Genomic DNA, 57671 nt, shown 5'->3' with positions numbered 1-57671 from the left:
CTTTTAATAATTGGGCCCTAATGTAAATATCTCAAAATGAGACTTGCTAGAAGAAATATATATTTCTTTTACATTATCTAGCAATTAATAAAGATTAGCTGGTTAGTATGTGATAAAAAAGGGCGCGATGCCGCGCCAATTTGTAAACAATGTGTTATTACTATTCAGCAGAGAATGGTAATAATGCCATGTGACGAGCACGTTTAATAGCAACTGTTAATTCACGTTGGTATTTAGCGCTTGTTCCTGTTACACGACGAGGTAAGATTTTTCCACGATCAGATACAAAACGTTTTAATAAATCTACATCTTTATAGTCGATTTTCGTAATTTTGTTTGTAGTGAAATAGCAAACTTTACGACGACGACGTCCTCCACGACGGAATTGAGCCATGATAGTTCCTCCTAACATCTTTTAAAGTAATAGTTAATAATTTATTTTAAAATGGTAAATCATCATCTGAAATATTAATTGTTGAGCTAAAATCCGGCTCACTATTAAAATTTGATCCTGGATTAGCAAAACCTTGATCTACACTTTGAGTGGCTCCAAATGGGTTTCCTCCACCATAATTATTAGGTGTTGGTGCTTGTTGTGGGAATGATGGTGTTCCACCATATCCACCTCCAAATGGATTTCCTCCACTAAAATCGTGAGATGGTTGAGTTCCAAAGTTTCCACGATCAGCAGTTGCCGAACGAGGTTCTAAGAATTGAACGCTATCACACACAACATCTGTTGTGTACCGCATAGATCCATCCTGAGCTTGATAGCTACCTGTTTCTATACGTCCTTCAACACCAATTAAAGAACCTTTACGTAAAAACTTCGCCATATTCTCAGCTTGGCTTCGCCATGCTACACAATTAATGAAGTCTGCTTGACGTTCTCCATTTTGACTAGTGAAAGTACGATTAACCGCAATACTAAATCGCAAATTAGCGATTCCATTAGTCGTATACTTTAGTTCTGGATCACGTGTTAATCGCCCTACTAAAACAACGCGATTAATCATTTATATCACCCTCACTTAGTACTTTATAATCTTAAGCTTCTTCTTTGATTGCGATGTAACGAATAACATCTTCGCTAATTCCAGCTAAACGATCAAATTCGTTTTTCGCTTCGATTGAAGAATTAACTGTCATTACAACGTAGTAACCTTTTGTGAAATCTTCGATAGCATATGCTAAATCACGCATACCCCACTCTTTTGTTTCAACGATTTCCGCACCCATATTAGTGAACATGTTTTGGAAGTTTGTGATTACTGCTTTGCGCCCTTCCTCTTCTAAGTTTGGACGAACGATATACATAATTTCGTATTTTCTCATTATATTGCACCTCCTCTTGGTCTAGACGGCCCATTATCGGGCAAGGAGTAATAGTCATATTACTCACAGTCATAAATTATAACACTAGTTTAAACTAATTGCAATACAAATTATTTTATTATACGGCAATATATTTATAAAACTAGTTTTATACGTATTAATATCAAAAAAATAGGCACAACTCTAAAGCAGTGCCTATTTTACAAAGCCCATCATTAAATTCATGTTGTTTTATCGTAGATGCTATTTAATGATGAACTATTAATAGTATGAGATATTTATTTCTCTTTTATACACGAATATAAACAAAATATTTTTAAACGTTAAAACGGAATAACATAACGTCACCATCTTGAACAATATACTGTTTTCCTTCTAATCGATATCGTCCTGCCTCACGTGCCGCTTGCTCTGAACCGTATTTTACTAAATCATCATATGAAACTGTTTCAGCTCGAATGAATCCACGTTCAAAATCACTATGAATAACCCCTGCACATTGAGGAGCAGTCATTCCTTTAATAAACGTCCATGCACGAACTTCCTGCACACCTGCAGTAAAATAAGTAGCTAATCCTAACAAATCATAGGCGGCTCTAATTAACTGGTCCAAACCACTTTCTTTTATTCCTAATTCTTCTAAAAATGCTGACTTTTCATCATCATCTAATTGTGAAATCTCTTCCTCGATACGCGCACAAACTTTGATGACTTTAGCCCCTTCACGTGCGGCATACTCTTGTAATGCCTTTACATGCTCGTTATCCTCATCACTCATTAAATCTTCTTCACCTACATTCGCAACATAAAGAATTGGTTTTAACGTTAGCAATTGTAAATGTTTAATTGTTTGGATATCATCGGCATCTAACTCTAACGCACGTGCCGGTAACTCTTGATCAAATCCAGCTTTAACCTTTTCTAATACCGCTTGTTCAGCCTTAGCTGCCTTATCACCTGATTTAGCCTGTTTCGCTAAGCGACCTAAACGACGGTCAACCTGTTCCATATCGGCTAAAATTAACTCTAGGTTAATTACCTCTACGTCACGAATTGGGTCTACTGATCCCTCAACATGAATAATATTCCCGTCCTCGAAACAACGAACGACTTGTGTAATAGCATCCACTTCTCGGATATTAGCTAAAAATTTATTTCCTAACCCTTCCCCATTACTAGCTCCACGGACTAATCCAGCAATATCGGTAAATTCAAATGTAGTTGGAACTGTTTTTTTAGGACTCACTAATTCAGTAAGTTTATTTAAACGCTCATCTGGGACCTCAACCACACCCACATTCGGGTCAATTGTCGCAAATGGGTAATTAGCTGCTTCAATTCCTGCCTGAGTTATTGCATTAAATAAAGTTGATTTTCCAACATTAGGTAAACCAACGATTCCAGCTGTTAATGCCAATTTTTCCACATCCTTTTATATTAATCGTATTCATATCGTTATTATTTTACACTATTTTAATCAGTTTAGCAAAATGATCTCATATTATGACATCTTTTTATTATAGAAAACATATACTGAGTTAACATTTACTGAAAGGTTGTGGATATATGGCGCAATGGATCTAGGTCAATATTTTGGACACAAAAAAGTTAAGTTTTTAAGCAATTTGTCGTGCAAGTTGCTCACATTCTTCTGGCGTTAAATAATTAATGGAACCATGAATCCTTTTGCGATTATACCAGCCTTCAATATATTGAAATAGGGCCATTCTAGCCTGTTCAAATGTCACATATGTAGTTTGATACACTTCTTCTTTCTTTAGAGTGGCATGGAAAGATTCGATACAAGCATTATCATAAGGACATCCTTTACGACTGAAAGACTGGATCATCTTAAAGTCTGAAGTTAAGTCTTTAAACTCTTGGCTAGTATACTGTGATCCTAAATCAGTGTGGAGAATAATCTCATCTTTAGGTTTTTGAGAAACATAGGCATTCTTTAAAGCTTTTACGATAATATCTGTGGTCATTTGTTTTGAAAAATGATAACCAATAATTTTCTTTGAATGTAAATCCATCACTGAAGCTAAGTAGCACCAACCTTCTTTTTGAACGTAAATATAAGTAATATCGGATACCCATTTTTGATTAATTGAAGTCGTCGAAAAATCCTGTTCTAGAATGTTATTACGTTCTAAAACAAGTTCCTTAGACTGTCTATAAGGAGTATATTTTCTTTGAATAATCGAAGCTAAACCGCTTGATTTCATTAACCGTTGAACACGTTTCAAGCTAACAGTGAATCCCTCTTTAATCAATTGATGGTGTACCTTAATAGCACCATACCGACACTTACTTTCAAAATAAATTTCTTTAATACGTTCAAGTAGTTTCTGATTTTCACGTTCCCATTTTGATTCAGTTTGATGCTTCGATTGATAATAAGTACTTCTTGGAACACTTAAGACCTCACAAAGTTGCTTAATATCGTGTTCCTGATGGTGTTGATTAATAAACTGACATAATTCAGATTGACTTACTTTCTCGCGAATATGGTCATAGCCTTTTTTAATATTTCATTCTCCTCTTGCAGACGTAACATTTCTTGCTTCATGCGTTTAATATCCTCTAGGGTAATTTCTGTATCATCTACCGAGGCAATCGGAGAAATTTGTTTAATCCATTTGTAAATTGTTACTTCTGAAACACCATATTCACGACTTAGATCTTTAACTGAACGTCCATTTTTATAAAGTTCAACAATCATTGATTTAAATTCATTATTATATTTTTTCATACAGACACATCCTTTTATTAAGTCTATTGTAACGACTTAACTTAAGTGTGTCCATAAAACTATACTAGCACCACAAATTCACTTTTCTGTTAAAGGATTAATTATTAAAGATAAAAAATTTTTAGTTCTTCATAAAGTTAGTCCACGGTGTGAGTACTTTGATTTACCAGGCGGAAAAATGAAAAATAACGAAAGTGCAGAAGAAACTCTTCAACGTGAAATATTAGAGGAAACATCCCTTTTAATTAAACCAATAAGCGTATTACACCAATGGGACTTTGTTAACCAGGACTATTTAATAATGGGGATTATTTATTTATGCCAGCCTCTTACAGAAGAAATACAGTTATCAGAAGAACATGATTATTATGAATGGATTCCCTTAAATGAAGAATCTATTCAGTCCTTAACCCCCTCATTAGCAAATGCAATGTCACATTTAAATTTGGATAATGTTAAAACCATCAATTAATGCTGATGGTTTTTTAATAAAATAATTTTATGTAAACTTCTAAAAATGTTTCTCCCTGAAATAAACAAAAATATGCCGAAGCAGCAATAAAGGGACCAAACGTTAAGGGAGTACGATTATTGCCTCGTCGAAATATACAGCAATAAATTAGTGCGAGTATCGTAGATAATAATAATGATATAAATGTACACCTGATTCCTAAAACTAAACCAACTAACCCATATAACTTAATATCTCCACCTCCTAGTGCCTCCTTTTTAAATAGGAATTTTCCGACTATACTAATTACATAAAAAATTAAAAAAGTCCCTCCCCCCTCTATTAATCTATAAAAAATATTACAACTTGAAAAAAAAGAATATCCGGCTACGAGTAGAATGAAGAAAAAAATCAAAACCTTATCTAAAATTAATTGAAAATAACAATCAGACACCGTAATTACTATTAATAAAGATAAAAATATCCATGCTATATAAATTTCTCCTGAAAAAAATCCTAAACTTCCATAATGATGTAGTGGTAACAAAAATAATAATCCAGATAATATTTCTATAATAAGATGAAAAAAAGGAATAGATTGTTGACAGTGTCTACACCTTCCACGTAAAAAAATGTAGGATACTACCGGAACGAGATCAAACCCGGTCAAAGAAGTGTGACAATGTTGACAAAAGGAACGTGAATTCATCCAATTTAATTGCAGTGGCATTCTATATCCAACAACATGGTAAAAAGAACCTAAAATCGTTCCGATGATAAACGTTAAAACATAGATATTATAATTCATAAAACACCTCCTATATTAAATTACGTCAACAGAACGTAATTTCCTTTTTTAACTTAAAAAAACATTAATGTATATTTATTCCTATTTATGTAAATATTTTTATTTAGGATGGACAAAATAAAATGGAGGTGAGTTTATGAAATTATCAAAAAAAATATCTGCATTCTTTAAGTCAAAATATACTCAGGTTACCGCAGTCATCTGCCTAGAATTAATTGCAATTATGTGTCTAACCGTATACCAATACTTCAAATACCTCCCCGCACCGGACATTAACGTTAATACAACCATTACATTCTACGATTCAAAAGGAGAAGTTTTCTTAGAGAAGACATATCCCAAAGATCAACATTGGGTTAGTCTCGATGAAATTTCACCTTATGTTATTAATGGTTTTATAGCAACGGAGGACCGAAACTTTTACGATCACTTTGGGTTTGACCCTCTTCGTATGGCAAAAGCAGTAATCACTAACCTTACCACAGGAACGCGAGCGCAGGGCGCCTCAACCATTACTCAACAATATGCACGAAACTTATACTTAAGCTTTGAAAAAACATGGTCAAGAAAAATTAAAGAGGCCTTTTATACCATTCGTCTTGAACTCGGATATGATAAGGACACTATACTCGAAGGATACTTAAATACTATTAACTTTGGGCATGGAAATTACGGTATAGAAGATGCCTCACTCTATTACTTCGGTAAACATGCAAATGAATTATCACTTGCCGAAGCCTCGATATTAGTTGGTATTCCAAAGGGACCCACCTATTATTCACCCATTAAAAACCCCGAAAACTCTTCGAACCGCCAAAAGATTGTTTTAAAGTCTATGTTAGATGAAAACTATATTAGCGTGGAAGATTATGAACATGCCCTAAAAAGTGATCCCGTTGTAATTGGTGAAATCCCTGGGGATGTTGACTATGAGGCCCCTTATTACGTCGACGCTGTTCTAGCCGAGGTCGATCACTTATTAGATGGCCAAACGAGTTCCTACCGAAACTTAAATATTTATACTACACTGGATCAGGAAATACAAAGTCAAGTAAATAAATCTATTGTTCAAAATGTAAAAGATTTAGACGTTCAGACAGCCGTTATTGTTATGGAACCTTCTACCGGATACGTTAAGGCTTTATCTGGAGGAAATAATTATGAGGAATCACAATATAATCGTGCACTCTATAGTGAGCGTCAGATAGGATCATTAATGAAACCTTTTCTATATTATGCCGCCCTAGAGTATGGATTTAACCCGTCGACAACATTTATGAACGAACCCACAACATTTACCTACAACGGAGGAAAAGATTCCTATACACCAAATAACTATAATAGTTCATATGCTTATAAAAGTATTCCAATGGCGAATGCTCTCGCTGTTTCAGATAATATTTATGCCGTAAAAACTCATACGTTTCTTGGATTAGATGTGCTTCCAAAAACGACTAAACGATTTGGAATTTCAGCTAATATTCCTAGTATTCCTTCTGCAGCTCTTGGTGTTGAACCTGTAAATATTATGGAGATGGCTGAAGCCTACAGTATATTCGCTAATAATGGAAAATCCGTAAATAGAAAATTTATTACCTCTATCACGGATGACCGTGGATTTCTCGTCTATTCTGATACTAAGACAGAACAAAAGCAAATCCTGGATAAAACTAAAACTTATATTATGAATGAAATGATGACCGGAATGTTTAATTTACAACAAAATAATCATTTATCTATAACCGGTCTATCTATTATTCAAAACTTAACTCATCAATATGCAGGTAAAAGTGGATCGACAAATACCGATTCCTGGATGATTGGATACACTCCCGAACTTTTAACAACAGTATGGACGGGATATGATCAGGGTAGAACGTTGGATGGAGTTGAAGTTAACCACTATGCTAAAAATATATGGTCTGAGGTAATGGAAAACTCGTTAAAAAACACTCAAACAGAATGGTTTGAAAAACCTAAAAACGTGGTTGCTGTCAAAATCGATCCTACAACGGGTTATCTAGCGTCGGAAGAATGCAAAAATAAAGTAACACTTTATTATGAAAAGAATAATGTCCCGTCTATTTCATGTGAGGACCATTATCATAAAAGTTCACTTACAGTTAGTCAGTAGTATTTATCGTACGAAAAGCATTTAGGAAAAATTAAATACCCAGAGAAGTACATTAAAAGGACTAAATACGTTGGAAATCGTGTTTAGTCCTTTTAATCTTTGTTATTCTATTGCTAATAAAAAGAAAATTCACTCATCATTGTATGTATTAACGATAGTAGGCCTCAATTAGAATATAACAAGTACTAATACATCCCCCTTGATTGCCTCCCCTCTGCTTTAACAGATTTATTGAGGTAAAATTTAATGACATAATACCTTTATTCCGTATAATAAGGAGAGTTGGGATGAATCATTTTTAACTATATAATAAAAGTACCTCCATCATAGACTTTAAGACATTTCTATCATCATCGATAGTATTGCTTCTCTTCTTTTGTCTACAATGAAGGTACTCTATCAGTTTTAATTCCCTATTATTTCAAACACTAGACAAAAGGGAATAACCGATTTAATGTCAGAGGTCACAAGAGTATTGATTTATGAAGACACCTTATCTTTATCGGCTGGTGCAACAGTTGCCGATAAAGTCGTAGTTTTTCCATCTTGAATAACCGTTAATTCTAGTTTGTCTCCCTCTCTCATAAGGTATAATTTTTTTCTAAAGGCCATCGTATCCTCTACTTCCTCGCCATTAATAGCCGTAACAATATCACCTGCTTTTAATCCCATTTTCTCAGCAATTCCACCTTCAAAAACTTCATAAATAAAAACTCCGGTTTTTTGATCTGTTGGAATTTTAAGCATTTCTTTTAGACGATCAGGAATCATTCCCATCTCTTGAATATATACCCCTAATTGTGGACGACGAACCTCTCCGTAATTTTCTAAATCTGTAATGATAGGAATCGCAACATATGTAGGAATTGAAAATGACATCCCTTCAACAGAACTTGTCGCAATCTTCATTGAATTAATCCCTACTATTTTTCCATCTAAGTTAATGAGCGCCCCACCACTATTACCTGGATTAATTGCAGTATCTGTTTGTAAAACTGTCATTTCCCAGTCGTCAACCTTATCATTATTTAAATCCACGGCAATGACACGATCCTGTCCTGAAACAATCCCTGATGTGGCAGATCCTGCAAAATCTAATCCTAGTGGATTACCAATTGCAATAACAGTTTGACCTACCTTTAAATCCTCAGTATTGCCAAACTCGGCGACTGTATCAACCTTAGCATCACTTACCTTTAATACTGCCAAATCCGTATAAATATCTCCCCCAATTAGAGTAGCTTCTGCATGTTCCCCATTCGAAAAAACAACCTCAAAATAGTCTCCCTTATCTATAACGTGTTGATTAGTTACAATATAGGCATCTTTTCCATCCTTTTTGTAAATAATTCCTGATCCCTCACCTTGAGTCGCATTATTAGCGAAATTTACAACCCCTACAATAGCAGGAGAAACCTTATTGATTGCCTCAATACGTGCCTCCTCCTGTGTAACAACCTGACGTTCAACGACGTTTTGAACAACTTGAGAATTTCCATTTGACCCTGTTAAATTATCAAGCGCAGCGGTACTTCCATTCTTCAGCGACTTTTCCTGATAATAATTATTTATAAAGAAGACACTCCATGCAGTAATTAACCCCGTTATTAATATTATTGCACAGGTATATGAAACTTTTCCAACATTAATTTTTTTCATTCTATATCCACCTTTCAAATTTAAACAATATTAAATAGTTGGCATGCATTAAAGGTTGTTTGTTTCGCGACCTTCTCATACGATATATTTTTAAGCTCTGCTATCTTTTTGGCAACCATCGAGACATATGCAGGCTCATTCCGTGTTCCCCTATATGGATGCGGAGTTAAATAGGGAGCATCCGTTTCGATTAATAAATCTTCTAGTGGAATATGGGTAGCAACTTCTTGTGCCCTTCTACCATTTGTAAAAGTGACAGGACCACCTAAAGATATTTTAAAATTTAGATTAATAAAGCTCCGTGCCATTTCAATACTACCACTATAACAGTGCATGACACCCCCTATTACATCAACACTATTCTCTTTCAAAATATCATAAGTATCCTGTATTGAATCACGAGTATGAATAATTAGGGGTTTATTTATCTCTTTAGCTAATTGAATTTGCTTCACAAACACCTCTTTCTGTATATCTACAGGAGAAGTATCCCAATGATAATCAAGACCACATTCACCCACAGCAACTACTTTAGAGTGATTTAGCTGCTCCTTTAATTGGTCAAATAATTCATCCGTTAAATAAATTGCATCAACTGGATGCCATCCCACTGCAGCATAAATAAATTCATACTTTTCTGCTAGCTCAATAGCACGTTGGTTCGAAACTTGATCATATCCAACAACCAACATATACTTTACCCCTTCATTTTTGGCCCTATCAATTACCTCCACTAAATCATCCATATATTTTTTATCATTTAAATGTACATGAGTATCAAAAAGCACAGTATCACCTATTTCTTCCTAAATCACAATTTATATTTTCTACACTACTCTATCATAGGATAAAGTTTCGGACATTCTATGATACGTATTTATAAATACTGTAGAAAATACGTTCTCTTTTTATTATACCAAAACTTAATTTTTTTATTAGAAAATAAAGATAAAAATACATATAAGTTCCAGTTATTTTGTATTCCATAAAATTTCTGCCTCAGGAGCACTTAAGATATTTTCCAAAAATAATAAAAATAAGGCCAACTTATATCTTTATTCTTGATAAATAAAAAAAACATCCCGAAGGATGTTGATTGGCTATTTGGAGCGGGTGAAGAGAATCGAACTCTCACAGTCAGCTTGGAAGGCTGAAGTTCTACCATTAAACTACACCCGCATTTATTTATGGCCTAGCGACGTCCTACTCTCGCACTTGCGTACTACCCTCGGCGCTAAGGAGCTTAACTTCTGTGTTCGGTATGGGAACAGGTGTGCCCTCCTTGCCCTTATCACTAGACCTTCTGTCAGATCTTATCAATCTCACAAAACTAGATATCTTCTGCTTACTTCTTCTTGTCCGGCAACTCTCGCATCACAGTGGTAAAGTTCAATAACTGTTCATCACCTTCGTGATTCCTCAGTTCTTTTCACTTTCTGCCTGTGATAATCGCTCGTTTTTGCCTTTCCTATTTAGTTAAGTCCTCGATCGATTAGTATCAGTCCGCTTCATCTGTCACCAAACTTCCACTCCTGACCTATCTACCTCGTCGTCTTCAAGGGATCTTACTTCTTTCGAATGGGAAATCTCATCTTGAGGGGGGCTTCACGCTTAGATGCTTTCAGCGTTTATCCCTTCCACACGTAGCTACCCAGCTATGCTCCTGGCAGAACAACTGGTACACCAGCGGTGTGTCCATCCCGGTCCTCTCGTACTAAGGACAGCTCCTCTCAAATTTCCTACGCCCACGACGGATAGGGACCGAACTGTCTCACGACGTTCTGAACCCAGCTCGCGTACCGCTTTAATGGGCGAACAGCCCAACCCTTGGGACCGACTACAGCCCCAGGATGCGATGAGCCGACATCGAGGTGCCAAACCTCCCCGTCGATGTGAACTCTTGGGGGAGATCAGCCTGTTATCCCCGGGGTAGCTTTTATCCGTTGAGCGACGGCCCTTCCATTCGGTACCGCCGGATCACTAAGCCCGACTTTCGTCCCTGCTCGACTTGTAGGTCTCGCAGTCAAGCTCCCTTCTGCCTTTACACTCTTCGAATGATTTCCAACCATTCTGAGGGAACCTTTGGGCGCCTCCGTTACTCTTTGGGAGGCGACCGCCCCAGTCAAACTGCCCACCTGACACTGTCCCCTGACCAGCTCATGGCCACGGGTTAGAACCCCAGTAACACAAGGGTAGTATCCCAACAGCGACTCCTCCAAGACTGGCGTCCTGGTCTCTTCGTCTCCTACCTATCCTGTACATGTGTCACCAGTGCTCAATATCAAGCTACAGTAAAGCTCCACGGGGTCTTTCCGTCCTGTCGCGGGTAACCTGCATCTTCACAGGTACTATGATTTCACCGAGTCTCTTGTTGAGACAGCGCCCAGATCGTTACGCCTTTCGTGCGGGTCGGAACTTACCCGACAAGGAATTTCGCTACCTTAGGACCGTTATAGTTACGGCCGCCGTTTACTGGGGCTTCAATTCAAAGCTTCGCTTGCGCTAACCTCTCCTCTTAACCTTCCAGCACCGGGCAGGCGTCAGCCCCTATACATCACCTTGCGGTTTAGCAGAGACCTGTGTTTTTGATAAACAGTCGCCTGGGCCTTTTCACTGCGGCTTGCTTTCACAAGCACCCCTTCTCCCGAAGTTACGGGGTCATTTTGCCGAGTTCCTTAACAAGAGTTCTCTCGCTCATCTTAGGATTCTCTCCTCGCCTACCTGTGTCGGTTATCGGTACGGGCACCTAATAAATTATCCCTAGAAGCTTTTCTTGGAAGCGTGACATCAGCTGACTTCACCCTTGCGGGCTTTCGGCATCACAGCTCAATGTTTCGCCATGCGGATTTGCCTACATGACCACCTCACTGCTTACACGTGAATCCATTCACACGCTCAACTTAGCCTTCTCCGTCACTCCTTCAGTTTATTAAGTGGTACAGGAATCTCTACCTGTTGTCCATCGGCTACGCCTTTCGGCCTCACCTTAGGTCCCGACTTACCCAGGGCGGACGAGCCTTCCCCTGGAAACCTTAGGCTTTCGATGGATAGGATTCTCACCTATCTTTCGCTACTCACACCGGCATTCTCACTTCTAACCGCTCCACAGCTCCTTCCGGTACTGCTTCTGTGCTGTTAGAACGCTCTCCTACCACTGACACTTCGTGTCAATCCGCAGCTTCGGCGGTCCGTTTAGCCCCGGTACATTTTCGGCGCAGAGTCACTCGACTAGTGAGCTATTACGCACTCTTTAAAGGATGGCTGCTTCTAAGCCAACCTCCTAGTTGTCTGTGCATCTCCACATCCTTTTCCACTTAACGGACACTTGGGGGCCTTAGCTGGCGGTCTGGGCTCTTTCCCTTTTGACCATGGACCTTATCACCCACAGTCTGACTCCCGATCATATCTATCTGGCATTCGGAGTTTGATTGAGATCAGTACCCCGAGGTGGGGCCATCACCCATTCAGTGCTCTACCTCCAGTAGACTCTTATCGAGGCTAGCCCTAAAGCTATTTCGGAGAGAACCAGCTATATCCGTGTTCGATTGGAATTTCACCCCTAGCCACAAGTCATCCAAGCACTTTTCAACGTGCCCTGGTTCGGCCCTCCAGTCAGTGTTACCTGACCTTCAGCCTGCTCATGGCTAGCTCACACGGTTTCGGGTCTACAACATCGTACTCCTCGCCCTATTCAGACTCGCTTTCGCTTCGGCTCCGTCTCTTCAACTTAACCTTGCACGATATCGTAACTCGCCGGTTCATTCTACAAAAGGCACGCCATCACCCTTTAACGGGCTCTGACTAGTTGTAGGCACACGGTTTCAGGTTCTCTTTCACTCCCCTTCCGGGGTTCTTTTCACCTTTCCCTCACGGTACTGGTTCACTATCGGTCACTAGGTAGTATTTAGCCTTACGAGATGGTCCTCGTTGCTTCCGACGGGATTTCTCGTGTCCCGCCGTACTCAGGATCCCTTCCCTGCTTCACACAATTTCACCTACGGGACTCTCACCCCCTCCGGTTGGCCTTCCCAGACCATTCGGCTATCATGTTCAGTCATTTCTGAAGGTCCTTCTACCCCGGATTACTCCGGTTTGGGCTCCTCCCTGTTCGCTCGCCGCTACTTGGGGAATCGATGTTTCTTTCTTTTCCTCCAGGTACTTAGATGTTTCAGTTCCCTGGGTCTGTCTCCTCTATGGCTATTGATTCACCATACGGTGCTAGCGTATGACCACTAGCGGGTTTCCCCATTCGGATATCCCCGGCTCTTTGCTTACTTACAGCTCCCCGAGGCGTTTCGCCGTTTGTCGCGTCCTTCTTCGACTCCTAGTGCCTAGGCATCCTCCGTGCGCCCTTTATTACTTAACTTTTCTTCTTCAGAAGATATCTAGTTTTCAAAGATCAATCTCAGGAAAATCGAAATTCTCCCAAAACTAAACAGAACGTCTCTTTCTCCATAGAAAGGAGGTGATCCATCCCCACCTTCCGGTAGGGATACCTTGTTACGACTTCACCCCAATCATCTACCCCACCTTAGGCAGCTCCCTCCTTGCGGTTAGGCCACTGACTTCGGGTGTTGTAAACTCTCGTGGTGTGACGGGCGGTGTGTACAAGACCCGGGAACGTATTCACCGCGACATTCTGATTCGCGATTACTAGCGATTCCAACTTCATGTAGGCGAGTTGCAGTCTACAATCCGAACTGAGATTGGCTTTATGAGGTTTGCTCCACGTCACCGCTTCGCTTCTCTTTGTACCAACCATTGTAGCACGTGTGTAGCCCAGGTCATAAGGGGCATGATGATTTGACGTCATCCCCACCTTCCTCCAGTTTGTCACTGGCAGTCTCGTTAGAGTCCCCATCTTACTGCTGGCAACTAACGACAGGGGTTGCGCTCGTTGCGGGACTTAACCCAACATCTCACGACACGAGCTGACGACAACCATGCACCACCTGTATCCATTGTCCCCGAAGGAAACCCTCTATCTCTAGAGGCGTCAATGGTATGTCAAGACCTGGTAAGGTTCTTCGCGTTGCTTCGAATTAAACCACATGCTCCACCGCTTGTGCGGGTCCCCGTCAATTCCTTTGAGTTTCAGTCTTGCGACCGTACTCCCCAGGCGGAGTGCTTAATGCGTTAACTTCAGCACTGAGGTTCGACCCCCAACACTTAGCACTCATCGTTTACGGCGTGGACTACCAGGGTATCTAATCCTGTTTGCTCCCCACGCTTTCGCGCCTCAGTGTCAGTTGCAGACCAGGAAGCCGCCTTCGCCACTGGTGTTCCTCCATATCTCTACGCATTTCACCGCTACACATGGAATTCCACTTCCCTCTTCTGCACTCAAGTCAACCAGTTTCCAATGACCCTCCACGGTTAAGCCGTGGGCTTTCACATCAGACTTAATTAACCACCTGCGCGCTCTTTACGCCCAATAATTCCGGATAACGCTTGCCACCTACGTATTACCGCGGCTGCTGGCACGTAGTTAGCCGTGGCTTTCTCATAAGGTACCGTCAATTGATAGTCATTTCCTCCTATCACCTTTCTTCCCTTATAACAGAATTTTACAACCCGAAGGCCTTCTTCATTCACGCGGCGTTGCTCGGTCAGGCTTTCGCCCATTGCCGAAGATTCCCTACTGCTGCCTCCCGTAGGAGTCTGGGCCGTGTCTCAGTCCCAGTGTGGCCGTTCACCCTCTCAGGTCGGCTACGCATCGTCGCCTTGGTAGGCCTTTACCCCACCAACTAGCTAATGCGCCGCAGGCTCATCCATCAGTGATGCCAGGAGCATCTTTAAACTTTCGTCCTATCCGGTATTAGCGATCGTTTCCAATCGTTGTCCCCGTCTGATGGGCAGATCACCTACGTGTTACTCACCCGTTCGCCGCTTCCCACCGAAGTGGTTCGCTCGACTTGCATGTATTAGGCACGCCGCCAGCGTTCATCCTGAGCCAGGATCAAACTCTCCATAATTGTTTGTTTCCTTAGCTTGCGAAATTTCTTTCGCTCATGATTCTTGACGTTCTGTTTAGTTTTCAAAGAACTTCTCTCGCCTTTTGGCGACTTCTTTATCTTACCACATTCGACTTTTTCTGTCAAATGTTTTTTATCTTTTTTGCAAGATTTCTTGTCTGCCTCTCTTGGCGACTTTTCTAGTTTATCATGTTCAACCGTTTCTGTCAAACACTTTTTAACTTTTTTTGTTTTCTTTTCCATCGCCCTTTTGGCGACTCATTTATAATACCACTCCAATACAATATTGTCAAATATTTTATATTAATTTTCTAAACTATTCGCCTAATCAGTATAGTTTTAAGAGTTGGCCCTCCCCATACTTATATTTCTTATATAAAAAAAGAATCTATACCTTAGGCACAGATTCTTTTTTCATTCCTATTTAACTAATGACCCGTTTGGTAATTCATCCATAATCGTAGGTAATGTTAATAACCCATCATTTGAAGCGGCTAAAACCATTCCCTCTGATAATTCACCACGAAGTTTTACAGGTTTTAGATTTGTTACAACCAATACCTTACGACCTACTAATTGTTCCGGTTTATAGTGTTCAGCAATTCCCGAAACGATTTGACGAACCTCTGTTCCTAAATCGATTTGTGAAACTAATAGACGATCAGCTTTAGGATGTTGTTTACATTCTTTAATTTGTCCGATTTTAATCTCAACTTTTGTAAAATCTTCAATACCAATTAGCGCCTTTTCTTCTTTAGGTTGTTCATTTTTTGTCTCTACTGCTTTTTCAGTATTCGTCGCAACTGATTTTGACATCTGTTCTTTAATATATTCCACTTCTACTTCTACCTCCAAACGTGGGAAAATCGGTGTCCCTTTAGAAACAACTTTTGTTCCCTCTGACAATTTATTAAACTGCTTTAAACTATTCCAATTCATAACGTCTTGTTGATGAATTCCTAATTGTGCAAAAATTTGTGGAGTTGTACGCGGCATAAATGGTTCAATCATAATAGCAATCTGGCGTAAACTTTCCACTAAATGAAGCATCACAGAAGCTAATTTATCAGTATTAGCCTCTTCCTTTGCTAATACCCACGGGGCAGTTTCATCTATATATTTATTTGTACGTGCTACTAATGACCAGATATCAGATAATACCGCACTAAATTGCATTTCCTCAAAATTTTCTTCTACCTTTGTTACTGTAGTATTAACAAACTCTTCCAATGTCTGATCAAACTCAGTAACTTGTCCCTTGTACGTTGGAATAACCCCGTCAAAATACTTGTTTATCATCGAAACAGTACGATTTAATAAATTTCCTAAGTCGTTCGCTAAGTCAAAGTTAACACGCTCAACAAAAGATTCTGGTGAAAATACACCATCCTGACCAAATGGTAGTTCACGTAATAAGAAATAACGCACAGCATCTAAACCGTATCGTTCAATTAACATTTCTGGATAAACGACATTACCCTTTGATTTAGACATTTTTCCGTCTTTCATCATAATAAATCCATGAGCAAAGATTTTTTTCGGTAATGGCAGTCCTAACGCCATTAAAAAGATAGGCCAATAAATTGTATGGAAGCGAACAATATCTTTACCTACTACGTGAACATCGGCTGGCCAATATTTATTAAATAATTCTTCATTATCCGAACCATAACCCAGAGAAGTAATATAGTTTGATAGGGCATCCACCCAAACATATATTACATGCTTTGGATCGTCTGGAACTTTTACCCCCCAATCAAATGTAGTACGTGATACCGATAAATCTTGTAATCCCGGTTTAATAAAGTTATTAACCATTTCATTTTTACGCGATTCTGGTAAGATAAAGTCTGGATTTTCATTGTAATATTCCATTAAACGAGGAGCATATTTTTGCATATTAAAGAAATATGATTCCTCCTTAACAACTTTCACCTCACGTCCACAGTCTGGACACTTTCCATCTACAAGTTGTGTCGGTGTAAAGTAGGCCTCACATGGTGTACAATAAAGTCCCTCATAGTTTCCTTTATAGATATCACCATTTTCCATGAATATCGAAAAGATTTTCTCTACAATTTCTTCATGACGCTTTTCTGTCGTACGGATAAAATCATCATTTGTAATATCCATCATTTCCCATAATTTTTTAGCGGCATCAGCAATTTCATCTACATAAAGTTGTGGATCTTTCCCCGCTTCCATTGCTTTTTCTTGTATTTTTTGTCCGTGTTCATCCATTCCCGTTAAGAAACGCACGTCAAATCCACGGGCACGTTTATAGCGAGCCATTGCGTCAGAAGCCACAGTTGTATAGGCTGTCCCGATATGAAATCTCCCGCTTGGATAATAAATTGGTGTTGTAATATAAAATGTCGGCTTACTCACTAACTTCACCTCTTTAAATTTTTAATGCCTATATTATAGCATACTTCAAACATATTTAGACATTAAAGTGAAGGATAAGTAATATTCCCTATGAGATTAATTTTATATGCGTAAAAATAAATCCCCAATATTCGAGAAATCACTAGCATTTTTTGTAAATTTTCCATGAATTCCTCCTATACATTAACATATTATTTTAAGTATACATACGAAAAAATAGTTTTACTACACTTCGACATAAGTTATTTGGTACACTTTTTCTTGTTAGGGAGGAATTAATATGAAAAATGTAAAAGGACAACTTACCCAAAGAGATATTACCCTCATTGAATATTGTCTTGCACATTTGCCCATCAGCAGTGAGATTGCCGCTGCCCTTTTTTACCCCAATAAATATATTGCTCAGCGCCGACTAAATACAATTCACAACCTCAAACAACTTAAACGTACCGAAAGACTCGTCGTCAACCAGCCCTATATTTATTATTTTCATAAGAAGGATTTAAAAAACTATCCCTTCAGCCAACTTCTTTATGATATTCATTGTGAGGGTTATGAAATTGAAAATTATCACTTTGAAGATAATTTATTAACCGCTCATATCCATAAAGAAAATGCATCTTATAAAATTAATGCCACTCTGAATAATTTGCCACAAATCTATAAACGTTTATCACTAAAGTAAGATAACTATATGAAAAAAGAAAGATATCTAGATACACTCAAAATATCCCCCTCTTTCATTAACTTATCCAAAAATAAAATAATTGGAATATGATCATTCATATAAAAACTGATATAGTTGTCTTTCTTTTAAACTCAAGCTCACTATTACATAAAAAAAACTGACTTGTATGGATTCGTCATTCAAACAATCTAACAAGTCAGTTTTTTTATGGATAAATGAAATCCTTAATAACCCCTTCTAATCTACCTATTTCCCGTTTTTCATAAATTATCCCCCACTAAAATATACAATGATCAATGCTTTTATATTTCATGTAATGCCACTCTCGGATTAAACCGCCACAATATCCATCCTGAGTTTCAATCATAAAAGACAAAATTTTAAGACCATAAAAAAACTTTCTTCTATACTTCATTGTCTTTTGGTTGTGTATAGGGAACAGCTAATTTTTCGATAGATTCTATTCAAATCTCATTTTTTTTACGGCTATAATTTTACCATCCTTCTTATAAACTCGAGGAACGCGATCACTAATTAAACATAAGATTTCATAACTAATCGTTCCAATTTCTCGTGCGACACGCTCTACAGGCATTCCTTCACCAATTAGGGTGACAACTGTTCCCATTGGAATAGGATTCGGCAAACGAATCATCATCTGGTCCATACACACCCGACCAACTATTTCGCACTCAACTCCATTAACAATCACATTTCTTCCCTGATGTAGTCTAATCCATCCATCGGCATATCCAATAGGAACTACACCAATCCATTCGTCCTCAGAAGCCTCATAGGTCGCACCATAGCCTACCTTATCTCCCTTTTTAATTTTTTTTACTTGTACAACATTAGAAAATAATTTTAAGGCAGGTTTTAGGTCAAATGAAATTGGAATGAAGTCTTCATCCGGATTAATACCATAAAGCCCTAGACCCAAACGAATTCCGTGATCAAATTGAAATTCTTTTTGTAATAGTGTTGCAGTATTTTCTAAATGAACGTATTTGACACCCGTTAAATCTAATTCCTTGATGAGATGCCTAAACTGACGGATTTGGTAATCTAAATACTCGCTATCACAATCCGCTGTCGCCATATGCGTAAATATACCTTCAATCTCAACCATTGAAGCTCGACAAAGGTCCTCATAACATTCTTTAACTTGATCACTATCCATCAACCCTAGCCGATGCATCCCACTATCAACTTTTAAATGAACCTTAATCTTTTCCTTTAATGGCAATTGTACTAATTGGTTAATCCACATTTTATCATGAGCGGTCAATGAGATATTATGGCGGGCTGCCAATGGAACATCTTTTAGGCGAGTCATTCCCAGGACTAAGATTGGGACTTCAATTCCTGATTGACGTAGACGTAATGCCTCATCTAATCCACTAACTGCTAGACAATTTGCTCCTGCCTCTATTGCTACTTTAGACACTTCTACATCCCCGTGACCATATCCGTTTGCCTTTACAACAACAAAAAGTGATTTTGTCGGATGTATTCTTTTAATTTGTTTTACATTATAAGCGATAGCGTCTAAATCGATCTCCGCCCATGTATCACGATAAAACTCTTGCATACGCTTCACCTCTCCCCTAATCACTGTACTAATTTATATGAAATGTACGATAAACTTCATTTTTTGCTAGTTTACGTTCTTTAGCAACACGTTTAATACTTTCATTAGGACTATGGCCCTGTTCAATGTAGTAATTTACGTGCTCAATGATATCTAAATCTTGCCACCAGACAACCTCTTCTTTCTTCTCGGTCGTTCCTTCAACAATAACAACCATCTCGCCACGTAATTCATCCGCCACCTCAAGAATTTCTTGTATAGTTCCACGAATAAACTCCTCATACTGCTTAGTTAACTCTCGGGCAATCACAACACGTCGATTTCCAAGAATCTCTAACATAACTTGAAGAGTTTCCTTAATACGATGTGGCGATTCGTAATAGATTGTTGTAAAAGGTTGATATTTTAAATCCTCTAATTCCTTTTTCTTCTTTGATTTAACGCGGTTTAAAAACCCATAAAAAAGAAAGGGTTGGGGAACGAGACCCGAAGCAATTAGTGCGGACAAGGCTGCATTTGCACCAGGAATAGGAACAACAGCGTAACCTGCCTTAATCGCGTCTGCAACAATTTCATAACCTGGATCCGAAATACATGGCAATCCCGCATCACTCACCAGGGCTATATTTTTCCCCTCTTCGAGTAATGCGATTATTTGGTTGCCTTTCGAATCCTTATTATGTTCATGATAACTAGTTAAAGGAGTCTCAATTTCAAAAGCATGACATAATTTTTTAGTATGTCTCGTATCTTCTGCCGCAATTAAATCTACAGATTTTAATGTTTCAATACAACGAGGGGTCATATCTCCTAAGTTTCCAATAGGGGTCGCTACTAAGTATAAACTCGCACCCTCTTGTTTAAAGCTTTTTTGAATCTCCATATAAGTCACTCCATCTATTAATTAATACTTTCTATTATACTAAATTTTACTCCTTTTTGGATAATCAGTCACGAGTAATTTATTAAATTCAAAGTGTGTTATCACATATTGCATCACTGATAAAGCAAGTACCACCATATCTTCGAAATCTTGCGATACACTCCTTATTAACGGAACCTCATTCATACCACGAGTTAACTCAGAAACATAGTACTGAATCTCTTGAACATTCTTGAAAGGAATAGCTTTTACGGGATCCATTTTTTGAAATTTAATTTTGGCATATCGGTGTAATTTAACTTCGTATTTTATATGTTTTGCTAATGAATGATGTTCATATAAATAGTCGTTTGCATGGTAAACACACGCGTAATCACAGAAAAAGTGAATAATGACCCCCAAATGTTCAGAAAAATGTTTCACACTAACCGGATGTGTCAGTAAATGATTGAGCATGGAAAAAATAATTTCCCTATTATCCCGATAATAATGGCTCATCCTTAAGTATTTCTGACTAATATCAGGTTTAATATTTCCATAAATGAACCATTCTTTATGAATATGATTTTGATTAGTAGGAGATAACTGATTATACAGAAATTCTCCAATTAATCGATGGGTATTTGCTATCATTTAAACCTCATCCTTTCTACATAACTGCGGAAAACAACTGCGCTAAAGATTGTAACGTCCGATCTTTAATCGATCTATTTTTCCAATCCTGATAAATTATTTCAGTTGATCGAGAAAAGTCAATATTAAAATCATTCAATAGAGATTGAATAGATTGCGTTTCATATAGCATCACATTCACCTCGAAATTTAAATAAAAACTTCTAATATCTAAATTAGCCGTTCCAACCGTTGCTATTTTCCCATCTACAATGACGACTTTAGCATGACAAAATACACCATCATAAGTATAAATACGAACCCCTACAGCTAACAATGCTTCAAAGTAAGATTGTGTAGCATAATAGACAAATTTCTTATCCGGTCTTCCAGGAACAATAATTCTGACATCAATCCCCGATAAGGCAGCATTTTTTAAAGCCATAATGACATCAAAGTCAGGAATTAAATAGGGAGTAATCATATAGATACTTTGATTAGCATCCATAATCATCCGAAAAATAGTTTGCTTTATGGGTGCGATGGCTGATGTTGGACCAGAATCCACGACCTGGACGCCGCCATCCTCCTCACATTTAGTAAAATAAAAATAACGTTCATCTTCTAGGCGTTCCCCTGTTGCAAAGAACCAATCACCTGCAAATAAAACAGAAAAATCATGCACTGCTTCTCCCTCTATTAAAATGGATGTATCTCTCCAAAATCCAAACTTAACCGAACGGTGGATATATTCATCCCCAATGTTAATTCCGCCAGTAATTGCCACCTTTCCATCAACTACTAATATTTTTCGATGATTCCGGTGATTTATTTTATTCGATAAAATTGGGATCCACACAGGATCAAATTCTGCAAATTTAATTCCAGACCGTCTCATTAACGAGATGGTTGACTGCGACATTCTCTTTGAAGAACCCATAGCATCAATTAAAACTCTCACCTCTACCCCGGCCTGAGCTCTATCAATTAGTGCATTAACAACACGCATTCCCATCTCATCGCTATGAAAAATATAATATTCTAAGAAAATAAACTGTTGGGCATTTTTAATCGCCTCTAATAAAACGGGAAATTTTTGCTCTCCATTTGTAAGAATACGTGTTTTAGAACGAAAGGAAATATCATTTATAGCAGTCATTTTATTTAGTTTAACAAGTCTGCAAGCTTCATCGCTCAACACCGTTTTAACTTGTGAATGGTCAAAATCACAAACCGGACTAAGGTAGTCATCCCCCAATTGTTTCATTCGTCGATGGTACCTATAAGTCTCTCTAAATCCATTTCCGACCATTATATATAGAATTAAACCTAACACGGGAAATAACGCGATTACAAATAACCACGGAAGTTTGTTTTTTGAATCAGAATAAATAAAGATAATTAACCAGACTAATATAGAGAGTACAGAAAGCCCTATATAAACCAGGCTCCCCGTCGCAATCGCAACGCTATCCACAACGGATGAATAGTAAAAGCTTAAACAGTAAACGAGAAATGTTATTATGGCTAAAGTTATTAATGCAATTGATCGTTTCACATTCTATCACCTACTGATAGTTTATCCATCTATTAAGAGTTTATAACTAATTTTTTACCATAAAAAAGAAGCGCCCTTTATTGAGACGCCTCTTCTTTCTTACCCAACATAAATAAATCTAAAATTTCTTGACTGTAATTAACACTTGTTTCATTTTCATAAACGAATAAAGGATTTTCAATTCGAAGGTTTCCGGCCTTTCCCCCTTTAATTCCCTCGATTAAAAGTACGTTTGCTTCCCGATGAATACGCGGATATACTAATCTCATTCGTTTGGGTTCAAATTTATATTTTCTAAATGTTTCTATAATATCAATCAATCTATCTGGGCGATGAACCATTGCAAATCTCCCCCCTTGTTTAAGCAACAATGAGGCCTCCTTCACTACATCATCGAGTGTGGCTAATACCTCATGACGGGCAATAGTTAAGTAATCATTTTTATTCAAATTACTATCGGGATTGACCTTAAAATAAGGAGGATTACACGTTACAACATCATAAGAAAATCTTCCGATTTTCTCATTAATCCCTTTTAAATCACCTTTTATAATTTCAATTTGATTCTCTAAACCGTTAACGGCCACATTACGACTAGCTAAATCGTGGGAAACATCCTGAATTTCAACCCCTATAATTTTAATGTTTGAATTACGAAGGGATAAAAATAAAGGAATCGGGGCATTACCTGTGCACAAATCAACAACCTTATGAGCATTTTTATTTAATGTGGCATAATTTCCTAAAAGGGTCGAATCTAATGAAAAATTAAACATTTCAGGATGTTGGATAATCTTTAAACCATCGTACCCTAATAAATCATTTAAAACTTCATTTTCTTTTAACAAGTACTCTTTACCTGACATCTTAAATACCCTCCAACATATTTATTATACTTATAAAGGGAAATTCTCTATTCTATAGAAGAATTTCCCCCTCGATAAGCCCTTCATCTAAATCTTTTTCTTACATTACATAGCCAACTTAATCCATTAACTGTTTTAATTCTGGATCAATTTTATGATCATCTTTCTTTACTTTGCGATCTAATATTTTTAATATTTCTGATGCATCATGCTTTCTAATTGTATCTTTATATTCCACAATAACAGTTTCGGCAATCATATTAATAGAACGTACTCGTCCCTCGCCTAGCTCCGTTAAAACTCTATTTCCTACATCAGGTAATCTTTTCATTAATTCAACATAAGTTTCATTCTCATACTTTAGGCAACATAGAAGTTTTCCGCAGATACCTGAAATCTTAGATGGATTAAGCGATAACTGTTGATTTTTAGCCATTTTGATAGTCACCGTCGCAAATTCACCTAAAAAGGATGTACAACATAAAACACGACCACAAGGTCCTAGTCCTCCAATCATTTTCGCGGCATCACGCACACCAATTTGACGAAGTTCAATCCGCAAACGAAATGTATAGGCCAAATCCTTCACTAATTGTCTAAAGTCGACTCTTCCCTCAGCTGTAAAATAAAAAATTAACTTTGTGCGATCAAACGTATACTCGCACCCTAAGAGTTGCATTTCTAGCTTATTCTTTGTAATCAATTGATTACAAACCTCCATCGCATAAGATTCATCCGCCTTATTCTGTTTATGTTTTTGAATATCCTCTTCGGTTGCAATTCGTAATACAGGTTTTAAAGGTAAAAATACATCCTCTTCATCAACCAGCCTTGGTTCAATCACCACTGTTCCAAATTCCATTCCGCGGATAGTCTCAACCAATACGTAATCCCCTTTTTGTGGAGAGAATCCATTAGGATCAAAAAAATATTTCTTTCCTACTTGTTTAAACTGTACTCCTACTACGGCATATTGCATCCTTCAATTCCTCCCTTCATTCTCAAAAATAATTGATCAAAGCAAAGCACTACATTCGCATTTGCTCTTAATCGTTTCTCTGTATCTAAAATAATCTGTATCTTTCTTAAACAGTCGCTTATCGTGTTTACCTCGGAACTCTCACATAAGGATGTCTTATAGGCTTCAAATGATAAGTCATCATTCTTGCCTAGCTTGATTTTTAATACATCCTTATAATAAATGATTAAAAGATTTAAATATAGTAATTGAAATTCTCTATTCTTAAATATCTCTGGATTTTGAATCAATATAATCGAGGGATCCATCTTCATCTTTAAAAGGCACTCTTCAGTTTTTAGAACAAGACTAACGACAGAACTGAATTGTTCAGATTCGGACCATCTAATCCCTTCATTCAAACTTTGAGTTAACGAGGCCAAAATAGATGCGTATTGGTGAATTCCGACAGATTTATACTGTTCAATCAATTTTTCGCGCGACATTGGCGTAAATGTTAAAACGACGGCTCTCGAACGTATAGTCGGTAAGAGCATCTCCTTATTCTCCGTTAATAAAAGCGCATAAGTGTTTTTCATCGGCTCCTCTAAAAACTTCAATAAACTATTCGCGGCACTAACGGACATTTTTTCAGCATCTTCAATAATATATACCTTAGGAGCATTTTCCGCAGCCTTCTTCGAAAACTCAGCTTGTAAAGCCTGTATTTGTTCCTTCTTTATACTATTTCCCTCAGGACGAATCATGTAAACATTCACATGTTTTTCGCTTTCAATCAATTGGCAGCTTCTACAACTACCACAAATTCTATCATCTGATTCACATAATAACATTTTAGCAAAATTTTTAGCGAACGACAACTTTCCTATCCCTTTTGCCCCTTCTAAAATGTATGCATGTACCAGACGATTTTTTAGATAACTATTAACAATAAAACGCGTTATCTTTGATTGATCCTCTAAAAATCTTTCCCATCCATGCACAGAGACCATCCCTTTTCATGTGAATTTATCTAATCTTTCAGCTGTCCAATAATTAAATTAAATACCTCATTGGATACTTCATCAACTGACTGCGTAGCATCTATTGATACGATACGATTCGAATCCATTACCGCCCGTTTTTTATACCCATTATAAACTAGTCGGTGAAACGATAAGTCTTCTAAATCCAAACGATTAACCTCTCTTTGATGGTTTCTAGCAATACGTTTTAGTCCTTCTTCTGGCTCAATATCAAAGAATATAGTTAAATTAGGCATAAACCCTTCAATTGCAAACTCATTCATTTTAAGTACTTCTTCCATACCTATTCCACGTGCATACCCCTGATATACAATAGAACTATCCACAAAACGATCGCATAATACAACATATCCATTTTCCATTGCCGGTTTAACCTTTTCTACCAGATGTTGACGACGCGCAGCAGCGTAAAGTAAAGCCTCTGTACGACAATCCATCTCCGTATGATTAGGATCTAAAATAATCTCACGAATTTTTTCAGCAATTTTAATTCCCCCAGGCTCGCGTGTATAAATAGCCTTGATTCCAACCGAAGATAATTTTTCAATTACTGAATATGCAACTGTAGTCTTTCCGGCACCTTCCCCGCCTTCTAACGTAATAAATAATCCGCTCATCGTCTATGCTCCTTTTCTAAATGAATAAATATCAATCAACATTATCTCATAGATGACTATAATTTTAAAGAAATTTGTCTCTTTCTTAAAATGAACGCTTTTTATTAAAAAATTAATGAACCATCTAATATTCGTCGTAACCGCTTTATTTTCCTTTTCATTTAATCCTACTTTTTACAGTCCTAAATCCCCTTTTGAATAAACATTCGCGTCTTCCTCTCTTCTTTTACTCCCCTATAATGATAAAAAAAAAGAGTCATGTAACCTATGAACTCCTTTTTTATCTTTAGAATAGTTAGCGAATAAGGATAACCACTAACTATTCTTCTGAAATTTTAACATCTAAAATTTGATTAAATACTACCCGTTTTAATGTAGAGTCCGTAATAACCAAGAGTTGTTCGTAATGCTCATCATAATGAGAAATCGTTCCTGCAACTTCAAATGAATCACCATTATCATCAGCTACTGTCAATTGAACAGGTAATTTTTCCTCAAATGCTCTTCTTAACCCCTTGTATCCTGTCGTCTCTTTATTTGTAATGACTTGCATATATTTCGATAAATCCTCTAGATTTAAAGCATCGTTCGGTTGAATCATGCTTTGAGTCGGATGATTTTGCCGACTAAATAATTTATTTATGAATTTTAGTGCCATATTTGCCTCCTGTATAATTCAACAAATAACTCGTTGCTCCCCTTTTCTCACCCTATCTACTATAAATTATAACATAAACTCTTTGATAAACAAACAAAGACCTAATATTTATGTTTTCATTTTACCCTATTTATCGACATCTCATACATTTTTCTACTTAGATAATTTTTATTCTATTTTTTTCGACGGAACAACTAAAACCTCCTCCGGATACTCAACACGGTGTAAATAAAGTCCCTGTGGCTTTGCCGTATGACCAGCTAAACGACGATCCTTCATGCTTAGGATATGTTTTATATCGTTTGGAAGTTTACGTCCCTCACCAACTTGAATCATTGTCCCAACCATAATACGAATCATATAGCGTAAAAAACCATTACCAACAAAGATAAAGGTTAGCTCACCCTCATCATCTAATAGCTCTGCTTTATAAATTGTTCGCTCTTTATTTACCTCGTCCAAATTTCCACAAAAAGAAGTAAAATCATGTGTTCCCAATAAATATCCCATGGCCTCTCTCATTCTCTCCACATCTAGTGGACGGCGATGATAATAGACATAATGACGGTTTAACGGATTATATTCGTTTAAAGACATCTTATATCTATACTCCTTTACCTTACCGTGGTAACGAGAATGGAAATCTGGATGAACCTCCTGACTATCTAATACATAAATATCTTCAGGTAAAATCGAGTTCAACGCTTTAGCGTAACGCCCCCCATCCATGCTAAGATCACTATCAAAATGAAAAACTTGTCCATAAGCATGAACCCCTGCATCGGTTCTTCCGGAACTATGAATTGTTACTGATTGTTTACAGATCTTATTAAGAGCTGATTCAATCTCACCTTGTACCGTCCTTTGTCCTGGTTGTCTCTGATAACCATTAAATAACGTACCATCATAAGATACTGTGCATTTAATTCTCTTCATAAAATTCCACCTTAAAAAATAATTGCTCCTAAAAATAAACCAATAGAAATTAAAATTAATATTGTATCCGGTATCCTCCATCTTAATTGATTAATGCTCGTACGTGGACGACCCGGAACATACCCTCTCACTTCCATAGCATTTGCCAATTCATCAGCTCGTTTAAACGATAAGATAAATAAGGGTACCAATAAAGAAATTAATTGTATTACTTTATCTTTAAAGTTTCCTTCACTAATATCTACACCTCGTGATGCCTGTGCTTTTAATATCTTTTGTGTCTCCTCAAATAAAGTAGGGATAAACCTTAAAGCAATCGAAATCATTAATGCAATTTCGGCTACGGGAATTCCAATCCTTCCTAACGGCTTAAATAATGATTCTAAGGCTAAGGTTAAATCAGACGGTCGCGTAGTTAAAGTTAAAAGAGTTGAAATAATTACTACAATTATTAATCTTATACTCATATAAAGACCTAGATTCAACCCTTTATCATAAATCTTAAGCGGCCCTAATGAAAATATAACATTTCCTTGATGATTAAAAAATACTTGTAAAAAAAATGTCAATACAATAAAGAAAATAATTGGTTTTAAACTTTTAATAAAGTAATTTATTGGTATTTTTGTTAACCTCATGACCAATAACTCTAAACCACACAATAAAATCATAAATAACCAGTTATCTGTAAAAAAACATGAAAGGACGAAAAATGAAGTAGCTAAAATTTTAGAACGAGCATCTAGTCTATGCCACAATGAATATCCGGGGAAATACCTCCCTATCACAATACTATTCAACAACTATTCCCCCCCACCTAATAAGCTTTCAACTTGTCCAATAAACTCTTCTTCAGTTAATGGTAAATTATCTACATCTACATTCAAGCGCTCTAATAATTTATAATAATTTTGGGATGGAATAGGTAACGTTATTCCACACGTTCTTAATAAATCCACTTGTTTAAAAACATTTTTTGGAGTACCTTTTATCGTTAGTACCCCCTTATTCATAACGATTACCTCTTCCGCATATTTTGCAACCAAATCCATATCATGGGTAACTAATACAATTGTTTTCCCATATTCTTTGTTCAATTTATAAAACATCTCCATTATCTCAAATTGCCCTCGTGGATCAAGCCCAGCAGTAGGTTCATCTAGAACTAGGATATCTGGATCCATGGCAAGTATTCCAGCAATGGCCACTCGCCGCATTTGTCCGCCACTCAAATTAAACGGCGACCTCCCTAACATCTCTATATCTAGTCCAACCATCTGTATAACATCATGAGCACGTCGTATAGCTTCTTCCTCAGATACCCCATAGTTCATCGGACCAAATATAATATCCCGTTCAATTGTTTCTTCAAATAACTGATACTCTGGAAACTGAAAAACCAAACCTACATGCTGCCTTATTTCCCTTAAGTCTCTATTCTTGTCATCAGATTTAATAACTTTATCCCCGACCTTGATGTTTCCACTGCTAGGTTTTAATAACCCATTCATGTGTTGAATAAGTGTCGATTTTCCTGATCCTGTATGTCCAATAATAGCTAAAAATTGTCCCTTAGGTACATCAAATTCAATATTATATAACGCTCTACGCTCCATAGGAGTATTTGCATTGTATATATGATTTACAGATTCAAATTTAATTTGCATAACTCATTCATCAACTCCTCATCACTTGTAACAATCTCGCTCAAAACTCCCCTTTTTGTTAACTCATAAGATACCTTTACTGCAAACGGAACGTCTAACTTAACCGACTCTAATAGTTCCTTTTCCTTAAATACGTCCTTAGGTTTCCCTTCTAAAATTATTTTTCCTTCATTCATGACAATGATCCGATCGCTATGAATAGCCTCGTCTAAATAGTGAGTAATCATAATTATCGTCTTATCACGATTCTTTACTAATTCGTGAATCAATTTCATCATATCCTCACGTCCTTGAGGATCTAACATTGCTGTCGCTTCATCTAAAATAATAATTTTAGCCCCTAATGCTAAAACCCCTGCAATAGCTACCCTCTGTTTTTCCCCCCCGCTCAAATAATGCGGTTCAAAATTTAAAAAGTCCCCCATACCTACCTCTTGAGCATATTTGTTAACCAAATTGTCCATTTCCTCATAGGGTACACATTTATTTTCTAACCCAAATGCGATATCATCACGGACCGTACAACCAACAAATTGATTATCTGGGTTTTGAAAAACAATCCCAACCTTTTGACGAATATCAAAAACACTACTTTCCGTTAAGGGCTGTCCATCAATTATTATTTTCCCCCCTTGAATCTCATGTAATCCTACCAATAATTTAGATAGTGTCGATTTACCTGATCCATTATGGCCTAAAATAGTAACAAACTCCCCCTCATTAATAGTTAAATTAAAATTCTTTAATACTTCATTGCCGTCCTCATAACCAAAACATACATTTTCTAATTTGACAACATTGTTCACCTAATACACCGCCCTTTATTCATGTTAAGATATATGTCCCTAAATCGAAATTCCATCTAAATCTGCATCGCTACTCCCTACAATCTCTATTACTAATTGATGCGGTGCACAGATAATACTTTGACCCGAACGATGAATAAAACCAATTTCTACACAATCATGATCAGGACAGTCAGCCTCTTCAATACGAACTCCATTATCATCTAGAATGACCTTATTATATCCCAATTCTGTTTCAATATCTAAAACAGTGTGTTTGCCATCTAGCTTAAAACGACCATATTCTTCTCCCTTTACGGAAATGATCACTTCCTGATTATCCTCTGATTGTAATGTAAATTGTATAAACAAAAAACTGGTAATTGCAACAACTGCAATAATTAAATATATATCCAAACGTTTCACAAATTCATCCTCCGAAATAAAATAATTACACCTAACATTATAACAAGATTAAGTATCAATTGTTATAAAAATAAAAATTAAATTATCGTAATTATATATTATGTTACGATTCTCTTTATCAACTCTAAACTTAAACACACTAACGTATAACAAGAAAATTTAGTCATCTTATTCATTATATATTAATTTTCAAAATAAAAAGAGAGCATAATGCTCTCTTTTTATTTTGAAATTATATCTTATAATTTACCTACTAAGTCTAAGCTTGGAGTTAATGTTTCTGCACCTGGTTGCCATTTTGCAGGACATACTTGATCACCATGTTCAGCAACGAATTGAGCAGCTTGAACTTTACGTAATAACTCTTCCGCGTTACGTCCAATTCCATTGTCATGGATTTCATACGCTTTGATTACACCTTCTGGATTTACTACAAAGCTTCCACGTAATGCTAATCCTTCTTCTTCGATCATAACTTCAAAGTTACGAGTTAAAGTTCCTGTTGGGTCAGCTAACATAGGGTATTTAATTTTACCGATTGTTTCTGTAGCATCTGCCCATGCTTTATGTACGAAATGAGTATCTGTTGATACTGAATAAATTTCACATCCGATTTCTTGGAATTTAGCATAGCTATCTGCTAAATCTCCTAATTCAGTTGGACATACAAATGTAAAGTCTGCTGGATAGAAGAAAAATACTGACCATTTTCCTTTAATTGATTCAGAAGTTACCTCTTTGAATTCCCCATTATGATATGCTTGTACTGCAAATTCTTTAACTTGAGTATTGATTAAAGACATTCTTATTTCCTCCTTTATTATCAGTAATAATTACTAATATCATTATATAGTTAAAATAAAAGAAAGTCAATACAAATAATATTAAATTTTAAGTTAATCAAAGTAATATAATAAATTTTATCATAACAATGTGATGAAAAAAGAAATCCTACATATTATTACTTAAATGTATATATTATATACTACTTTTCATGACTAGCATCATACTCGCCTCAATTAATTAAATAAAAATTAACCCTTATTTTTGAGAGGACTTACAAGAAGAAAAAAGCTTTGCATTCTAATACGCGTGATTTAATCAAAGACATTATTCCGAAACAGAACTGTATCTTCATATAATCCTGACCCCCTAGACGATATAAATCAATTCTGATCTTTTGGGTTATACACTGGTATAGGATTAGAAAAGACTTTTACAATAATCTAACTTTTATTGAGTGTTTTAAAAACTTATCTTTTTTAGGTTCTATAATTTTTGGTGTGGGTGGGATTACTCACACCTTTTTGATTGCCATAAATATTGAGACAAAAAAAAGAGACATAGTCCCCAAAATCCTATACAATGTAATCGGCTAAAACAACACGAAAGGATTGGTTTTATGTCTCATACTAATTGTATCTCAACTTTACTTGATTTAAAAGATAAAAATATTACTTTTTCAGAAAATTGTATCCAGGAAACTCAGATTAAGAATGTTCGTTCTAAACTTATTTTAGGGACTCTTTCTTTTCAACCGACTCATTGCTACCACTGTGGTCATTCTTTTGACTCAAATATCATTAAACACGGCTTCAAAACTTCACGTATTAAGCTAGTCAAAATTTCCGGATTTGATGCTTATCTAGACTTAAAAAAACAACGTTATAAATGCCGTCATTGTGACCGAACATTTACCCTAGAAACATCTCTTGTTAACCCTAATTGTTTTATTTCCACTCCCGTAAAACAAGCCATCTTTTTAGAAGCTAGTCATAAGAAATCCGAAACAGATATTGCACGTGAGCTTAACGTTTCTCATTCAACCGTTAACCGCGTCATTCATTCTTCCTATGAAGAACAGCCGCTTCCCTTTAATTCTCTCCCAAAAGTTCTTTGTTTTGACGAGTTTAAGTCGGTTAAATCGGCCGAGGGAGCAATGTCCTTCATTTTTTGTGATGCGTCCAATGGAAAGCTAATTGATATCGTTGAAGACCGTCGCTTAAGTACACTAAGGACTTATTTTATGCGATTTTCTAAAGCAGCTCGTGAAGGTGTAACCCACGTCGTCATTGACATGTACGCCCCTTATATGACACTCATTAAAGAGGTATTCCCTAAGGCTAAGATTGTTTTAGATAAATTTCATATCGTTCAACTAGTCTCTCGTGCTCTTAATAAAACACGCATTCGTTTCATGAATCAAAATAAAGAGTTTTATAATAAATTCAAACATTATTGGCGACTTCTCTTAAAAGCCCAAGAAGATCTTAATGCCACTCATTACTTCTATTCCAACTGCTTCAAAAAGATGATCTCTCAACAAGAAATTATTGACTTTTTATTAGCCCTAGACCCTGAACTAAAGGAGACTTATGATTTCTACCAAACTGTCCAACAGGCTATTAAACTTCGTAACCTTGAAATATTTCATCATGCCATTCAACACCCCTCTGACCTGCTTTCACACGAAATGAAAACAGCTTTAAAAACACTCACTCATTATCAAGATTATGTCAAAAATACTATCGAAACTCCTTATACCAATGGAGTACTCGAAGGAATTAACAATAACATTAAAGTCATTAAACGTATTGCCTTCGGATACCGTAGTTTCTACCATTTCAAAGCAAGAATTTTGATTATTCATAAATACACTTTTGAACAAAAAAAGAAGAGGAACCAAGCCGTCTAAAGAATGGCCTAATTCCTCTTGATTACATGTATAGATTTTATTCACCCACACGATTTGACAAAGAGCCTAAAAAAAACTGGTTTATAACCAGTTTCTTTTATATGCAATGGTATTTATTCTCTAAAATAAAAAAAGATAATACTATAATAAAGATTACCTTATTTTACTATAATGGTGCGGGTGACAGGAGTTGAACCTGCACACCAAAGGTACTAGAGCCTAAATCTAGCGCGTCTGCCAATTCCGCCACACCCGCATTATGAATGGTGTCCTGCAGAGGACTCGAACCTCTGACCCTCTGATTAAAAGTCAGATGCTCTACCAACTGAGCTAGCAGGACTTTTATGGTGGAGGATGACGGGCTCGAACCGCCGACCCTCTGCTTGTAAGGCAGATGCTCTCCCAGCTGAGCTAATCCTCCATCATGGTGGCTTGGGACGGAATCGAACCGCCGACACAAGGATTTTCAGTCCTTTGCTCTACCGACTGAGCTACCAAGCCTTTTATTTATTATTTAAATGGCGGTCCAGACGGGAATCGAACCCGCGATCTCCTGCGTGACAGGCAGGCATGTTAACCGCTACACCACTGGACCTTTTGGTTGCGGGGACAGGACTTGAACCTGCGACCTTCGGGTTATGAGCCCGACGAGCTACCAACTGCTCCACCCCGCGATGTTTATTTATTTTAATATGGCGGAGGAAGAGGGATTCGAACCCCCGCGACGCTTTCACGCCCTGTCGGTTTTCAAGACCGATCCCTTCAGCCGGACTTGGGTATTCCTCCGAATAATGTATGAAAAGTGGTGGACCCTGTAGGACTCGAACCTACGACCGATCGGTTATGAGCCGATAGCTCTAACCAACTGAGCTAAGGGTCCGGTCCTATTTTTGGTAGCGGAGGAGGGACTCGAACCCCCAACCTCACGGGTATGAACCGTACGCTCTAGCCAGTTGAGCTACTCCGCCATGATACTAACATGATACTTATTTAATTGGTGGAGACTAGGGGGATCGAACCCCTGACCTCCTGCGTGCAAGGCAGGCGCTCTCCCAGCTGAGCTAAGTCCCCATTCTCTTTTTCTTTTTTAATGGTCGGGAAGACAGGATTCGAACCTGCGACCCCCTGGTCCCAAACCAGGTGCTCTACCAAGCTGAGCCACTTCCCGTTTTTTATGGCGCGCCCAAGAGGAGTCGAACCCCTAACCTTTTGATCCGTAGTCAAACGCTCTATCCAATTGAGCTATGGGCGCTATTTAGTTGGTGCCTAGGGCCGGAATCGAACCGGCACGGGTGTCACCACCCGCAGGATTTTAAGTCCTGTGCGTCTACCAGTTCCGCCACCCAGGCATATCGTTATTTCAGGCACGCGCCTTTTTCAAAATGGTGTCCTGCAGAGGACTCGAACCTCTGACCCTCTGATTAAAAGTCAGATGCTCTACCAACTGAGCTAGCAGGACATCATTGGCTGGGCTAGCTGGATTCGAACCAGCGCATGACGGAGTCAAAGTCCGTTGCCTTACCGCTTGGCTATAGCCCATTCTTAAGTGGTGGTGGGGGACGGATTCGAACCGCCGAACTCTCAGAGAGCGGATTTACAGTCCGCCGCGTTTAGCCACTTCGCTACCCCACCGTATTCTTTTGTTATATGGTGCCGGAAGCAGGACTTGAACCCGCAACCTACTGATTACAAGTCAGTTGCTCTACCAATTGAGCTATTCCGGCTATTTATGGTGGAGGATGACGGACTCGAACCGCCGACCCTCTGCTTGTAAGGCAGATGCTCTCCCAGCTGAGCTAATCCTCCGCTTTTATCTTTAATGGTGACCCGTACGGGATTCGAACCCGTGTATGCATGCGTGAAAGGCATGGGTGTTAAACCGCTTCACCAACGGGCCATTTTTTAATGGCGCCCCAACTAGGACTCGAACCTAGGACCCCTTGATTAACAGTCAAGTGCTCTAACCAACTGAGCTATTGAGGCTTTTTATTTATGGCCTAGCGACGTCCTACTCTCGCACTTGCGTACTACCCTCGGCGCTAAGGAGCTTAACTTCTGTGTTCGGTATGGGAACAGGTGTGCCCTCCTTGCCCTTATCACTAGACCTTCTGTCAGATCTTATCAATCTCACAAAACTAGATATCTTCTGCTTACTTCCTCTTGTCCGGCAACTCTCGCATCACAGTGGTAAAGTTCAATAACTGTTCATCACCTTCGTGATTCCTCAGTTCTTTTCACTTTCTGCCTGTGATAACCGCTCGTTTTTGCCTTTCCTATTTAGTTAAGTCCTCGATCGATTAGTATCAGTCCGCTTCATCTGTCACCAAACTTCCACTCCTGACCTATCTACCTCGTCGTCTTCAAGGGATCTTACTTCTTTCGAATGGGAAATCTCATCTTGAGGGGGGCTTCACGCTTAGATGCTTTCAGCGTTTATCCCTTCCACACGTAGCTACCCAGCTATGCTCCTGGCAGAACAACTGGTACACCAGCGGTGTGTCCATCCCGGTCCTCTCGTACTAAGGACAGCTCCTCTCAAATTTCCTACGCCCACGACGGATAGGGACCGAACTGTCTCACGACGTTCTGAACCCAGCTCGCGTACCGCTTTAATGGGCGAACAGCCCAACCCTTGGGACCGACTACAGCCCCAGGATGCGATGAGCCGACATCGAGGTGCCAAACCTCCCCGTCGATGTGAACTCTTGGGGGAGATCAGCCTGTTATCCCCGGGGTAGCTTTTATCCGTTGAGCGACGGCCCTTCCATTCGGTACCGCCGGATCACTAAGCCCGACTTTCGTCCCTGCTCGACTTGTAGGTCTCGCAGTCAAGCTCCCTTCTGCCTTTACACTCTTCGAATGATTTCCAACCATTCTGAGGGAACCTTTGGGCGCCTCCGTTACTCTTTGGGAGGCGACCGCCCCAGTCAAACTGCCCACCTGACACTGTCCCCTGACCAGCTCATGGCCACGGGTTAGAACCCCAGTAACACAAGGGTAGTATCCCAACAGCGACTCCTCCAAGACTGGCGTCCTGGTCTCTTCGTCTCCTACCTATCCTGTACATGTGTCACCAGTGCTCAATATCAAGCTACAGTAAAGCTCCACGGGGTCTTTCCGTCCTGTCGCGGGTAACCTGCATCTTCACAGGTACTATGATTTCACCGAGTCTCTTGTTGAGACAGCGCCCAGATCGTTACGCCTTTCGTGCGGGTCGGAACTTACCCGACAAGGAATTTCGCTACCTTAGGACCGTTATAGTTACGGCCGCCGTTTACTGGGGCTTCAATTCAAAGCTTCGCTTGCGCTAACCTCTCCTCTTAACCTTCCAGCACCGGGCAGGCGTCAGCCCCTATACATCACCTTGCGGTTTAGCAGAGACCTGTGTTTTTGATAAACAGTCGCCTGGGCCTTTTCACTGCGGCTTGCTTTCACAAGCACCCCTTCTCCCGAAGTTACGGGGTCATTTTGCCGAGTTCCTTAACAAGAGTTCTCTCGCTCATCTTAGGATTCTCTCCTCGCCTACCTGTGTCGGTTATCGGTACGGGCACCTAATAAATTATCCCTAGAAGCTTTTCTTGGAAGCGTGACATCAGCTGACTTCACCCTTGCGGGCTTTCGGCATCACAGCTCAATGTTTCGCCATGCGGATTTGCCTACATGACCACCTCACTGCTTACACGTGAATCCATTCACACGCTCAACTTAGCCTTCTCCGTCACTCCTTCAGTTTATTAAGTGGTACAGGAATCTCTACCTGTTGTCCATCGGCTACGCCTTTCGGCCTCACCTTAGGTCCCGACTTACCCAGGGCGGACGAGCCTTCCCCTGGAAACCTTAGGCTTTCGATGGATAGGATTCTCACCTATCTTTCGCTACTCACACCGGCATTCTCACTTCTAACCGCTCCACAGCTCCTTCCGGTACTGCTTCTCCGCTGTTAGAACGCTCTCCTACCACTGACACTTCGTGTCAATCCGCAGCTTCGGCGGTCCGTTTAGCCCCGGTACATTTTCGGCGCAGAGTCACTCGACTAGTGAGCTATTACGCACTCTTTAAAGGATGGCTGCTTCTAAGCCAACCTCCTAGTTGTCTGTGCATCTCCACATCCTTTTCCACTTAACGGACACTTGGGGGCCTTAGCTGGCGGTCTGGGCTCTTTCCCTTTTGACCATGGACCTTATCACCCACAGTCTGACTCCCGATCATATCTATCTGGCATTCGGAGTTTGATTGAGATCAGTACCCCGAGGTGGGGCCATCACCCATTCAGTGCTCTACCTCCAGTAGACTCTTATCGAGGCTAGCCCTAAAGCTATTTCGGAGAGAACCAGCTATATCCGTGTTCGATTGGAATTTCACCCCTAGCCACAAGTCATCCAAGCACTTTTCAACGTGCCCTGGTTCGGCCCTCCAGTCAGTGTTACCTGACCTTCAGCCTGCTCATGGCTAGCTCACACGGTTTCGGGTCTACAACATCGTACTCCTCGCCCTATTCAGACTCGCTTTCGCTTCGGCTCCGTCTCTTCAACTTAACCTTGCACGATATCGTAACTCGCCGGTTCATTCTACAAAAGGCACGCCATCACCCTTTAACGGGCTCTGACTAGTTGTAGGCACACGGTTTCAGGTTCTCTTTCACTCCCCTTCCGGGGTTCTTTTCACCTTTCCCTCACGGTACTGGTTCACTATCGGTCACTAGGTAGTATTTAGCCTTACGAGATGGTCCTCGTTGCTTCCGACGGGATTTCTCGTGTCCCGCCGTACTCAGGATCCCTTCCCTGCTTCACACAATTTCACCTACGGGACTCTCACCCCCTCCGGTTGGCCTTCCCAGACCATTCGGCTATCATGTTCAGTCATTTCTGAAGGTCCTTCTACCCCGGATTACTCCGGTTTGGGCTCCTCCCTGTTCGCTCGCCGCTACTTGGGGAATCGATGTTTCTTTCTTTTCCTCCAGGTACTTAGATGTTTCAGTTCCCTGGGTCTGTCTCCTCTATGGCTATTGATTCACCATACGGTGCTAGCGTATGACCACTAGCGGGTTTCCCCATTCGGATATCCCCGGCTCTTTGCTTACTTACAGCTCCCCGAGGCGTTTCGCCGTTTGTCGCGTCCTTCTTCGACTCCTAGTGCCTAGGCATCCTCCGTGCGCCCTTTATTACTTAACTTTTCTTCTTCAGAAGATATCTAGTTTTCAAAGATCAATTCTAGGAAAATCGAAATTCTCCCAAAACTAAACAGAACGTCTCTTTCTCCATAGAAAGGAGGTGATCCATCCCCACCTTCCGGTAGGGATACCTTGTTACGACTTCACCCCAATCATCTACCCCACCTTAGGCAGCTCCCTCCTTGCGGTTAGGCCACTGACTTCGGGTGTTGTAAACTCTCGTGGTGTGACGGGCGGTGTGTACAAGACCCGGGAACGTATTCACCGCGACATTCTGATTCGCGATTACTAGCGATTCCAACTTCATGTAGGCGAGTTGCAGCCTACAATCCGAACTGAGATTGGCTTTATGAGGTTTGCTCCACGTCACCGCTTCGCTTCTCTTTGTACCAACCATTGTAGCACGTGTGTAGCCCAGGTCATAAGGGGCATGATGATTTGACGTCATCCCCACCTTCCTCCAGTTTGTCACTGGCAGTCTCGTTAGAGTCCCCATCTTACTGCTGGCAACTAACGACAGGGGTTGCGCTCGTTGCGGGACTTAACCCAACATCTCACGACACGAGCTGACGACAACCATGCACCACCTGTATCCATTGTCCCCGAAGGAAACCCTCTATCTCTAGAGGCATCAATGGTATGTCAAGACCTGGTAAGGTTCTTCGCGTTGCTTCGAATTAAACCACATGCTCCACCGCTTGTGCGGGTCCCCGTCAATTCCTTTGAGTTTCAGTCTTGCGACCGTACTCCCCAGGCGGAGTGCTTAATGCGTTAACTTCAGCACTGAGGTTCGACCCCCAACACTTAGCACTCATCGTTTACGGCGTGGACTACCAGGGTATCTAATCCTGTTTGCTCCCCACGCTTTCGCGCCTCAGTGTCAGTTGCAGACCAGGAAGCCGCCTTCGCCACTGGTGTTCCTCCATATCTCTACGCATTTCACCGCTACACATGGAATTCCACTTCCCTCTTCTGCACTCAAGTCAACCAGTTTCCAATGACCCTCCACGGTTAAGCCGTGGGCTTTCACATCAGACTTAATTAACCACCTGCGCGCTCTTTACGCCCAATAATTCCGGATAACGCTTGCCACCTACGTATTACCGCGGCTGCTGGCACGTAGTTAGCCGTGGCTTTCTCATAAGGTACCGTCAATTGATAGTCATTTCCTCCTATCACCTTTCTTCCCTTATAACAGAATTTTACAACCCGAAGGCCTTCTTCATTCACGCGGCGTTGCTCGGTCAGGCTTTCGCCCATTGCCGAAGATTCCCTACTGCTGCCTCCCGTAGGAGTCTGGGCCGTGTCTCAGTCCCAGTGTGGCCGTTCACCCTCTCAGGTCGGCTACGCATCGTCGCCTTGGTAGGCCTTTACCCCACCAACTAGCTAATGCGCCGCAGGCTCATCCATCAGTGATGCCAGGAGCATCTTTAAACTTTCGTCCTATCCGGTATTAGCGATCGTTTCCAATCGTTGTCCCCGTCTGATGGGCAGATCACCTACGTGTTACTCACCCGTTCGCCGCTTCCCACCGAAGTGGTTCGCTCGACTTGCATGTATTAGGCACGCCGCCAGCGTTCATCCTGAGCCAGGATCAAACTCTCCATAATTGTTTGTTTCCTTAGCTTGCGAAATTTCTTTCGCTCATGATTCTTGACGTTCTGTTTAGTTTTCAAAGAACTTCTCTCGCCTTTTGGCGACTTCTTTATCTTACCACATTCGACTTTTTCTGTCAAATGTTTTTTTATCTTTTTTTGTAAGATTTCTTGTCTACCTCTCTTGGCGACTTTTCTAGTTTATCATGTTTAACTTATTAGGTCAAACACTTTTTAACTTTTTTATTTTCTTTTCCATCGCCCTTTTGGCGACTTTTTTAGTATATCATGTTTAACTTATTAGGTCAAACATTTTTGCTTATTTTTTATCACAGTTTTTGCGACTCAATAATAATAACATTTAAAACAAGTCATGTCAACAACTTTTATTGTTATTATTAAACAACCTTCCTCCCCCTAATCAACAACTATTGGTTAGATTAGCGTTGATTATAAATTCGCTTTCTCATCTCTCCTACTTATTTTTTAAAATGACGATCTAACACTCTAATTATCACTCTTATCCCTTCGCCTCCTTTTACATAAAAATCTATTTAATCCCACCATAATCCTCCCGTTGCGTTATAAAACACTTTATCACAGTTATTGGATTAAGTAGTTAAAAGTTTTTAATAGTTAATCTTTTCATTTTGTCTCTAGATAGCTATTAGATACATTTTTTAAACATTTACTTTCTCCTATAAAATGGTACGCCCCCCCCTAATCTATAATTTATTCCAATTCCATAGAAAGATTTATATTTTTTTATTAACTAGAAATATGACTACTGATAAATCTTTACATGCTTCTATAAATGGGTACTGCGGGCATTTATTTTAACCTTTTGGAGTCCTTAAGGTATAGGAACAATAGAAAGACTTTTATGCACTATTAAAGGTGCTGGTAAAAGAAAAACAACCGCTGTTTAAAACTAAATCTACTAACTAAAAAAAATACCTGTATCTTTTTTTCCAATGCTCTTTCTTCTTTTAAATTTCATCTGCGTAAACTCATCATATCATCTATTCTTTATCTCTTACGGATCTATATCGGTCTCCTCGATACGATATAAGCATAGGAGCAGAAGATATGACATATACTGCTTTTTATTTAGGATATCCACTTAGACTTTTAGTAACAATCTATATTAAAAAAGGAGCCACATGAAGTGACTCCAATAAATATAATAATAATTAACGTTTTGAGAACTGTGGTGCACGACGAGCTGCTTTAAGTCCGTATTTTTTACGTTCTTTAGCGCGTGAATCACGAGTTAATAATCCGATTGGTTTTAATGTTCCACGGTATTCAGCATCAACTTGTAATAATGCACGTGAAATCCCTAAACGGATAGCTCCTGCTTGTCCTGTTAATCCTCCACCGTTAACATTTACTAAAACATCATATTGATTAGTAGTTTCAGTTAATGTTAATGGTTGCATGATATCTAAACGAGTTGCTGCAGAAGGAATATAATCTTCAAATTCGCGACCGTTGATAATTACTTTACCAGTTCCAGGTACTAAACGTACACGTGCAACTGAACTTTTACGACGACCAGTTCCTAAGTATTGTACTGTCATATAGTGTTACCTCCCTCTTGATTATCCACGAAGTTCGTAAACTTCAGGTTTTTGTGCTGCATGTGGATGCTCAGATCCAGCATAAACAAATAATTTTTTACCCATTGCACGTCCTAAACGTCCTTTTGGTAACATACCTTTTACAGATAATTCTAACATACGCTCAGGTGTTTTCTCGCGCATTTCTTTTGCAGTACGCACTGTTAATCCACCTTGATATCCTGAATGACGGTAGTATAATTTGTTTTCTAATTTATTTCCTGATAATGTGATTTTATCAGCATTGATGATGATTACATAATCTCCACAGTCTACATGTGGTGTGAATGTTGGTTTATGTTTTCCACGTAAAAGTGTTGCAACTTCTGTAGATAAACGCCCTAAAGTTTTATCTGCAGCGTCAACAACATACCATTTACGATCTACTTCATGAGATTTTTGCATAAATGTTGTACGCATTGTCCTGCCTCCTACTTCTTTCGCTATAATTATTTTTCATATTGAAAATTCGCTGGGGCTCGAATTTTCTTGTGAAAATAAAGAAAATGTACCGTTAGATATTTTACCCCATAGTCATACTTTTTTCAAGTGGTTTTAAAAATAATTATTCTTTTTTATACATTTTTTTTGAATTTTCATCGTTGTCAAAAGAATAACTATCTAAATCCCCCATGCTCCTTAATTCACCTACTGATTATACCATCATAATGGATAGATATGAACAATCAAATTTTGGTTGTAAAAAAAAGAGGTCTTCGACCTCTCAAATTAAAACAATTTTTGTTAAAACATAAACTAAGATAAATCCTGGAATTCCGAGTGTTCCTGTTATAAATGATGTAATGTAATTGAGAGGAACAGATACACTAAAATATACCCCGACGATGTTAAATAGATATAGTGCAAATACCCCTATGATAAATCGTTTAATAAGCCAGCCCATAATTTTCATATGTATGTTATAAAGCCCTTTGACCTTATAACAAGTCACCTCCCTTCATATTGTCCATTTTATGTCTCCTTAAAGAGTGATATAACCTATCTATTTATTTTTTTCATTAGATCATTTATATCTTTACTATTCCATGGTTGTATGCAAAGAGGCTTTCATCAATATCATAGGATATTTATAGGTTAGACATACACATTAGGTGAATCTAGATTCCGGTTAAGATTCGTATTATGTTTTATTATTAAATTCGCTGTCCTATATATGACTTATCTATAAAAAAGGAGTTGTCCCCCGTGACCATTCATTTCTAATCATGGAGAGACAACTCTTCTTAAAACAGTTCCCTTCGACCTTCTAAAGCTCGAATTAACGTTACTTCATCTGCATATTCAATTGAACGTCCCATTTCAAGACCACGGGCAATACGTGTTACTTTGACATCAGTATTTTTTAATAACCGTGCGATATACTGTGACGTAGCATCACCTTCTAGGGTTGCACTTAACGCTAAAATCAATTCCTTAACACTTTCATCTTTTAGGCGTTCTATAAGGGCCGGGATTCCAATGTCTTCTGGACCCATCCCATCTAACGGTGACAGTACACCATTTAATACGTGATAAAGACCCTTAAATCCACGCATTCTTTCGATGGCAATCACATCTTTTGGATCCTGAACGACCGCAATAACTGATCGATCGCGGTGAGTATCCGAGCAAATAATGCATGGATCTGTGTCTGTAATATGGCCACATACAGAACATTTAAATAGTTGGCGTTTGCTATCTATAAGGGCCTTCGCAAAAGTTGTCGCATCATCTTCTTTCATCGTACTAATGACATGGAATGCTAATCTTTCAGCCGTTTTATTTCCTATACCAGGTAACTTACTAAAACTTTCAATTAATTTTGTAATGGGTTGTGGATATTGCATGATTTCTCCTTAGAATAATCCAGGAATATTCATTCCTTTTGTAAATTGTCCCATTGTTGATTCCGTTTTCTCATCAACTTGGCGTAATGCATCATTTAAAGCTAATAAGATGACATCTTCTAACATCTCTACATCTTCAGGATCAACAACAGATGGATTAATATTAATTTTATTAATTTGCTTTGTTCCCGTCGCTTCAACCGTCACCATTCCACCCGCTGCACTTCCTGTAAACACTGATTGTTCAATCTCTTGTTGTGCCTTCATCATATCACGTTGCATTTTTTGAATTTTCTTCATCATCATTGGGTTCATACTCTTCACTACTCCTATCCATCAATTATATTAACTAAATCGGCTCCAAACATTTGAATCATGTTATCTACTAAGCTATCATCTTTAGTTTGTTCTTCATTATTATAATTTATCACATTTTTTAGGTCCTGACTATATTGTTTTAAGCTCGGCTCAATCCCGCTTTTTTTCTGTTCAATATAGCTTTGTCTTTGTTCTAACCAAAATGATTCTGGCATGACACTAAATGAATAGGGGTGTCCAAAAAGATAAGCGACGATTTGCTCCGCCACCTTCTTATTATCTTCCCTCAACAACCTCTTACAGCCAGGTTCATGCTTATAGGTTAAAATAAACCCTTCTTCGGATGCCGCAACAACGTGACCATCCTTTAAAAGTACAATGACATCCCGGTGTTCTGGCATAATTAATGGATTTAGTTGAGTCCACTTTTGTAACACATGATCCCTTGCTTCCCGAGTGGCTTTGGATAAAACTCGCTCAATGGTTAGCATCGTTTGTGGCACATGTTCAGGTAAAATGATGGGATCCGGTTCTTTTGGAAGATGAATTTCAATAGGTTCTGATTTATTAAATAAGTCCATCTTAAATTGTGATTCATTTTTATTAATCCGCGGTTCCCTTAATCCACTACCTCCGGTTGATTCCACCTTTTTAATTAAATTTTTTAAAGTTTTAATCTCAGCTTTTAATTCTTCAATTTGAATCTGATATTCATTCTTGTTATCTAGATCCGATGAAGGCTCCTCATCTGCTAAACCAAGTAGCCCAATTTCAAGAATCAGTTCAGGATGATTAGAGTACTTCAATTCTGACTGAATTTTATTTAATTTAAATAGGTATTCTACGATATGAGTTGAAATCAACTGATTTGCAAGTTGTGTAAACGTAGAGTGATTGGCTAAACTGTCTGAAACACTCTTTTGTGACTTTTGATAAACAAGGATATCCCGATAAACCATAATCATCCCATCAATAATACGACTTGGTTCTTTTCCAACCTCGATCATTTCTTTTATCAAGTCAATCGCCGACGAAAAATCACGTTCATAGATAGCGTGAATAAGTTGCAATAATTGATGATTAGAGATCGTCCCGCTAAGCGCATGGACATCTTCTAATAAAATCTTTTGGTTCGAATAAGAAATAACCTGGTCTAACAGACTAAGGGCATCTCGCATTCCCCCCTCAGATAATTGAGCAATTAATTTAATAGCCTCTTCGTCGTAATCCATGTTTTGCTGTTTAGTAATTTCAATCAAGTGATCTGTAATTTCTTGAATAGAGATTTGTTTAAAATCAAAACGTTGGCATCGTGAAATAATCGTTGGTGGAATTTTATGTGGTTCAGTTGTCGCTAAAATAAAAATGACATGTTTTGGAGGCTCCTCTAACGTCTTTAGTAGTGCATTAAATGCCCCTGTGGATAGCATGTGAACTTCGTCAATAATATATACTTTATAACGCCCCGTTGTCGGCGCATATTTTACCTTGTCTCTAATTTCACGAATTTCATCCACACCGTTGTTACTCGCGGCGTCAATTTCAAAAACGTCAGCATTTGATCCATTCGTAATTGTCTGACAATTTGCACACTCATTACAAGGTTCATCCGTTGGAAAGTGGATACAGTTGACTGCCTTGGCAATAACTTTCGCAATCGATGTCTTTCCCGTTCCCCGTGGACCGCAAAATAAATAAGCGTGTGATAATCGATTATGTTTTAAAGCATTTTGAATCGTTCTAACAATATGCTTCTGCCCCACAACGTCGCTAAACTTTTGTGGGCGGTAAGCACGATATAGGGCATGATATGACATAAAAAGACTCCTAACTTTCTAGTTTAAAAATAATTTTGATTATATCATACATTATTAACAATGTCTGAGCACTTGTTGCACTTTTCTAAAAATAAAGTAAAGATTTATCCACAACTTGGTGCTATACTAGTTATACATTTAATAGAAAAGGAGTTCCTTTTAGATGAAATTGATAACTTACTGTATTCTCGGAGCTTTAATCGGAGTTCTTACTGCCTATCTGAGGCCATTTTCACCAAATACATTTTGGAGTTTATCTGACATTGTTAATTGTGGGGGATTTTGGATTACTTCCGTTTGCGTGATTATTTATTTGAGTAGAGATAGGTTACAAGCCGGAACCCATGTGCTTCTCTATCTACTCTTTATGAATTTGTCTTATTACCTCAGTTTATTTTTTACTATCGGGATATTTTATCCTAACCAGCTTATTTTTTGGAGCTTTATTAGTATTCTTTGCTATTTTGGGGCTCAACTCGTGTTTATCGGAAAATTAGACATTAAATACTCAGCCCTTATAAATGCACTCTATCTATCAGGATTACTCTTAGAGACGCTCTCTTTAATGCCTCTCTTTATCCGTTCACAAACACACTTTTTACAGCTAGCATTTGATCTATTCTCACTTATTTTTCTTTATTTCATGTATAATCAAACCCCTCAAAAGAAAAGAGACAGCGCACTGATAACCTTTATTATCGTGATGAGTTTCAAGTGCTCTTTACTCCTCATCAATCAACTCCCCTTAGGAATTTAATGTCTCCGTAGATGTCCCTCCAAAGTCGAACCGGTAAACAAGAAAATTCCCGGATATTCTCCTAAATGACATAAAGTGAAATAATTTAAAGTCAATAAAGCCCCTCCTTGATAAACTTTAACATCCTTCTGATAAATTCTCCTTAACCCCGATGCAAACATTTAATCTACTAATACCTCTCCCCGTGTTTAGGTTGAATATTTGACACGTAGTTTTCTAAGATGAAACAATCCTTTATTATATAGGTTCTATAATATTTGGTGTGGGTGATGCCCACACCTCTTTTATTGGAATTAAAAAATAAGTACAAAAAAAGAGACATAACGTCCCAAATTCTATACAATGTAATCGACCAAAAAAACACGAAAGGATTGGGTTTATGTCTCACACTAATTGTATCTCAACTTTACTTGATTTAAAAGATAAAAATATTACTTTTTCAAAAAATTGTATCCAAGAAACTCAGATTAAGAATGTTCGTTCTAAACTTATTTTGGGAACTCTTTCTTTTCAACCGACTCGTTGCTACCACTGTGGTCATTCTTTTGACTCAAATATCATTAAACACGGCTTCAAAACTTCACGTATTAAGCTAGTCAAAATTTCCGGATTTGATGCTTATCTAGACTTAAAAAAACAACGTTATAAATGCCGTCATTGCGACCGAACATTTACCCTAGAAACATCTCTTGTTAACCCTAATTGTTTTATTTCCACTCCCGTAAAACAAGCCATCTTTTTAGAAGCTAGTCATAAGAAATCCGAAACAGATATTGCACGTGAGCTTAACGTTTCTCATTCAACCGTTAACCGCGTCATTCATTCTTCCTATGAAGAACAGCCGCTTCCCTTTAATTCTCTCCCAAAAGTTCTTTGTTTTGACGAGTTTAAGTCGGTTAAATCGGCCGAGGGAGCAATGTCCTTCATTTTTTGTGATGCGTCCAATGGAAAGCTAATTGATATCGTTGAAGACCGTCGCTTAAGTACACTAAGGACTTATTTTATGCGATTTTCTAAAGCAGCTCGTGAAGGTGTAACCCACGTCGTCATTGACATGTACGCCCCTTATATGACACTCATTAAAGAGGTATTCCCTAAGGCTAAGATTGTTTTAGATAAATTTCATATCGTTCAACTAGTCTCTCGTGCTCTTAATAAAACACGCATTCGTTTCATGAATCAAAATAAAGAGTTTTATAATAAATTCAAATATTATTGGCGACTTCTCTTAAAAGCCCAAGAAGATCTTAATGCCACTCATTACTTCTATTCCAACTGCTTCAAAAAGATGATCTCTCAACAAGAAATTATTGACTTTTTATTAGCCCTAGACCCTGAACTAAAGGAGACTTATGATTTCTACCAAACTGTCCAACAGGCTATTAAACTTCGTAACCTTGAAATATTTCATCATGCCATTCAACACCCCTCTGACCTGCTTTCACACGAAATGAAAACAGCCTTAAAAACACTCACTCATTATCAAGATTATGTCAAAAATACTATCGAAACTCCTTATACAAATGGAGTACTCGAAGGAATTAACAATAACATTAAAGTCATTAAACGTATTGCCTTCGGATACCGTAGTTTCTACCATTTCAAAGCAAGAATTTTGATTATTCATAAATACACTTTTGAACAAAAAAAGAAGAGGAACCAAGCCGTCTAAAGAATGGCCTAATTCCTCTTGATTACATGTATAGATTTTATTCACCCACACGATTTGACAAAGAGCCATTATATATTCGCCAAAATATTATGATGAAAATCTCCGTCGTCTCCATAATGAAAGGCAGTTCAATTTAATTGAACTGCCTTTCATTATTTAGTTCAGATGGTAACGATGCCCCTTAAGCGCATATAAAACTTCTTCAGCAATATTGGTCACATGGTCCCCCGCACGCTCAATATATTTATTGATTAAAATAGCATACGCAGTTCCGAATACTTTTCCGTCGACCACTTGAATATGAGTAATCAACGAAGCCATCAACTCATTATAAACCTCATCCACCTTTTTATCTAAATCCGCCGCTTCCTTGACTTTTGTTTTATTTTCTTCTTTTAATCCTTCAATAACGAGCGTTAACATTTTAATTACCAATTCTATCATATAAACAAGTTTATCCACATTTTTTTCGTAATGTTCTAATGATTCCTTTTGTTTAATTAAAATAATGTATTCTGCTAAATTTTTCGTATAGTCTGCAATTCTCTCATATTCAGTCGCTAATCTCATAATCATTAAGATTTTTCGTAAATCACTGGCTACAGGCTGTTGACGAATAATAACAATCGTGGCCTCTTCCACGATTTCTTCTGATAAATTATCAATCTTTTGATCCTTTTTAAGAATCGTCAGGGCGATTTCTAGGTCTAATGTCTTTAAAGCTAATAGTGTTTGTTCATAAGCCTGAATAGTCAACTGTGATAATTGATTCACCTCTTGCAGTAGTACCTCGTAATCTGTCTCAAGTCTTGTCTTTTTCATTCCAAATTCCCCCTCTTATCCAAAACGTCCAGTAATATAATCTTCTGTTCGCTTATCCTGTGGATTTGTAAAAACTTTATTCGTATCATCAAATTCAATTAGTTCCCCCATCAGGAAAAATGCCGTCTTATCTGAAATACGTGCCGCTTGTTGCATAGAGTGAGTGACAATAACAATCGTATACTTCTCTTTTAATTGTTCCATTAACTCCTCTACCTTTTTGGTTGCAATCGGGTCCAGCGCCGATGTCGGCTCATCCATTAGAATTACTTCTGGCTCCATTGCAATCGCTCGCGCGATGCAAAGACGTTGTTGTTGTCCCCCAGACAATCCCATTGCTGATTTGTTTAGCCTATCCTTAACCTCGTCCCATAGCGCAGCCCCACGTAAAGACTTCTCAACGATTTCATCAAGTCGATTTTTATCCTTAACCCCTTGGCATCGTGGACCATACGCAATATTATCATAAATACTCATTGGAAACGGGTTTGGCTTTTGAAAAACCATCCCCACACGCGTTCTTAACTTCATCACATCAATATCTGAATAAATATTTTCTCCATCTAATTGAATCTCCCCAGTAATTTTCGCCGTGTCTACAAGATCGTTCATTCGATTTAATGTTCTTAAAAAGGTTGACTTCCCACAACCTGAAGGACCAATTAGGGCCGTTACCTGGTTTGAGGGAATTTCTATATTAATTTGATGTAAGGCCTGAAAGTTTCCATAAAATAAATTTAAATCCGATACACTGAATTTTGGCTTCATCTTTCTTCACACTCCTAGTCATTAACTTTACTAAATTTCTTCGCAACTAATCTCGACAGTATATTAAGGGTAAACACAACAATAAGAATAACAATTCCAATGGCTGCTGCCATTTCGACATTTCCAGATTCCTTGACTTCGATATACGCACGAACAGTGAGTGAAGTCCCTGTTTCAAACAGCGAGAAGCTTCCAGTTGAAGGATTTACCGGTAACTTTGCAAATGTCCCAATTGTAAATAATAAGGCCGCAGATTCCCCGATAATTCGACCAATTGATAAAATAATCCCAACCAAGATTCCCGGAATTGCACTCGGTAAAACAACTTTAGATAAGGTTTGAATTTTATTCGCTCCTAGTCCGTAAGAAGCCTCACGATAACTCATTGGCACAACCTTTAAAGCCTCTTCTGTTGTCCTCATCATCGTCGGTAATAATAAAATTGTAAGGGTTAACCCTCCCGCTAAAATGGACATACCTAAATTCAGGGTATTTACAAACATAAGCATTCCAAACAATCCATAAACAACCGACGGAATTCCTGCTAAGATCTCAGTTGCAAATCGAATGGTATTCACTAACCTTCCTGGTTTTGCATACTCCACTAAATAAATCGCTGCTAAAATTCCAATGGGTGCAGAGAAAAGGAGGGCTACGAACACTAAAAGTAAGGTTGAAATAATCATTGGGAAAATTCCACCCCCGGTAGACATGACTTTCATCACCAACGTATTAGCATCGCCCAAAAATTGAATAACCTCTTCCTTATCCACCGTCTCATCTAATGTTAAGCTTTTTCCCGGAACCTTAATTTGTTGGATGTGGTCTCCCTTATTAATTCTCACCTTCTCATCCGCATTATTAGTTGCCTCTTTTAATGGTGATTCCTTATCAATCCAAACAACCTCGTAATGATCGCCATTTAATTCAAGTGCTGCCCCTAAGTTTTCTAAAAACAGTGCATCCGCTGAAAGGGAAGATGGAGCGATATATACCTGATTACTTTCAAGATTAACGTACTGAGTCTTTGACTCATAGTCATTAAATAAGAAATCTACCGAAATCTTAGACCAACCTTTAGAGAAAATAAAACCAACCACTAAGACTAAGACCCCTACTGAAAAAGTAGCCGCTAGCCAAATAAGCATTGTGCATAACTGATCCTTTATTTTTCGAGACATTAGCAATCACCTCCTTTTTTTTGAATACGCGCTAAAACTAAATTGATAATCATGATAAAGATAAATAAAACAACCGCGGTTGAAAATAACATTTGTTCATGAAGCTTCGCCGCATAACCTTGCTCTAAAGCAATATTTGTTGTCAATAAACGGACGCGGTCAAAAATGGTTGTCGCAATTCCCGACTCAGGATTTCCCGCGACTAAAATAACCGCCATTGTTTCCCCAATCGCACGTCCTACTCCTAAAATGATCCCCGTTAAAATTCCTGATCGCGCAGCGGGTAATGTTACCTTAAAAATGGTTTGTATTTTTGATGCACCTAGCGCTAATGATCCTTCTTTATAACTTTTAGGAACCGCTCGAATCGCCGTCTCAACGACTGCCACAATCGTTGGCAAAATCATAATTGTCAAAACAATAATAACGGCTATTAGAGAATCTCCTGTTGGATATGGTGAAATCTGTTTTACAAGTGGTGTGATCACTGCAAAACCAAACACCCCATATAATACCGATGGGATAGCTGCCAATAACTCAATCGCTGGTCGCACCATTCCCGCAATACGTTTAGGAGCAATTTCAGCAATAAAAACAGCCGTTAATAAGGCAATAGGTACTCCTAGTAAAATGGCACCGAAAGTCGCAAAAATAGAGTTAACAATCATATATCCAATGCCGTATTCTCCACTTTGCGGCGTCCATTTAAGCCCCCTTATAAAATCAATAAATGAGTAGGTTCCATATTCATTCCCACTAAAGAATGGAGCCAACCCCTTCCCAAAAATAAATATAATAATTAATGCGACGCTCAATACAGCAATCAGTGCCGCCAGTAAAAACAACCCATGGAAGAATTTTTCAACGAACACTCTTCGCCTATTTAAACTCATATCCTTTTTCACGTTTCAACGCCTCCACCCAGTTAAATTAAAATTTAACGCTTTTTCTCTACACGGACATTGTAACATCATCCTTCTATTTTTCTTATTTTGTTAACATAAAGTTAACGCTTGTTAACAATTCCTTAACATTTCTAGTTAACAAATAACCCCTGGATTATTTCTACAAAAAAGGAATTACCCCTCGCTGAGTAATTCCTTTTTTAATTATTTTGTTAATACCGACCACTCTGTAATCGTTCCTGTATACACGTCTTTAATTTGCTCCGTTGAAATATCTTCTACATCATTTTCTGGATTTACAACTAATGCAATTCCATCCATACATAAAGTTGTTGTTTGAATTCCTGATTCTAACTCTGAATCTTTAATTTCACGTGAAGCAAATCCTAATTTATAAGTTCCATCAATGGCATTTTTTACCCCAGCACTTGAACCCGTTGCGTTGTATTCATAGGTCACTTTTGGAAATAAGGCACAAAACTCATCTGCCAATGCTTTAACAACAGCCTCCGTCGACGTTGATCCCCCCATCATTAAATTTCCAGATAATTGATTGTATTTTGTCATATCAAAAGCCTCTGCCGCTGATTTATCCACAATAGTTCCATTAGCATCTAAAATTTCTAGTCCCTCTTGTGAAGCAGCAAACTCAATAAATGCACGTTCCACTTCTGTTAAATTTTGATCCATATACACCATTTCAAAAGGTCTAGCTACCGCATATGCTCCACTTAAAACATTTTCCGGCGTCGCCTCTACCCCATCCACTGTTAATCCTTCAATCTTTCCTTCATTTTCTTGTAAGGTAACAAAGGAAATATATCCTAGTGATTGCTCATTTTCTGATACATATGTTGCAACAACTCCATTTCCATCCTTAATTGTTGCACTTTTCGTTAACGGTGTCTGACCTTCGCCATTAAAGCCGATAATTTCTTCGAAAGCCTGACGCGTTCCTGACCCCGCCTCACGACTAACGACATCAATTGCCCCTTCCTTCAATGCTGGTGTTTCAACTAATTCGGCAGGTTTTTGCCCCTCGCAAGCAACTACTGTTAAAGATACCGTTGCAACCGCAACTAAAGATAATAATTTTTTCAAATTCATCACGCCTCCATTTACATCTCTTTTGATAGATCCATTGTAATATAAATAAACATGTGAAATATTAATTTTCTGTTAAGAGTTCGTTAAAACTCCATGAACAAAAAAAAGCAACCTCCATTGGTCGACTTTTCCCTGTTAAATAAAGATTTATCAGAAAAAAACCGTAAAGGTTACTTCAAAAGTTTAGGTAACTGAACCGTAAAACAACTTCCCTTATTTAATTCACTCTGCACTTGAATCGCTCCATGATGGGCTTCGATAATGGACGCCACAATAGACAGGCCAAGTCCTGTCCCGCCTGTATGGCGAGACCTTGCTTTATCCACACGATAAAAACGTTCAAAAATATGCGGAAGATCCTCCGGTGGAATACCAATTCCATGGTCAATCACGCTTATCTCTATAAAGGTTGACTTTTCGGATACCTTAATTTGTATTTGCGTCTCATCAGGAGAATAATGAATGGCATTCGTTAAAAGGTTTAAAAAGCAATGCTGTAGCTTCGTATAATCCCCCTCGACCCAATATTTTTTTTCCTCAACAAAATCAATCGTCTGATGCTTAAGATTAGCTATTGTTTGTACATTTTGGATGCAATCATTTAATAGATAGTTTACTTCTAAACGCTGTGTTTGATGTTTAATTTGATCGTGTTCATATCGGTTAATTAATAGAAGATCTTTAACTAATCGTTCAATTCGCAAATTTTCATTTTGAATAATGGTTAAAAACTCTTCACAAATTGCTTGATCTTTTAACCCACCATTTAAAAGAATTTCACTACACCCTTTAATAGCGCTAATCGGAGTCTTTAATTCATGCGAAACGTTACTAAAGAATTCCTTTTGTAAATTTTCGTATTTTTTCAAATCAGAAATATCATAGAATAAAACAACAACCCCATTAAAATCCCCTTGTTCATCAAAGATTGGATGTGCGACTGAACTATAGTACTTATTATGAATCTTAAGTTGCTTTTTTCGAGTTTTTTCACAAATAAGCGCATCCTCGAGAATTTTTCGAATAGGCTCATTTTTTACATCATAAAACGACAGTTTCTTTAACGCAGTCATATGAACCCATTCCTTAAATTGATTGTTCGCGTACTCTAACTCCCCATGAATATTTAAAATAACAATGGGATCTTGAATATTATTAGTAATAATATTCAGAATTTGCATATTCCTTTTATTTCTGAATTCTTGTTGATGAATAAACCGCATCAATTGATTATATTGAACACCGACAACCTCCTGTTGCTCAATCACAAGAGGACGAATACTACTATAATCATTCTTCTCCTGAACTAATAACGCCACCTCATCATATCGCTTCAATTGCTTTAAATAAATCATCGAACGACGATATTGGGAAATCATAACAATCAGTAACATCATTAAAAAGACAAAGGTAATCTGTCCATCATTAGACGTTCCAATATTTACAAAAAGCAAAATTGTACACAATAAATAAAATGAAAGTAATTCATGGCGAGTCTTAATCATTTTTCTCATCCTCTAGCATATATCCAATTCCACGTATGGTTTTAATTTTAATCCCATAAGGTTTTAATTTTTCCCTAATTTTAAAGATGTGAACATCAACAATACGTGTATCTCCATCATACTCATATCCCCAAAGTCGGTCTAATAATAAATTACGTGATAAAGCTTGCCCCTGATGGTGAATTAAAAATTCTAACAATTCGTACTCTTTAAGCGTAAAATCGATAACCTCTTCATTGATTAAGACTTCAAAACGGCGTTGGTCTAAGATTAGTTGTTGATAACTTAAACGTTCTGTACACGCCTTCTGATGATGCATTCCCTTTCTGCGCATAATAGCTTTTACCTTTGAAACTACCTCACGAGACGAAAAGGGCTTAGTCATATAGTCATCGGCTCCAACATCAAGTCCCATTACCCGATCAAATTCATCATCGCGTGCAGATAACATGACAATATAGACTGGATTTTCCTCTTTTCTTAATTCCTTGCATACTGAGAAACCATCCCGTTTAGGTAGCATAACATCTAATATCATCACATCATAGGAATTTCGACGTGCCTTTTGTAGCCCCTCTTCTCCATCTGATGCTAAATCAACTATAAAACCTGACTGCATTAAATCGTATTGTAAAATTCTCTGAATAGAAAGTTCGTCCTCCACTACTAATACCCTTTTTCCCATCACGCATACCTCCAAGGTTCATTTCTTCCCTTTATTCTATCATACACCCAACGAACGGTTTGTTAAAATTCTGTTAAGATACCAAGGTTGAGCTAATAAAAAAAACTCTCCTTTGGTACCCTCACCCACATAAAACTAAATGCTTAAGGCTGCTACATTCCTGTCCTGACCTGGTTCACACCGTCCTATTGAATAAGGGTACCAAAAGAGAGTTTCAATTGATACACATTTAGTATATCAATTAGTCTCTTGCTTGTCAATCTTATTTCGTTTTTTTTTCTGTCTTAATTCTTTAAAAAAAGTCGTGAGTAACTGACCGCACTCCTCTTCCATTACACCAGAAATTACTTCACACTGATGATTGAACTGCTGCTCTTCTAACAAATTATAAATAGTCCCACAGCATCCACCTTTCGGATCCTTTGCGCCATAAACAACTTTCGGAATTCTCGATTGAACAATTGCCCCCGCACACATGGGGCAAGGTTCCAATGTCACATAAAGTGTACATTCTTCCAACCGCCATGACCCTAAAGCTTTATTCGCTTCATGGATTGCCAATAATTCAGCATGGGCTGTAGATAACTGACTTGTTTCACGTAGATTATGCGCTCGCGCTATAATTTTATCATCTTTGACAATAACCGCACCAATTGGTACCTCTCCAATGGTTTGCGCTTTCTTTGATTCTTCAATTGCCTGTTGCATAAACTCAAGATGCTCCATATAATCACCCGTTATTAGTTCTTTTTTAATTTATTCTATGATAAAATAAAGAGGTTATCAAGACTAAGTGATAAAGAAAGTCTGAGGTGAGGATGATGGCTAAAACTTTTATGTTAAACGTGGATAACTTAAGTTCGAATGAGGATGAAAAAAAAATTAGAGATTATTTTGAAACTAATTTAGACGGGGTGGAAAAATTAGATATTAATTTATCTTTAAAATTAATTTCTGTTCATTACAATGAGGGGATTGGATCGCCTAAATATATTTTAGATGCTTTTAATCATCTCGGTTATACCGTTCGCTAAACTTATTTTTACACTTTCGTTACTAGGTTTGAGCTCTCACTTCGTGGGGAAGTAGAGTAAAATCAATGATACTTTAATATCAAAAGAGCAAGAATGACCGTTCCATCATTCTTGCTCTTTTTAATTATTCTTTTTGAAATAGACGTTTCATCTGCTCAAATGTTTCATCACTTATAACATGTTCAATTCGACAGGCATCCTTATCAGCTAGATCATCACTAATCTGAAGGGTCTTTATTAAAAAATCTTTAATCAAACAATGACGTTCATAAATCGCTTTGGCTCGATGATAACCCGCTTCGGTTAAACGAATTTGACCATTTCTTTCAATCAAGATAAATCCTGCTTCCTTTAAGATTCGCATTGCCCGACTAATACTCGGTTTAGAAAAATTCAATTCATTAGCTACATCGATTGAACGAACAAAGCCATTTTTTTCATTTAATAGGTAAATAGTTTCTAAATAATTTTCACCCGATTCTTGTAATTTCATATGCCCCCCTAATTAATAAAATCTAAATATCGTTATAATCTTAGCATAATATTCCTCATTTCTTCAACTTTTATACTTCTTATCAGATGAATAGGTAATGGAATATATCATTATTACTCGACATATACTGAATTATCTCAGTTAGCACTTGCTAACCATTTCCTAATTATGTTAACATAAAAGAAAAGAGCTCGGTTAACACTGTCTAACTCGTAAAAACGAGAAGTGCGTATTAACAGATAAATTCTGTTTATGCACAGGTTAAAATCTTTTCAATCATTTTGTGTCCACTGTAAGAAAAGATTTTCTTCTTAATGATTAGGTATGAATACTTAGACTAACATTAACTTCTAATTCACGTGGACCCCAAAAAGTATTTTAGGAGGAATGAAAATGAAAACTTTAAAGGATGTAAAAATAGGTGAGACAGCCATTGTAACAAAATTAAATGGTATGGGAGCCCTTCGACGTCGAATTATGGATATGGGAATTACAAAGGGAACCTCTATTTATTTAAGAAAAGTAGCTCCACTAGGAGATCCCATCGAGGTCACTGTTCGAGGGTATGAACTATCTTTACGTAAGGAAGATGCCGAAAATATTATCGTTAAATAGTTAATAGCCATTAAAAAAGGGGGAATTTTTATGTCATTGACAATTGCTTTAATCGGGAATCCAAACTGCGGAAAAACAACGATCTTTAATGCTTTGACTGGAAGCAACCAATATGTTGGAAACTGGCCCGGAGTTACTGTAGAAAAAAAGGAAGGAAGAGTACGAGATAACAAAAAAATTAAAATTGTTGATTTACCCGGAATTTACTCTCTATCTCCTTATACACCCGAGGAAATTATTACTCGAAATTTTTTATTGAATGGACAT

General features: G+C 38.1%; 48 protein-coding genes, 21 tRNA genes, 6 rRNA genes and 1 other RNA gene (1 of these 76 cut by a window edge). 9 read left to right on the top strand and 67 right to left on the bottom strand.

Translation table 11 applies throughout. From position 1 onward, the window contains the following. Nucleotides 1-160 precede the first annotated feature (160 nt). The 5 genes from rpsR to AC6I0I_RS01665 all read right to left on the bottom strand — a co-directional run bounded on the left by rpsR (nucleotide 161) and on the right by AC6I0I_RS01665 (nucleotide 4090). Nucleotides 161-394: a 30S ribosomal protein S18 gene (gene rpsR / locus AC6I0I_RS01685; RefSeq protein WP_006784586.1), complete on the bottom strand. Its 234-nt coding sequence runs from the start codon at nucleotides 392-394 to the stop codon at nucleotides 161-163. Nucleotides 395-440: 46 nt separating this feature from the next. Continuing rightward, nucleotides 441-1016: a single-stranded DNA-binding protein gene (locus AC6I0I_RS01680; RefSeq protein WP_161832856.1), complete on the bottom strand. Its 576-nt coding sequence runs from the start codon at nucleotides 1014-1016 to the stop codon at nucleotides 441-443. A 31-nt stretch (nucleotides 1017-1047) separates the two neighbouring features. Then, entirely contained in the window at nucleotides 1048-1335 is a 288-nt protein-coding gene (gene rpsF / locus AC6I0I_RS01675) for a 30S ribosomal protein S6 (protein ID WP_161832855.1), read from the bottom strand. Between the two features lie 316 nt (nucleotides 1336-1651). Next, nucleotides 1652-2752 carry a redox-regulated ATPase YchF gene (gene ychF / locus AC6I0I_RS01670; protein WP_161832854.1) on the bottom strand — a complete coding sequence of 367 codons (1101 nt, stop codon included), beginning with the start codon at nucleotides 2750-2752 and terminating at the stop codon, nucleotides 1652-1654. 199 nt (nucleotides 2753-2951) lie between these two features. Beyond that, nucleotides 2952-4090, bottom strand: a protein-coding gene (locus AC6I0I_RS01665; protein WP_262953963.1) for an IS3 family transposase whose coding sequence is annotated in 2 segments (ribosomal slippage) — nucleotides 2952-3865 and nucleotides 3865-4090 — 1140 coding nt in all. Because the reading frame shifts where the segments join, the coding sequence is not laid out codon by codon here. 61 nt (nucleotides 4091-4151) lie between these two features. On the opposite strand from AC6I0I_RS01665, the gene AC6I0I_RS01660 reads away from it, so the two are divergent. Then, complete coding sequence (locus AC6I0I_RS01660; protein ID WP_262953951.1) at nucleotides 4152-4562, top strand: NUDIX domain-containing protein; 411 nt, start codon at nucleotides 4152-4154, stop codon at nucleotides 4560-4562. Nucleotides 4563-4575: 13 nt separating this feature from the next. On the opposite strand, the gene AC6I0I_RS01655 is transcribed toward AC6I0I_RS01660, so the two are convergent. After that, nucleotides 4576-5349 (bottom strand): prepilin peptidase, encoded by a 774-nt coding sequence (locus tag AC6I0I_RS01655; RefSeq protein ID WP_262951223.1) that lies wholly within the window; start codon nucleotides 5347-5349, stop codon nucleotides 4576-4578. A gap of 136 nt (nucleotides 5350-5485) precedes the next feature. Here AC6I0I_RS01655 and AC6I0I_RS01650 point away from each other — a divergent pair, with 136 nt between their 5' ends. After that, nucleotides 5486-7483 carry a transglycosylase domain-containing protein gene (locus AC6I0I_RS01650; RefSeq protein ID WP_161832851.1) on the top strand — a complete coding sequence of 666 codons (1998 nt, stop codon included), beginning with the start codon at nucleotides 5486-5488 and terminating at the stop codon, nucleotides 7481-7483. A gap of 480 nt (nucleotides 7484-7963) precedes the next feature. On the opposite strand, the gene AC6I0I_RS01645 is transcribed toward AC6I0I_RS01650, so the two are convergent. From AC6I0I_RS01645 to metG, 7 genes are all read right to left on the bottom strand, one after another. Then, complete coding sequence (locus AC6I0I_RS01645; protein ID WP_262953950.1) at nucleotides 7964-9142, bottom strand: S1C family serine protease; 1179 nt, start codon at nucleotides 9140-9142, stop codon at nucleotides 7964-7966. A gap of 20 nt (nucleotides 9143-9162) precedes the next feature. Continuing rightward, nucleotides 9163-9930, bottom strand: coding sequence for a TatD family hydrolase (locus tag AC6I0I_RS01640; protein ID WP_161832849.1), 768 nt, complete (start codon nucleotides 9928-9930; stop codon nucleotides 9163-9165). Nucleotides 9931-10247: 317 nt separating this feature from the next. Beyond that, nucleotides 10248-10321 (bottom strand) — tRNA-Gly (locus tag AC6I0I_RS01635). Nucleotides 10322-10332: 11 nt separating this feature from the next. Then, a 5S ribosomal RNA gene (gene rrf, locus AC6I0I_RS01630) occupies nucleotides 10333-10441 on the bottom strand. A 173-nt stretch (nucleotides 10442-10614) separates the two neighbouring features. Further along, nucleotides 10615-13508, bottom strand: a 23S ribosomal RNA gene (locus AC6I0I_RS01625). 92 nt (nucleotides 13509-13600) lie between these two features. Then, nucleotides 13601-15117: ribosomal RNA gene (locus AC6I0I_RS01620) — 16S ribosomal RNA — on the bottom strand. Together the 16S, 23S and 5S rRNA genes with 1 tRNA gene alongside form the textbook arrangement of a ribosomal RNA operon. 420 nt (nucleotides 15118-15537) lie before the next feature. Then, nucleotides 15538-17505, bottom strand: a complete 1968-nt coding sequence (metG, locus tag AC6I0I_RS01615) for a methionine--tRNA ligase (RefSeq protein WP_262953443.1) — start codon at nucleotides 17503-17505, stop codon at nucleotides 15538-15540. A gap of 280 nt (nucleotides 17506-17785) precedes the next feature. On the opposite strand from metG, the gene AC6I0I_RS01610 reads away from it, so the two are divergent. Further along, a complete protein-coding gene (locus tag AC6I0I_RS01610) occupies nucleotides 17786-18190 on the top strand; it encodes a hypothetical protein (protein ID WP_161832678.1) in 405 nt (134 codons plus the stop codon). A gap of 463 nt (nucleotides 18191-18653) precedes the next feature. On the opposite strand, the gene alr is transcribed toward AC6I0I_RS01610, so the two are convergent. From alr to ahpC, 15 genes are all read right to left on the bottom strand, one after another. Further along, nucleotides 18654-19784 carry an alanine racemase gene (gene alr, locus AC6I0I_RS01605; RefSeq protein ID WP_161832677.1) on the bottom strand — a complete coding sequence of 377 codons (1131 nt, stop codon included), beginning with the start codon at nucleotides 19782-19784 and terminating at the stop codon, nucleotides 18654-18656. 28 nt (nucleotides 19785-19812) lie between these two features. Next, complete coding sequence (gene rsmI, locus AC6I0I_RS01600) at nucleotides 19813-20667, bottom strand: 16S rRNA (cytidine(1402)-2'-O)-methyltransferase (RefSeq protein ID WP_161832676.1); 855 nt, start codon at nucleotides 20665-20667, stop codon at nucleotides 19813-19815. A gap of 39 nt (nucleotides 20668-20706) precedes the next feature. After that, on the bottom strand, nucleotides 20707-21300 hold the full coding sequence (locus AC6I0I_RS01595) for a zinc dependent phospholipase C family protein (RefSeq protein WP_262953444.1): 594 nt from the start codon (nucleotides 21298-21300) through the stop codon (nucleotides 20707-20709). Between the two features lie 16 nt (nucleotides 21301-21316). Further along, a complete protein-coding gene (gene cls / locus AC6I0I_RS01590; RefSeq protein ID WP_262951088.1) occupies nucleotides 21317-22837 on the bottom strand; it encodes a cardiolipin synthase in 1521 nt (506 codons plus the stop codon). A 77-nt stretch (nucleotides 22838-22914) separates the two neighbouring features. Then, nucleotides 22915-23703, bottom strand: a complete 789-nt coding sequence (locus AC6I0I_RS01585) for a tRNA1(Val) (adenine(37)-N6)-methyltransferase (RefSeq protein ID WP_262951087.1) — start codon at nucleotides 23701-23703, stop codon at nucleotides 22915-22917. Between the two features lie 118 nt (nucleotides 23704-23821). After that, the gene (locus tag AC6I0I_RS01580) at nucleotides 23822-24682 is read right to left on the bottom strand and encodes a PSP1 domain-containing protein (RefSeq protein ID WP_161832672.1); all 861 of its coding nucleotides are present in this window, start codon (nucleotides 24680-24682) and stop codon (nucleotides 23822-23824) included. Then, nucleotides 24667-25665, bottom strand: coding sequence for a DNA polymerase III subunit delta' (gene holB / locus AC6I0I_RS01575; RefSeq protein WP_161832671.1), 999 nt, complete (start codon nucleotides 25663-25665; stop codon nucleotides 24667-24669). The genes AC6I0I_RS01580 and holB overlap by 16 nt, the downstream gene beginning before the upstream one ends. 29 nt (nucleotides 25666-25694) lie before the next feature. Continuing rightward, nucleotides 25695-26324, bottom strand: a complete 630-nt coding sequence (gene tmk, locus AC6I0I_RS01570) for a dTMP kinase (protein ID WP_161832670.1) — start codon at nucleotides 26322-26324, stop codon at nucleotides 25695-25697. Nucleotides 26325-26643: 319 nt separating this feature from the next. Further along, entirely contained in the window at nucleotides 26644-26982 is a 339-nt protein-coding gene (locus tag AC6I0I_RS01565) for a YolD-like family protein (protein ID WP_161832669.1), read from the bottom strand. A 168-nt stretch (nucleotides 26983-27150) separates the two neighbouring features. After that, nucleotides 27151-27918: a tRNA pseudouridine(38-40) synthase TruA gene (gene truA, locus AC6I0I_RS01560; RefSeq protein ID WP_161832668.1), complete on the bottom strand. Its 768-nt coding sequence runs from the start codon at nucleotides 27916-27918 to the stop codon at nucleotides 27151-27153. 11 nt (nucleotides 27919-27929) lie between these two features. Further along, nucleotides 27930-28718 carry an energy-coupling factor transporter transmembrane component T family protein gene (locus AC6I0I_RS01555; protein WP_161832667.1) on the bottom strand — a complete coding sequence of 263 codons (789 nt, stop codon included), beginning with the start codon at nucleotides 28716-28718 and terminating at the stop codon, nucleotides 27930-27932. 3 nt (nucleotides 28719-28721) lie between these two features. Continuing rightward, a complete protein-coding gene (locus AC6I0I_RS01550) occupies nucleotides 28722-29585 on the bottom strand; it encodes an energy-coupling factor ABC transporter ATP-binding protein (protein ID WP_161832666.1) in 864 nt (287 codons plus the stop codon). Continuing rightward, the gene (locus tag AC6I0I_RS01545; RefSeq protein WP_161832665.1) at nucleotides 29561-30391 is read right to left on the bottom strand and encodes an energy-coupling factor transporter ATPase; all 831 of its coding nucleotides are present in this window, start codon (nucleotides 30389-30391) and stop codon (nucleotides 29561-29563) included. Before AC6I0I_RS01545 ends, AC6I0I_RS01550 begins: the two co-directional genes overlap by 25 nt. A gap of 39 nt (nucleotides 30392-30430) precedes the next feature. Then, nucleotides 30431-30796: a NusG domain II-containing protein gene (locus tag AC6I0I_RS01540; protein ID WP_161832664.1), complete on the bottom strand. Its 366-nt coding sequence runs from the start codon at nucleotides 30794-30796 to the stop codon at nucleotides 30431-30433. A 239-nt stretch (nucleotides 30797-31035) separates the two neighbouring features. Next, a complete protein-coding gene (gene ahpC / locus AC6I0I_RS01535) occupies nucleotides 31036-31599 on the bottom strand; it encodes an alkyl hydroperoxide reductase subunit C (RefSeq protein ID WP_161832663.1) in 564 nt (187 codons plus the stop codon). A gap of 599 nt (nucleotides 31600-32198) precedes the next feature. Here ahpC and AC6I0I_RS01530 point away from each other — a divergent pair. Then, nucleotides 32199-33491 (top strand): ISL3 family transposase, encoded by a 1293-nt coding sequence (locus AC6I0I_RS01530; RefSeq protein WP_497993649.1) that lies wholly within the window; start codon nucleotides 32199-32201, stop codon nucleotides 33489-33491. 172 nt (nucleotides 33492-33663) lie between these two features. On the opposite strand, the gene AC6I0I_RS01525 is transcribed toward AC6I0I_RS01530, so the two are convergent. The 29 genes from AC6I0I_RS01525 to dnaX all read right to left on the bottom strand — a co-directional run bounded on the left by AC6I0I_RS01525 (nucleotide 33664) and on the right by dnaX (nucleotide 45860). Further along, nucleotides 33664-33747 (bottom strand) — tRNA-Leu (locus tag AC6I0I_RS01525). 8 nt (nucleotides 33748-33755) lie between these two features. Beyond that, nucleotides 33756-33831: transfer RNA gene (locus AC6I0I_RS01520), tRNA-Lys, on the bottom strand. A gap of 5 nt (nucleotides 33832-33836) precedes the next feature. Then, nucleotides 33837-33912: transfer RNA gene (locus tag AC6I0I_RS01515), tRNA-Val, on the bottom strand. Between the two features lie 4 nt (nucleotides 33913-33916). Further along, a tRNA-Phe gene (locus AC6I0I_RS01510) sits at nucleotides 33917-33992 on the bottom strand. A gap of 18 nt (nucleotides 33993-34010) precedes the next feature. Next, nucleotides 34011-34086, bottom strand: a tRNA-Asp gene (locus AC6I0I_RS01505). Nucleotides 34087-34089: 3 nt separating this feature from the next. Then, nucleotides 34090-34165: transfer RNA gene (locus tag AC6I0I_RS01500), tRNA-Met, on the bottom strand. A 19-nt stretch (nucleotides 34166-34184) separates the two neighbouring features. Then, a tRNA-Ser gene (locus AC6I0I_RS01495) sits at nucleotides 34185-34277 on the bottom strand. A 17-nt stretch (nucleotides 34278-34294) separates the two neighbouring features. Then, nucleotides 34295-34371 (bottom strand) — tRNA-Ile (locus AC6I0I_RS01490). A gap of 11 nt (nucleotides 34372-34382) precedes the next feature. Next, a tRNA-Met gene (locus tag AC6I0I_RS01485) sits at nucleotides 34383-34459 on the bottom strand. A 27-nt stretch (nucleotides 34460-34486) separates the two neighbouring features. Continuing rightward, nucleotides 34487-34562 (bottom strand) — tRNA-Ala (locus AC6I0I_RS01480). A 20-nt stretch (nucleotides 34563-34582) separates the two neighbouring features. Beyond that, nucleotides 34583-34659, bottom strand: a tRNA-Pro gene (locus tag AC6I0I_RS01475). Nucleotides 34660-34666: 7 nt separating this feature from the next. Further along, a tRNA-Arg gene (locus tag AC6I0I_RS01470) sits at nucleotides 34667-34743 on the bottom strand. An 8-nt stretch (nucleotides 34744-34751) separates the two neighbouring features. After that, nucleotides 34752-34840 (bottom strand) — tRNA-Leu (locus AC6I0I_RS01465). A gap of 34 nt (nucleotides 34841-34874) precedes the next feature. Continuing rightward, nucleotides 34875-34950, bottom strand: a tRNA-Lys gene (locus AC6I0I_RS01460). Nucleotides 34951-34955: 5 nt separating this feature from the next. Then, nucleotides 34956-35030: transfer RNA gene (locus AC6I0I_RS01455), tRNA-Gln, on the bottom strand. An 8-nt stretch (nucleotides 35031-35038) separates the two neighbouring features. After that, nucleotides 35039-35123: transfer RNA gene (locus tag AC6I0I_RS01450), tRNA-Tyr, on the bottom strand. Nucleotides 35124-35139: 16 nt separating this feature from the next. Further along, nucleotides 35140-35215 (bottom strand) — tRNA-Thr (locus AC6I0I_RS01445). A 6-nt stretch (nucleotides 35216-35221) separates the two neighbouring features. Continuing rightward, nucleotides 35222-35297, bottom strand: a tRNA-Val gene (locus AC6I0I_RS01440). A 14-nt stretch (nucleotides 35298-35311) separates the two neighbouring features. Then, a tRNA-Glu gene (locus AC6I0I_RS01435) sits at nucleotides 35312-35388 on the bottom strand. Between the two features lie 9 nt (nucleotides 35389-35397). Further along, a tRNA-Asn gene (locus tag AC6I0I_RS01430) sits at nucleotides 35398-35474 on the bottom strand. A 12-nt stretch (nucleotides 35475-35486) separates the two neighbouring features. After that, nucleotides 35487-35595, bottom strand: a 5S ribosomal RNA gene (gene rrf / locus AC6I0I_RS01425). A 173-nt stretch (nucleotides 35596-35768) separates the two neighbouring features. After that, nucleotides 35769-38662: ribosomal RNA gene (locus AC6I0I_RS01420) — 23S ribosomal RNA — on the bottom strand. A 92-nt stretch (nucleotides 38663-38754) separates the two neighbouring features. Beyond that, nucleotides 38755-40271 (bottom strand): 16S ribosomal RNA (locus AC6I0I_RS01415). Between the two features lie 1178 nt (nucleotides 40272-41449). After that, nucleotides 41450-41839 (bottom strand): 30S ribosomal protein S9, encoded by a 390-nt coding sequence (rpsI, locus tag AC6I0I_RS01410; protein ID WP_055244296.1) that lies wholly within the window; start codon nucleotides 41837-41839, stop codon nucleotides 41450-41452. 21 nt (nucleotides 41840-41860) lie between these two features. Continuing rightward, entirely contained in the window at nucleotides 41861-42298 is a 438-nt protein-coding gene (gene rplM, locus AC6I0I_RS01405; RefSeq protein ID WP_161832930.1) for a 50S ribosomal protein L13, read from the bottom strand. 304 nt (nucleotides 42299-42602) lie between these two features. After that, a complete protein-coding gene (locus AC6I0I_RS01400) occupies nucleotides 42603-42830 on the bottom strand; it encodes a pro-sigmaK processing inhibitor BofA family protein (protein ID WP_411040343.1) in 228 nt (75 codons plus the stop codon). A gap of 292 nt (nucleotides 42831-43122) precedes the next feature. Beyond that, a complete protein-coding gene (gene recR / locus AC6I0I_RS01395; protein WP_161832370.1) occupies nucleotides 43123-43725 on the bottom strand; it encodes a recombination mediator RecR in 603 nt (200 codons plus the stop codon). Nucleotides 43726-43734: 9 nt separating this feature from the next. Beyond that, nucleotides 43735-44040, bottom strand: a complete 306-nt coding sequence (locus tag AC6I0I_RS01390) for a YbaB/EbfC family nucleoid-associated protein (protein WP_161832371.1) — start codon at nucleotides 44038-44040, stop codon at nucleotides 43735-43737. 14 nt (nucleotides 44041-44054) lie between these two features. Further along, nucleotides 44055-45860: a DNA polymerase III subunit gamma/tau gene (gene dnaX, locus AC6I0I_RS01385; protein WP_262953947.1), complete on the bottom strand. Its 1806-nt coding sequence runs from the start codon at nucleotides 45858-45860 to the stop codon at nucleotides 44055-44057. 163 nt (nucleotides 45861-46023) lie between these two features. Between dnaX and AC6I0I_RS01380 the strand changes: the two genes are divergently transcribed. Together AC6I0I_RS01380 and AC6I0I_RS01375 are read left to right on the top strand one after the other, a co-directional pair. Continuing rightward, a complete protein-coding gene (locus AC6I0I_RS01380; protein ID WP_161832373.1) occupies nucleotides 46024-46617 on the top strand; it encodes a hypothetical protein in 594 nt (197 codons plus the stop codon). A 379-nt stretch (nucleotides 46618-46996) separates the two neighbouring features. Beyond that, complete coding sequence (locus AC6I0I_RS01375) at nucleotides 46997-48289, top strand: ISL3 family transposase (protein WP_338506149.1); 1293 nt, start codon at nucleotides 46997-46999, stop codon at nucleotides 48287-48289. 156 nt (nucleotides 48290-48445) lie between these two features. On the opposite strand, the gene phoU is transcribed toward AC6I0I_RS01375, so the two are convergent. The 9 genes from phoU to tadA form a co-directional block, all read right to left on the bottom strand. Beyond that, the gene (gene phoU / locus AC6I0I_RS01370) at nucleotides 48446-49111 is read right to left on the bottom strand and encodes a phosphate signaling complex protein PhoU (RefSeq protein WP_161832374.1); all 666 of its coding nucleotides are present in this window, start codon (nucleotides 49109-49111) and stop codon (nucleotides 48446-48448) included. Nucleotides 49112-49126: 15 nt separating this feature from the next. Beyond that, the gene (gene pstB / locus AC6I0I_RS01365) at nucleotides 49127-49879 is read right to left on the bottom strand and encodes a phosphate ABC transporter ATP-binding protein PstB (protein WP_161832375.1); all 753 of its coding nucleotides are present in this window, start codon (nucleotides 49877-49879) and stop codon (nucleotides 49127-49129) included. 14 nt (nucleotides 49880-49893) lie between these two features. Further along, entirely contained in the window at nucleotides 49894-51060 is a 1167-nt protein-coding gene (gene pstA / locus AC6I0I_RS01360; protein ID WP_262950971.1) for a phosphate ABC transporter permease PstA, read from the bottom strand. Then, nucleotides 51060-51965 (bottom strand): phosphate ABC transporter permease subunit PstC, encoded by a 906-nt coding sequence (gene pstC / locus AC6I0I_RS01355; RefSeq protein WP_161832377.1) that lies wholly within the window; start codon nucleotides 51963-51965, stop codon nucleotides 51060-51062. Before pstC ends, pstA begins: the two co-directional genes overlap by 1 nt. Before the next feature lie 204 nt (nucleotides 51966-52169). After that, complete coding sequence (locus AC6I0I_RS01350) at nucleotides 52170-53072, bottom strand: substrate-binding domain-containing protein (protein ID WP_262953846.1); 903 nt, start codon at nucleotides 53070-53072, stop codon at nucleotides 52170-52172. Between the two features lie 170 nt (nucleotides 53073-53242). Then, nucleotides 53243-54577: a sensor histidine kinase gene (locus AC6I0I_RS01345; protein WP_262950974.1), complete on the bottom strand. Its 1335-nt coding sequence runs from the start codon at nucleotides 54575-54577 to the stop codon at nucleotides 53243-53245. After that, a complete protein-coding gene (locus AC6I0I_RS01340; RefSeq protein ID WP_161832379.1) occupies nucleotides 54570-55262 on the bottom strand; it encodes a response regulator transcription factor in 693 nt (230 codons plus the stop codon). Before AC6I0I_RS01340 ends, AC6I0I_RS01345 begins: the two co-directional genes overlap by 8 nt. A gap of 109 nt (nucleotides 55263-55371) precedes the next feature. Next, nucleotides 55372-55467: signal recognition particle sRNA small type (gene ffs / locus AC6I0I_RS01335), an RNA gene on the bottom strand. 32 nt (nucleotides 55468-55499) lie between these two features. After that, complete coding sequence (gene tadA, locus AC6I0I_RS01330) at nucleotides 55500-55988, bottom strand: tRNA adenosine(34) deaminase TadA (RefSeq protein ID WP_262950978.1); 489 nt, start codon at nucleotides 55986-55988, stop codon at nucleotides 55500-55502. Nucleotides 55989-56083: 95 nt separating this feature from the next. Here tadA and AC6I0I_RS01325 point away from each other — a divergent pair, with 95 nt between their 5' ends. Beyond that, the gene (locus tag AC6I0I_RS01325) at nucleotides 56084-56296 is read left to right on the top strand and encodes a heavy-metal-associated domain-containing protein (RefSeq protein WP_161832381.1); all 213 of its coding nucleotides are present in this window, start codon (nucleotides 56084-56086) and stop codon (nucleotides 56294-56296) included. Nucleotides 56297-56420: 124 nt separating this feature from the next. On the opposite strand, the gene AC6I0I_RS01320 is transcribed toward AC6I0I_RS01325, so the two are convergent. Continuing rightward, nucleotides 56421-56789 carry a metal-dependent transcriptional regulator gene (locus AC6I0I_RS01320; protein ID WP_262950980.1) on the bottom strand — a complete coding sequence of 123 codons (369 nt, stop codon included), beginning with the start codon at nucleotides 56787-56789 and terminating at the stop codon, nucleotides 56421-56423. A gap of 393 nt (nucleotides 56790-57182) precedes the next feature. On the opposite strand from AC6I0I_RS01320, the gene AC6I0I_RS01315 reads away from it, so the two are divergent. After that, nucleotides 57183-57404 carry a FeoA family protein gene (locus AC6I0I_RS01315; protein ID WP_262950982.1) on the top strand — a complete coding sequence of 74 codons (222 nt, stop codon included), beginning with the start codon at nucleotides 57183-57185 and terminating at the stop codon, nucleotides 57402-57404. Nucleotides 57405-57434: 30 nt separating this feature from the next. Next, nucleotides 57435-57671, top strand: the 5' portion of a protein-coding gene (gene feoB / locus AC6I0I_RS01310) for a ferrous iron transport protein B (protein ID WP_262951110.1). 1923 nt of this gene lie beyond the right edge of the window; the window shows 237 of its 2160 coding nt (coding positions 1-237); it begins with the start codon at nucleotides 57435-57437; its stop codon lies off the right edge, out of view.

This window comes from Turicibacter sp. St.80E1 (assembly GCF_059728495.1).
This window is presented reverse-complemented; position numbering and strand designations above follow the sequence as displayed.

Coding starts and splice junctions, on each gene's coding strand:
- AC6I0I_RS01345 (WP_262950974.1), bottom strand. CDS start 54,577: ATGATTAAGACTCGCCATGAATTACTTTCATTTTATTTATTGTGTACA.
- alr (WP_161832677.1), bottom strand. CDS start 19,784: ATGCAAGAGTTTTATCGTGATACATGGGCGGAGATCGATTTAGACGCT.
- rpsI (WP_055244296.1), bottom strand. CDS start 41,839: ATGACAGTACAATACTTAGGAACTGGTCGTCGTAAAAGTTCAGTTGCA.
- AC6I0I_RS01595 (WP_262953444.1), bottom strand. CDS start 21,300: ATGATAGCAAATACCCATCGATTAATTGGAGAATTTCTGTATAATCAG.
- AC6I0I_RS01325 (WP_161832381.1), top strand. CDS start 56,084: ATGGCTAAAACTTTTATGTTAAACGTGGATAACTTAAGTTCGAATGAG.
- AC6I0I_RS01350 (WP_262953846.1), bottom strand. CDS start 53,072: ATGAATTTGAAAAAATTATTATCTTTAGTTGCGGTTGCAACGGTATCT.
- AC6I0I_RS01550 (WP_161832666.1), bottom strand. CDS start 29,585: ATGCAAATTAAATTTGAATCTGTAAATCATATATACAATGCAAATACT.
- AC6I0I_RS01565 (WP_161832669.1), bottom strand. CDS start 26,982: ATGGCACTAAAATTCATAAATAAATTATTTAGTCGGCAAAATCATCCG.
- AC6I0I_RS01585 (WP_262951087.1), bottom strand. CDS start 23,703: ATGTCAGGTAAAGAGTACTTGTTAAAAGAAAATGAAGTTTTAAATGAT.
- AC6I0I_RS01530 (WP_497993649.1), top strand. CDS start 32,199: ATGTCTCATACTAATTGTATCTCAACTTTACTTGATTTAAAAGATAAA.
- ahpC (WP_161832663.1), bottom strand. CDS start 31,599: ATGTCTTTAATCAATACTCAAGTTAAAGAATTTGCAGTACAAGCATAT.
- AC6I0I_RS01315 (WP_262950982.1), top strand. CDS start 57,183: ATGAAAACTTTAAAGGATGTAAAAATAGGTGAGACAGCCATTGTAACA.
- truA (WP_161832668.1), bottom strand. CDS start 27,918: ATGAAGAGAATTAAATGCACAGTATCTTATGATGGTACGTTATTTAAT.
- rpsF (WP_161832855.1), bottom strand. CDS start 1,335: ATGAGAAAATACGAAATTATGTATATCGTTCGTCCAAACTTAGAAGAG.
- AC6I0I_RS01680 (WP_161832856.1), bottom strand. CDS start 1,016: ATGATTAATCGCGTTGTTTTAGTAGGGCGATTAACACGTGATCCAGAA.
- AC6I0I_RS01580 (WP_161832672.1), bottom strand. CDS start 24,682: ATGCAATATGCCGTAGTAGGAGTACAGTTTAAACAAGTAGGAAAGAAA.
- AC6I0I_RS01375 (WP_338506149.1), top strand. CDS start 46,997: ATGTCTCACACTAATTGTATCTCAACTTTACTTGATTTAAAAGATAAA.
- AC6I0I_RS01610 (WP_161832678.1), top strand. CDS start 17,786: ATGAAAAATGTAAAAGGACAACTTACCCAAAGAGATATTACCCTCATT.
- rpsR (WP_006784586.1), bottom strand. CDS start 394: ATGGCTCAATTCCGTCGTGGAGGACGTCGTCGTCGTAAAGTTTGCTAT.
- AC6I0I_RS01380 (WP_161832373.1), top strand. CDS start 46,024: ATGAAATTGATAACTTACTGTATTCTCGGAGCTTTAATCGGAGTTCTT.
- recR (WP_161832370.1), bottom strand. CDS start 43,725: ATGCAATATCCACAACCCATTACAAAATTAATTGAAAGTTTTAGTAAG.
- rplM (WP_161832930.1), bottom strand. CDS start 42,298: ATGCGTACAACATTTATGCAAAAATCTCATGAAGTAGATCGTAAATGG.
- AC6I0I_RS01645 (WP_262953950.1), bottom strand. CDS start 9,142: ATGAAAAAAATTAATGTTGGAAAAGTTTCATATACCTGTGCAATAATA.
- pstA (WP_262950971.1), bottom strand. CDS start 51,060: ATGTCTCGAAAAATAAAGGATCAGTTATGCACAATGCTTATTTGGCTA.
- rsmI (WP_161832676.1), bottom strand. CDS start 20,667: ATGGAGATTCAAAAAAGCTTTAAACAAGAGGGTGCGAGTTTATACTTA.
- tadA (WP_262950978.1), bottom strand. CDS start 55,988: ATGGAGCATCTTGAGTTTATGCAACAGGCAATTGAAGAATCAAAGAAA.
- dnaX (WP_262953947.1), bottom strand. CDS start 45,860: ATGTCATATCATGCCCTATATCGTGCTTACCGCCCACAAAAGTTTAGC.
- pstB (WP_161832375.1), bottom strand. CDS start 49,879: ATGAAGCCAAAATTCAGTGTATCGGATTTAAATTTATTTTATGGAAAC.
- tmk (WP_161832670.1), bottom strand. CDS start 26,324: ATGAGCGGATTATTTATTACGTTAGAAGGCGGGGAAGGTGCCGGAAAG.
- AC6I0I_RS01650 (WP_161832851.1), top strand. CDS start 5,486: ATGAAATTATCAAAAAAAATATCTGCATTCTTTAAGTCAAAATATACT.
- AC6I0I_RS01655 (WP_262951223.1), bottom strand. CDS start 5,349: ATGAATTATAATATCTATGTTTTAACGTTTATCATCGGAACGATTTTA.
- phoU (WP_161832374.1), bottom strand. CDS start 49,111: ATGAAAAAGACAAGACTTGAGACAGATTACGAGGTACTACTGCAAGAG.
- AC6I0I_RS01320 (WP_262950980.1), bottom strand. CDS start 56,789: ATGAAATTACAAGAATCGGGTGAAAATTATTTAGAAACTATTTACCTA.
- AC6I0I_RS01340 (WP_161832379.1), bottom strand. CDS start 55,262: ATGGGAAAAAGGGTATTAGTAGTGGAGGACGAACTTTCTATTCAGAGA.
- AC6I0I_RS01390 (WP_161832371.1), bottom strand. CDS start 44,040: ATGAACCCAATGATGATGAAGAAAATTCAAAAAATGCAACGTGATATG.